The organism is Rheinheimera sp. 4Y26, from assembly GCF_025245835.1.
In the GTDB taxonomy this organism is placed as follows: Bacteria; Pseudomonadota; Gammaproteobacteria; order Enterobacterales; family Alteromonadaceae; genus Pararheinheimera.
Window position 1 is genome coordinate 1 of the sequence record NZ_JAOBWS010000010.1, and the last position, 57,671, is coordinate 57,671.

Here is a 57,671-nt window from a genome sequence, read left to right on the forward strand (position 1 = left end):
CAGGACACCCACTCAAACCCATCTTGACATTAACATTTATGCAACCATAGTAAAACTCTATCCCAGACACGGACCGTTAAGGAAATAGCCATGCCTATGCCCAGAAAAACGCTGGTATCTGTCGATACCACACCCAGTTATCATGTTGTTCGATTCCCAGGACTCCCACCCAAACCCATCTTGACATCGGAATCTTCCAGGACACCCACTCAAACCCATCTTGACATTAACATTTATGCAACCATAGTAAAACTCTATCCCAGACACGGACCGTCAAGGAAATAGCCATGCCTATGCCCAGAAAAACGCTGGTATCTGTCGATACCACACCCAGTTATCATGTTGTTAGTCGCTGTGTGCGCCGCACTTTTTTATTTGGTGTGGTGGATAACAAAGATTTCAGTCATCGCCGGGATGCCATAGTTGCGCGTCTGGCAGAACTTACACAATTGTTTTGTATTGATATTTCTGCTTACGCCATTATGTCCAATCATTACCATTTGGTGGTGCGCATTCAAAAACAACGCGCTCTGGATTTATCCGCAGAAGAAGTTATCACACGTTGGAGTGCTTTGTATTCCTTGCCTGTTTTATCAAAAAGATATGCTGATGGCGAAGGGATGTCTGATGCCGAAACCATTGAAGCGATGCGGCAAATTGAAGATCGCCGGGTAAGGCTTTATGACTTAAGTTGGTTTATGCGTTGCTTAAATGAACCCATAGCGCGCATGGCCAACGCTGAAGATCATTGCACCGGCAGGTTTTGGGAGGGCCGGTTTAAATCCCAGGCGCTGCTGGATGAATGTGCAGAGTTGCAGGCCATGGCATACGTTGATTTAAACCCTATCCGCGCCACAATGGCAACAACGCTTGAAGAAAGCGACTTTACATCCATTCAGGCAAGACTAGATAGCACCGAATCGCCGATGCGGCCACTCCTGCTGCCCTTTGCCGGTGACTCGCATCAAACCAACAACCCCACCCATATTCCGTACAATTTAGTTGAATATATTCAGTTGGTTGATTGGAGTGGTCGTCAAATAAAAGCCGGCAAACGTGGCTTTATCAGTGCAGACATTCCGCCCATTCTGACAAAATTAAACATTCGTTCAGCAGCCTGGCTTGCAAACTGCGAAGGGCTGGAACGCAACTATCATCGTGTGATTGGCAGTGCAGCCCGGATGATGGAGTTTTGCGAAAAGTTCAGGCAACAACGTATTGTCGGCATTACCGCAGCACGACAAGCATTTGGTTAGTTTGTATTGGTTATAAACATTTTTTATGAAGACAGCTTAAAGCTGCGCCTCGCTTTGCCTGACATTCTCTGACAAACCGTTATTTTGCTGTTGTTGAGTATTTAATTGTGTCTTAAAAACCAAAGCCCACCGGTTTCGATGGGCTTTTTGTTTTTTTAATCCTTGCAAATCTACTCTGAGGTTTAGGCACAGTGGTTTATTTGCTTAGATGGGTGTCCTTGTATTTAATTGGGGTAGAAAAAAGGACACCGGTTATGGGTGTCCTTTTGTTTCTGACTAAATGGCAGGTAAAGGATTCTCGGCGCGGCCTGCAATGGGTCATTCGTAAACTGAACCAAAAACGTCCCCCGTCAAAGCAGATAGGCCCACAGATCTAAATCTGATAATTTCCAGCACACTGAGCAATGAAAAACAGCAGAGTGATCAGTCAAAATCAGCAGAGGTGGTCAGTTTCGTCAGTGCCAGCACTTGTAGGCGCTGCAGCAAAATACCAGCCCTGCTGGCGAGCACTGATCAGTTCTACTGGAAATGACTGATCGGGCTGCTGGTGCTTTTGCGCAGTTTGAGCGAAAAAAGGACACCGGTTTATGGGTGTCCTTTAAATTATCAGGGTTTGCAAAGAGAAATTTTCTTTTAACTTATGTGTTAATTATACTCACTTCGACTTTGCTTTGATTCATATCAGATATAACTAAAGTTCTGTTTTCAAAAATATTCTTAATTTTAATAGTGCTCAGAGTAGTTATTTTTCTGAATAGATTTCCATTTTTATTGGAAACTGAAACAATCTTTATTCCAATAATGTTTTTCATTAACTTAACTTTTAGATGCTCACCATTGAAAATTATTTTTGCCTCAGATGATACATTGAACAGAAAGGCAAGAAAAATGCATACAGGTATAAAAATTAAATCGACCATTAAACCGCCACCTAATTCAAATCTCATTTTTGATATAAAGAAGACAGCAGCAATCAGCAGAATAATCTTCAAAAAATTAATTATGTTATTGCTCTTTAAAACAACCTTTTTACCGATTTCGCAATTTTGGTCCATTAATTTTTCTCTTCCGGTTTATCTATCGCTTTATTGATAATCTCAGCCCCAGCGTCTTTTAAAGGCGTTGCGATTGTATTCATTGTTGCCGGAATTGCAGCTTGTCCGACAGCGCCAATTTGGCCAGCTTTAGCCAAACTCGACCAAGGTCCAGTAGCGGCACCTACTAATGTTGAAGATACAACAGAACCAACATCTCCAACCTCACCAGTGGAAATAACCTGACCTAGAACGTCACCGGCTCCACTTGCAAATGCACCTGTTGCAGACGAAGCAACAGCAGCCCCTAGAGTTGTTGCTTCGAGCGCACCTGCTGACAAAGGAGCTGCATACACGGCAGCGGCACCAAATGTTGCACCAATAGCTCCGCCGACTACAGCTCCCGCAGTGAACGCTGCGCCAGAATTACTCCAATCACCAGTGCTTATTCGAGCAGAAATTGCACCACTAACGCCACCTATAAGAGCACCAACGCCTCCGGTTATGAGGTTTAACGCTCTACCATCCGGATCAGTATATTTGTAAGGATTGTTGTTGACATAAGCATATCGGTTGAACCCCATCGTTGGGTTGCCTTTTTGCATATGCCCGAGCATATCCACCGGATCATTCGAGTAAAACCGCCCTATGACCGGGTCATAATACCGCTGCTGCATATAGGTTAAGCCTATATCGGTATCTTCCAGATGACCGGTAAAGCCCAGACCTGTTTTTTGGCCACCAATCCGTTCGCCAAAGGGTTGGTACACACTGCTGCCGGTGATAGTTCCTGCGGTATTGGATTCTGCAATCACCGAACCCAAAATGTCCGTGTGTTGATAACGCATGGTATTGCTGCTGCCAATATCCCGCTCTGCAATCAGGTTATTCCCCAAATAGAGCGAAAAACTGCGCAGGGCTGCCGGGTTTTGCCGCATCATCAGCTGGCCTGCGCTGTTGTACAGGCTGTAACTAACACCAGCTGCTGTTTGCTGTTTAATACGGCGGTTGTAGCCGTCGTAGGCATAAGAAACAGAATCAGAACTTATCAGCTGATTGGCACGGTTAAAACTAAAAGCTCTTTTACCGTTATAAGTTACATTGACACGGTCGTCGTAACTAAAGCTATAACCGCCGCTCACCGTAGTTAACCTATTGGTTGTGCTGTTGTAGCTGTAACTGTTGCCCACGCCGCCTACGGTTTTATAGGTTAAGTTGCCAAGCGTATCGTAATCAAAGCTGCCAGAACCCCAGGCACCATTGGCCACATCCAGCCGGTCTAAGCCATGGTACTACGCTGGGTGTTGCACGCTGATTGCAAACGCCGGCTATTTCAATAGAAAAACCCGGCAAGCCGGGTTTTTACGATTTAGGTACGCTGAGTTACTTAGTGCAGGCGGCGCATTGGTGCCAGCATCAGCAACACTAACCAGGCCCAGCCCAAACTACCGCCACTTTTTTTATCTTCAGCGGCGATGTTCAATGACAAGGTCATCACACTGCGCGCGCCCAATTCGTCTGTGACCGTCAGCTGCAGATTGTATGAACCCTGTGTGGTTGGTGTGCCGCTAATCACGGCGCCATTTAAACTCAAACCTGCAGGTAATGCCGTTACAGCGACATTAATTTTGTGTTTTTCTGCATCAGTGACAAGCGTGTTTAAGTCAATCGCAAAGCTTTCACCAACTTTGGCGCTCAGCGCTGCACTGCCGGTCAGGGTAGGCGCTGCGTTTACCTGCAGCTGCAAAGCCGTTTTGAAGGTGGCGCCTGCTTTATCGGTCACATTCAGCTCAAAGGTTATATTTTGCAAAGTGCTGGCTGAGCCTGAAATTACACCTGATTTGCTCAGTTGAAGGCCATGTTGAGAATGCGCTGTAAAACTGATGGCGCTTCCTTCCGGATCTTCAATATAGTCATTTAAATCAAGCGAAAACTGCGTGTTTTGGTTGGCAATAATCACAGGGAAAGGTTTTAGCAGGGCGGGCGCTGCGTTAATCTGATAAGGCAATTTTATATCACTGAGCAGTTCGCCATCACTGACAGTTAAAGCCACAGTTCCGTTGCCCTTGCCCGAACCGTCAAACTTCAGTTTATTGGCGTCTGTGAATGAAAAGCCTGCAGCACTGAGCCCGGAGTAGGTCAGTGGCTGGTTTTCGTCGTCGCGGATAAAAGCTTTAATATCAACTTCACTCGCCACCCCCTGATTCAGTTGTATTGTACTGACCACGGCCGGTAAATAAGGCGCAGTGTTGATTTTAAAAAGTTTCAGGGTTTGTCTGTTAGCGCTGCCAAGGGCCAGCAGATGACCATCGAGCAATTGCAACCCTTCGCCAGACTTGCAGCAGTCAGTGCTAATCGTCAGTGGTTGCCAGACGCCGGTAATATCGTCGTTTAACATAAAGGTTGCTTGATGCGGTTGGAAATTTCTGGCTATTTTTAATCGTTTTTTGTAATAGCTGCCTTCCCAGTTATTTCTGGATAAAGCATTCACTTTCAGATTGCCCTCTGTATCAGGCAGCAATACCGTGGCCGGATAACCGCCGGTATAAACTCTGTTGTTTCCTTCCAGAAAAGGGCCGTCCACATTGGGCATTGCACCTGTTTTTTCTACAGTGAGCAGATTGTTTTTAAATGCCAACCTGGCAGTTTTGCCTGATGCCGGCATCAGCGCGAATAAAACACCGTCTAACTCAACCACAGCCCGGATATATTGATGGTCCTGCGTTGTTAAGGCAGCATCATTTAATGTTTGCACTACGCTGAGTGTTTCATTTTTAAGTTGTAATACTTTCAGGCCGTTATTAACCAGAAAGATATAACCATCTTTAACTTTGATCTGAGGGTCATAAAGATAACTGCCAACAGATGCAGGCCATTTTTTTGGTTCGGACATCACAACCAGGCCCTGAGTATTGATACTGACAATACGATAATCATATGAGCCGGCAATCAAATAGCTATCCTGGCCAACCTTGATAAAGGCATTGCTGCTAATGTGACCACCCGTTGCCGCCAGGGTATTGCGATACACTTCTTTCAGCGTTTTGTTTTGATCCAAAGCCAGTAGCACCCGATGGGCGTTGTCCTGCACCATCACATAATGATTGTCATCGCTTGTAATCATTGTTGAGCGGTCAAGCGACGGAAAGCCCCGTTGGTCTGAACTGCGCTCTTGCAGCAATAGCATTTTGTCTTGCTCAACATGATGTGCCTGCAGCGACCATGGTGAGTTTTGCCAGTACTCCTGACGATTGGTTTCGCTGTTGTAGTGTGCCGCCATGGTGACGGATGATGTCAGAGTATCTCTTTCGCGGAATACATTATTGTCACGATAAAGCAGAAATTGGTTTTCATATCGATTGGCAACAACATAATCACCGGAAACAATGCCGCTAAAGTCATAATGATTTTTAAACTGAACCAATTTTTCTGTAGTGGTTCCGGTTGAGTCAATAGCACCGGATGCGCCGTTAATTTGCAACACATTATAAGGGCCTGAATAGGCCTGAAACACTAAGCGGCCCGTGTCTATGTCGTAAACCGGGTAGTTAGAATAATTTGAGGCCGTAAGCTCCTGACGCCCGGTTTCGATAAAAAAACCATTCTTTAATTTAAATACATAAACATTAAGTTTGTCCCAGCTGCTCGCGATGCTGACCAGAATTTTGTCTTTATTGTTGTATAAAAAGTTACTGTTTTGTATTTCCGGGTTGACCGCTAACTGTCCGGATAGCTCCAAACCTGTGTCTGTAACCTGGTAAGCGCTATAGATGTTTGTCTGGTAGTTATAGAGCACAAAACTGTCTGACGATTTTGACGAAACGACATAGTTGTAATGGGATAAGCCGGACAGCATTTTATAGGTTGCGCTAAAATCAGCTTTCACTTTGAGTTCTGCAAAGCCTGAGCTTGTCTTCCAAACCAGTGTCTTTCCATCCGGTGAAGCGTATACCTGAGAGTTTGAGCTGTATTCTGAATCATTAAAAAACGTCTCATGTCGCTTCGGCAGTCCCGAAGCGGTGCGCTCCAGAATGGAAAAGCCATATGCTGAGAACATCACAACATGGCTATTTCTGACAATTAACTGATTTTTATTGGTTTCATTGCTTTGTTCTAAGCTTGCCACTTCAGTAAGCGCAACAGGCTCGCGGCTTTGAATTTGGCTTTCTTCGGCATTTAATACCGACCAGTATTTGGGGACCAGGTTGTCACTGGCAAAAACCGGAGAAGTTGCGGCAATGGCATGAATAAGCGCAAATGCCGCCATGTTCCTTATGTTCATGGATATTTCCTATAAAAAGCAGTTCTTTACAGAGTTAATGGCAAACGGATAAGCGTTAAGCGGTACAAAACGGATAAACGTTAAGCGGTACAAAAGTAACAAAAAGCGCCGCAATATCACAAATAAATCACATTTAGGCAAGGAAAATAGCAGAAACACAGCAATAAAAGCCGGAGGGGAGATTTTAGGAGATAACCCCCGGGTTTATCGGATATCTGATTTTGCTGGGGCGGCTCTTTGGCCGCCTCAGCTTCATTTCAGGAGGATGTTCCCTGTGATGTTTCAGCTTTTTTTATACTGAAGCTATCACTTATTTCGGGGCTTTATATTGCAATACCACAGAATCCAGCGGTGCCAGCTGAAGTTTTAACAAAGCCTGCTGCGATGCGCTTTCTCCCTCAAGCGTTAAGGTCTGAGTTTTACCTGTCAGCACCTCAGTAAACTTGTAATCGCCTGCTGGCCAGCCCCATTGTTGCAGTAAATCTGCCGGTAGTTTGAGTGTGAAATTCACGTCGGTATCGGCAAAGTTCGCCACCACTATCAGCTTTTCATTTGTGTTCCAGCGGGCAAAACTCAGTTGTTGTTCGCTGTAATGGCCTTTGTTCTGTGCATTTTCAGCAGCATTGGCATTGGCTTTGGCGGGTAAATTCAGCTGATGCAGGTTATAAAAGTCTCCCTGAAGGGCGCTGCTGGTACTGCTAAAACTCAAAAGCGCCTGATAAAAATCCCGCAGCTGTTTTTGCTCTGTTGTTAAGCCGCCACCATCATATTTGCCGCCATTTAGCCAGCCCTGATGGGCCGGCACGCCGACATAATCAAAAATACTGGTGCGGCTGGCTTTACCAAAACCTGCATCCAGTGCGCCTGCTTCACCTACTTCCTGACCAAAATAGAGAAGGGTAGGGGCTTTGCCTATCAGCGTTGACACCACCATCGCTGGTTTGCCTTTTTCGGCAGCGCCTGCAAATTCGGGGCTCGCGATACGCTGCTCGTCGTGGTTTTCTAAAAACTTCAGCATATGCTGGTCGATATCGGCCACTTCGGCTTGTTTAGCCAGCACTTCTGAGGCTGTGCCTTTGCCTTGCATTAACAGTTTCAGGCTGTCGTACACCCCAACTTTGTCGTACAGATAATCCATTTTGCCAAGGCCAACATAATCACGGTAAAGCTGTGGTTGGTACACTTCGGCCAGTAATAAAGCGTTTGGGTTTTTCAGTTTGATCTGGCTGTTTAAATAACTCCAGAATTCGACCGGCACCATTTCGGCCATATCATAACGAAAACCGTCTACACCAAAGTCCAGCCAGAATTGGGTGATATCACGAAACTTCAGCCAGGAATCGGGCAGCTCTTTGCCTTGCCAGAAGGCGGCGTGTTCGGCATAACTTTTTGTATGGTAATCAAAAGGTAAGCGTTCAAAATCGTAGCTGCCGTCTGGTTTGACACCATAGTTAATTTTCACCGTTTCATACCAGTCGTTTTGGTCGGGCTTGGCCGAACGTGCGCCATTGCCTGTCCATTTGGCCGGCATTTCGGCAAATTTGCCATCAGCAAGTGGGTGGGCTTCACCACCCAGCGGCTTCACATCTGTGTCAGGCACCACAAAAGCCTGGCCGGGCACATAATAAAAGTTGTTGTGTTTGTGGTATTCCACTGTTGTGTTGTCGTCGGCGCCAAAATCACGCACGCCTTCTGGTTTACCCAAAGACTGATAATGGCGCGCCACATGGTTGGGCACGATGTCAATCATCACTTTGATGCCGTGCTGGTGGGCGCGTTGTATCAGCGCTTTAAATTCATCCATCCGTTTGGCTGGGTCTACCGCCAAATCCGGGTTGACGCTGTAATAATCTTTCACCGCATAAGGCGAGCCGGCGCGGCCTTTTACTACGTCAGGGTCGTCCTGACTGATGCCATAAGCGCTGTAGTCGGCAACCAGTGCATGATGTGGCACGCCGGTTAACCATAAATGGCTGACACCCATCGCCTTTAACGACAAAAGCGCAGCGTCATTGATATCGTTAAATTTACCCACACCGTTCTGCGCCACTGTGCCCCAGGGCTGATTGGTGCTGTTGCTGTTGCCAAATAACCGGGTAAAGGCCTGATAAATCACCATTTTGCCTTGCAGATCTTCGGCTTGTGGCTTCGCCGCATTTTCTGTGCTGCTGTGCTGCTCTTGCTTGGGCTTACTCATTTGCGCTTCGGCTTGTTCTGAGGCCGGCTGACAGCCCAGCAACAATAAAGTGGAAATTATCGAAGTTAAGTATTTGAATTTGTTCATTTATGTGATTCATTCGGCTAACCTGAGCTCCATGCTAGCATAAAGGCTGTTGCCGGCGTTGTTCCTGCAAACGTATGCAGGCAATCTGAACGCTGAGGGTGCTTTATGCCGGATTAACCGGTAAAACGCCGGTCTATGCTGCTGATTTTGTCCAGCAGCGCGCTATTTTGGCAGTGCTCAGGCTCGGCAAAACTGAGCTGGGTGTCACTTTCCAGCACCAGTACAGCGCCCTGATAGCCAAAATAAACATGGTGGCCAAAAAAACTCACCGCCACCTGTAAATCATCCAGCTGATAACCCACCCCAAATGGGGTGTCGGCAATTTGGCCAAAAGTTTCCACTTTGGCAAATACACTCAGCAGCAATTGCGGCGCGGGCATCATCGGCATAAAGGCAGGTTTTTGGCTTTAGTGAGCAATGAGTATGGGTGACAGCAACAGCAGTTGCCAATACCAGCTATGGGGGAGCAAAGCTTTGATCCGGCGGTCCTTTTGGCATGCTGACCGCTTTTATTTGCAGCCTGAAAATGCACTTTGTATAGTCGGGGCAGCTAAACAGGAGACTTTATGCTTATTTCCCGCTTTTTAAACCACAAAATTTTATTGGGTTCGCTGCTGTTAAGCTGCAGCGGTGCTGTGCTTGCTGATACTGCAACTGCACAACAACAATTTTTTCAGCATCTGAGCGGGCTTTGTGGCAAAGCTTTTGCCGGCAAGGTGGTGAAGGGCAATGCCAGTGACGACAAAATGCGTAGCCAGCAGTTGGTGATGCATGTACGTGAATGCAGCAACACTGAAATTAAAGTGCCGTTTTATGTGGGGGAAGACAGATCCCGGACCTGGGTGATCAGCAAAATCGACAGCGGCCTTAGATTAAAACACGACCATCGCCACAAAGACGGCAGCTCCGATAAAGTCACCATGTACGGTGGTGACACTCAAAGCGCTGGCACAGCAACGCAGCAACTGTTTCCGGCCGATCAATATTCCAAAGATATGTTCACTGCCAACAATATGGCGGTGTCAATCGGCAATACCTGGCTGGTGGAAATTGAGCCGGGTAAAAGTTACCGCTACGGTTTAAGCCGCGAAGGGCGGGAATTTATGGTGGAATTTGATTTAACCAAAGCAGTCACACCACCGCCGGCGCCCTGGGGGCATCAATAACAGCGCGGGTTGCTGCGAAATACAGCATCAACCGCCCGTTATCACTGTGGCTGCGTTAGATGGCCTAGCCAGCCACCAGTGAGCTTTGTTAACATCGGGCAGCCTGTGTTGAGCCTTGTTGATTTTCCGCCGGTGAATTTTTGTTGCTGCAAAAATCCCACGCAAAATCGGCAGCTTTTGCCAGAGCTTATTCTAATAACAATCCACCGGAGCTTTTATGAAAGCGAATTTTTGGTTATCAGGAACATCGCTGGCGCTTTCTGCCTGCCTTGGCCTGGCTGCTTGTTCCAAGCCGCCAACGCCTGCAGAAGAAAACAAAGCCGCACCAGCAGCGGCCACAGCAGAAAAAGCTGTTGCGACAGACAGCAAGGATGCAGCGCTGCCAGACACTTTAATGAACCCAAAACTGGGTGAATATATTAAAACGCTGTCGTCAGATGAATTTCAGGGCCGCGCCCCTGCCACCAAAGGTGAAGAACTCACTTTGGCTTATATCTCTGAGCATTTTAAAAACATCGGTTTAAAACCGCTGGCGGGCGACAGTTTTGTCCAGCCAGTGCAGCTGGTGCAGATTGATCCGAAAGAAGTGTCAGAAATGACCTTTAGCGGTGACAAAGCGCCGGCAGCTTTTAAATACCGCGACCAGATGTTTACCTGGACCACCCGTGTCACTGAGCTTTCTGAAGTGAAAGAATCTGACATGGTGTTTGTCGGTTACGGCATAGTGGCACCTGAATACAACTGGAACGACTATGAAGGCCTGGACGTCAAAGGCAAAACAGTGGTGATGTTTGTCAACGATCCTGGTTTTGCCACTAAAGATCCGGCGCTTTTTACCGGTGAAGCCATGACTTATTACGGTCGCTGGACTTACAAGTTTGAAGAAGCAGCCCGTCAGGGCGCGGCGATGGCGCTGATTGTGCACGAAACCGATGCGGCTTCTTACGGCTGGCATGTGGTGGCCGGTGGTTCTGCCACCAAGTTTGACTTAATTAACCCGAATAAAAACGCCGACCGCGCTGCAGTTGAAGGTTGGGTGACCACTGAATCTGCCAATACGCTGTTTGCCACTATAGGCGAAGATATTGAATCTATGCGTAAAAAAGCGCTGAGCAAAGACTTTTCGCCAGTGCCGTTAAATATCAAAGCGTCAGTGTCGGTGAAAAACAACGTACGTGAGCTGACCTCCGGCAACGTGGCTGGTTTTATTGAAGGCACAGAAAAACCGGATGAAGTGGTGCTTTATATGGCGCACTGGGACCATCTGGGTGTGGATTTTTCCAATCCAAAAAACAAAGTCTTTAATGGTGCGGTGGATAACGCTTCAGGCACTGGTGGTTTAATGGCGCTGGCCGAATATTATGCCTCGCAGCCAAAACCAAAACGCAGTGTGGCTTTTGTGGCTGTCACAGCCGAAGAGCGTGGTTTATTAGGTTCTGCCTGGTATGCGAAAAACCCGTTGTTCCCGCTGAATAAAACCATCGCCGGTATCAATATGGACGTGATGAACGTCAATGGTCCGATGAAAGATATGGTGGTGGTTGGCCATGGCAACTCTGAGCTTGAAGTGATTTTAGAAAAATACACCAAAGAGCAGGGTCGTTATATTGCGCCTGAGCCAAATCCGGCGGCGGGTTCGTATTACCGCTCAGACCACTTTAATCTGGCCAAAGCCGGCGTACCTATGCTGTATGCCAAAGGCGGTGTGGACAGCGTAGCGCACGGCAAAGAGTGGGGGTTGGAGCAAGCGAAAAACTTCAATACCTGCTGTTACCACAAAGTGGAAGACGAATATAACGACAGCTGGGATTTAACCGGTGCGCAGCAGGATTTATTCCTGTATTACCGCGTTGGCCGCGAGCTGGCAGACTCCAATGCCTGGCCAAACTGGTATGAAGGCAAAGAGTTTAAAGCGGCACGGGATGCCTCTTTAGCCGGCAAATAATAAGCAGTGATGCTGAATTTTGAGTATTAAAATTCAGCATAAAAAAGCGCACTTTTATGTGCGCTTTTTTTTTGGTGTTTTATCTGTCGTTTTGCTTGGAACTTCAGCACCCACAGCTTTTTTAGCGCTGCGATAGCTGTTTTACCACCTCATTCTGATTGCTCAGATCGAAAATTTCCCGTATCACTTTGCCATCTTTAACCTGCACCAGCGTGGGAATGTTTTTGATTTTAAAATGATTAAACAACACACCGGCGTTGTCGATACTGAACTTTATGTTCATTTGATACAGCTTCACAAAGTCGGTGAGTGCTTTGTCGTCTGTCCATAAATGATTCACCACCCCTTGCCAGTTCTGTTTGGGTAAAAGTGCAACTAACTGATTCAGCTCTGTTTGTGCCTTTTTACATGCCTGCGACATGGCAGGGCGGCTGTCGGCCAGATACCAGTCGCACCAGGTGGCGGTAAAAAACAGCAGATGCTCGCCGGTTAAATAAGGCGCCACAATTTTTTGTTGTTCGGCCTGGCTTAAAACCGCCACTGCGGCAGGTGGCAACTGCTCACCTGAAGCCAGTTTTTTCACAAACACATCCAGATTTTTATCCGATTCATGGCTGGTATAAACAATCTCGCCTTTGCTGCTCAGCAGCACACTCATCGGCGTTCCAACCAGCCCAAGTGCCACCGCCAGCTGACTGTTATTGTCCAGCAACACCGGCATGCTGAGCGCAAACTTCTTGATCACCCCGTGAATCGCAGCTCGGTTCTCATTGATATTAATATTGACTGCCAGCACATTCATTTTGTCGCCATATTGTTGTTGCAGCTGCTGAAAATGCGGCATTTGTTCAATACAGGGTTTGCACCAGCTGGCCCAGAGTTTGACGTAAGTGGGTTTGGCCTGGTCAAAATCAGCCAGAGTGACAGGGCGCAGCTCTTTAAAATAGTTCAGCTGAATATTTTTATAATCCGCTTGTTGGGCAAAACTCAGCGAACTGAACATCAGCAGTAATGGGCAGATAAATCGCAACAGCATAGGATGCTCCTTATTAAGTATCAGCTGGCGCAGGGGGGGCGCTCAAGTGCACAAAGTGTAACTGATGGTGCGGCATCTTACTGTGGAACAGCAGATTTTGGGTGTTTTTCTGCGCTGTTTATTTACTTGAGAAAAAGCGCAGACCAGGCTGCGCTTGTTGTTAAAGTGGTGATGGCTCTGCTAATACGAGCCATCGGGCTGCTTTTTAGCGTTTAGGCTCAGTGCCTGGTTTATGTTTCACCCGGATAATCTCCAGGATCTGAAAATACAGCTGCTGGCCAAACAGCTGAATCTTGACCACATCACCACATTCTTTGCCTGGCAAGGCGGCGCCAAGCGGTGACAACAATGAAATTAAACCTGCTTCAGGTTGCTCCGCTTCGCCTGGCATCACCAGTTTTATCCAGCTTTGTTGTGCTGTGGTTAAGTCGTATAGCAGCACAGAGCAGCCGGGCTGAACGCCGGACTGGCTTAACCTGCTGGTTTTTTTCTGCTTTTCAAGCTGGCTAAACAGCTGCAGCAGCTGCCATGGGTTCAGTGGCTGCAAATTACGTTCAGCCAGTTTAACTAGCAGACGGTTGTGTTTGGCAAAAGCCATAAGCTCAGCACCCGGCAGGGCGGGTGGTTCGGTATCTTTGGAAGTCATCACTGTTCCTGTAAAGTTTGAAGCTCGAATAACAAACTGAAATTACAAACAATAACAAGGCCGGCCCTGAGCTTTCAGGACCGGCTTAGTGATGGAAGGCGGTAACGGTGTTCCGCTTGAACAAAGAGATAAGTGGCAAGGCAAATTTTAACAAAATACACCTCCCACACAGGAGTTGGCTGTAGTTGGCTTTAGTTGGCTCAAGTGGCCGCACCATAGCCCATTTAACTACGAAGTTCAAATATAAGCGGCTGTTGTGCAAATGCTGTGGTCAGCCCGGCGGCACCACCTGAAGCAGCGGCCAGAGCTCAAGCCAGCCTTTGTTTTTGATTCTCTGCCGGAAAAGCTCAGGCCTTGGATAAAGTGGATTGATGCGAAGCGACAAAGACCAGTTTTCGGCCAGGCCAAATGTACTGTAAAAATCAAAGTGGCCGTCGTGGTCAAGGCGCACGCCAACACAGGTGGGAACTTCCACCCAACGTGAAATGCCGTCAGCACAGTTTTGGTAAGGCGCATGCTGATGAAACAGATGCATTCTGGCCTGATTTTTTACTTCCCACTGCACCTGGGGCACCAGAGCGCTGAGCTGCTCTGCATAACGCTGCTCTGTGCTGCGATTGAGATTTGTGTTGTCAAAATACACCAGATCTACATCGTTCAGCGGGGTTGGCTTTGGGTATTGATGCAGTGCATCCCAAATCAGGTTTCGTAAAAAACCGGCGCCCAGATACCAGTCGTGAAGACCCAGCGACAAAGCCGCCTGCAGGCAGCGCATGCGAAGTGCATCCTGTTGCAGCAATAATGAGGTGGCGGCCTGATAATCCATTTGTACTCCATCCCAACTCTGGCGGGGCGGGCGCCTGACAAGAGGCGGATTGTAATAATGGCTGGCGTGTCAGCGCAAGGCCGCTGTGGCTCTTTGCGCCCGGATAAGCTACACCTATGCCAGCGCAGGTACAGTCAGAGGGGCAGGAGGCTTGATGTCAACAACAGACTTATTTGTCGAATTGATAGTGGTGGGCTGTGGCGCTTTTGCTGCGCTGTTACTGCTGTTGCTGGCGGTTTTTGGTGTTGACAGCAGCTTATTGCAACAGTTGCTGGGTATGCCGGTACTGGCCTTGCCGGCGCTGGTGCTGATTTATCTGCTTGGTATTCTGACCGACCGTTTTGCCGACCGGCTGTTTAATAAGTATTGGGTGGCCGCCAAACAACAACAGCAATACCCAGGCGGGCAGGCCAGCTTTCATAAGGATAAAACCCTGGTGCTGGCAAAGTCGGAGCGTTTTGCCGCCCTTTATGAATACAGCCGCAGCCGCCAGCGTATTTGCCGCGGCTGGGCACTGAATGCCTTGTTGCTGTTATCTTGTGCTGAACTGTTGTTATTCACCCGTTTTTGGCATCTACCACAATGGTGGCTGTTGTCGCTGACCCTGCTGCTGTTGCTGGCGGCACTTTGCTGGTGTTGCTGTTATGCCTGGTTGCAGATGCTGGATACTGAGCTGCGCCGGGTGCATGAACAAGCCAGCTTGTTGCGATCCTCCACAGAGCTTTGATGGATACATTTTGATTGAAAAACAACCAAACAGTTATTTTTCGTTAAAAATCAGACTTTATCAGCAAAAACAGAACTATCTTTACAACATCAGAGAACCACTGCAACTTGGTGTTGTGTTTTATGCTGGAAAAATTGGCTGAACCTGCAGAGACTGCAAATCCATTGCAGCAACTTGATGGTTTTCGTTTAAAACGCCTGCTGCAGATTATTGCCGTTTCTTTTGTTGGCCTGGTGCTGGCCATGTCCGTGGCTTCAGGTACCACCAAATTTTGGCTGCTGGGTGGCAGCATGGCGCTGGCGCTGGCCGGTGTGGTGGCCTGTTATCATAAAACGCTGATGGCGGCTTATATTCTGCTCTGGTCGCTGGCATTGATGTTGTCGGGTCTGGCTTATAACAATGGTGGCCTGCACGACATTGCCATCTTTGGTTTTCCCTGTGTGCTGGTGTACGCCGCTATTCTGGGCAGCAACGGGCTGTTTTTGTCTTTGTTACTGTATTGCCTGGCATTTTGTGGTGTGCTGGCATTTTTAAGCATGCAGGGGCTGCTGGTGCAGCAAATCCCGGCTGTTGGCTGGAACAGCGTGGTTTATGTCGCAGTGATTTTACTGGTGACAGGTTTTAGTGTGTTTTTACTGACTAAAGATCTGCGCCGGTTATTACATTCATTGCAGCGGGAAAACGAAAGAGTAAGGCAAAGTCAGCTGGAAATTGAGCGGCTGGCGCATCATGACAGGTTAACCACTTTACCCAACCGCATTCTGGCGGAGCTTAGTTATCAGCAACTGTTAAAACAGTGCCGTGAGCAGCAGCAGCGTCTGGCCGTGCTGTTTTTGGATTTGGACAACTTTAAGCCGGTCAACGATTCTTTGGGCCATTCGGCCGGTGATTTGGTGTTGCAGCAACTGGCGCAGCGGCTGTTGTCGGTGATGCCAAAAGATGCGGTGTTAAGCCGGTTTGGCGGTGATGAATTTCTGGTGCTGGTGCCATCCGACAGCGACGACGGCAAACTGTCGCTGTTGGCCAAAGCCATGATTAACCAAACCTGCAGCCCTTTTTATGTGATGCAAACCCATATTGAAATATCCGGCTCGGTTGGTATTGCCGTGGTGCCGCGCGATGGCGTTGAATTTAATATGCTGTGCAAAAAAGCCGACCTTGCCATGTACAAAGCCAAAGATGATGGCCGCAATACCTGGCGCTTTTATGATGAAGAAATCGACAAAGCCAATATCGACAAATTTAACCTGTTGCAGGGCATTCGCCAGGCGTTAAAGGAACAACAGTTCCAGTTGTATTATCAACCCAAAGTGGATTTAACCACGGGCCAGATTGTTGGAGCCGAGGCGCTGGTGCGCTGGCCGCAGGCCGATGGCTCAATGATAAGCCCAATGCAGTTTATTCCGCTTTGTGAAGAAAGTGGCTTGATTCTGGAACTGGGCGCATTTGTGATCCACGAAGCCTGCCAGGCCTGCCGGCGTTGGCAGCGTTTGGGTTATGCCGATATCAGCGTGGCGGTGAATTTGTCTTTTGTGCAATTTCGCGATAATTCACTGGAAGGTCTGGTACGCCAGGCACTGAAAGACGCTGAGCTCAGTCCTTCGGCGCTGGAGCTAGAGCTGACCGAGTCTTTGCTGATTGGTGAAGGCGACCATGTGCAGCAGCAGCTGGATGCACTCAGTAGTTTGGGTTTGACCTTTGCCATTGACGATTTTGGCACAGGTTATTCCAACCTCGGCTATTTGCGCCGTTTTAACGCCACCACCTTAAAAATTGATAAATCTTTTATCAGCTCTTTGTATCTATCCAGCCGCGATGAACCCCTGGTACGCGCCATTATTCAGCTGGCGAAAAGTCTGGGTTTGATTACAGTGGCCGAAGGGGTGGAGGATGCGCAGACGATGCAGCTGCTCAAAGACATTGGCTGTGAACAGGCGCAGGGTTATTTTTGGTCGGCTCCTGTTACAGAGCAGAAATTTGTGACGTTATTGCCGTTAAAACAACAGTCTCCCGGGGAAGATGTGTATTAACCCTCAGTCTGTTGTTTTTTAAGCTCGGCCGCCAAAGGTGCGATTAAAGCCTGATGTTTTTTATGTAAAAAATGAAATAACTGCTCAGTGGCCAGCACCTGGGGTAACCGACGCAATTTTGCAGCAGTTAAATCAGGCTCCACCTGCAATACCGACGCCACATCATCCAGCATCAGATCCACTTTACCTTGTTTAAGCATTTCCAGCGCTTGCCTGGTGGTGGTCACCGCCACTCTGCTGCCTTTAAAAGCATATTGTTCGGCCATTTTAAAACCCCGCACATAACCAATACGTAGTTTGGGGTTTTGTTGCCATTGTGCATCAGTGTGTTGATGTTGTGCTTCATCCAGGACAAAAGCATAAAGGGCCAGCGAGGTTAACGGTTGGGGCACCAGCAGCAGGTTAGGATAGTTGGCAGTCGCGTTTTTTATCCGGAACAGCTCACCGTCATAGTCGCCTTTATTGCTCATTAATAAAGAGCGGCCGGCCGGCAAATGTTCAACCTGAAGCTGATAACCCAAAGCCAGATAAGCTTTGGCCAGCCGGTTTTCAATCATCCGGGTCAGTGCCGACTGATTAACACTGCTGGCAATCAGAATGGGGGGTAACGGCGCTGCTGTTGACTGAGATGGCGCAAAAGGCGCTGTGCTGAAAGGAACTGTCGTTAAAGGTGCAGGGGCTGCCGGCCATTGCTGCGCGGCCAGGAAGTGACAAACCCAAAGCAGGCTAAACATCAATAACCGCAGGTATTTTTGTTGCAGTATCAACTCCAGGTTCGCCCACAACATCAGAACTCCCCTCCTTTTCAGCCTTAAGTGCAACTTAGCACAGCTTCCCTGCTGGTGCGCTGTAGCCAGAGCAGCTACAGCGCGGATGCTTGTTTATGATGGCTTGATTATGGTTTTCCCTGCTGAGGATAAGCCACTACAGGCCAGCCGGTTTGCTGAAGCTGTGGCATCAGAGTTTTGGCATCACCCACCACTAAAATCAGCATAGACGATGGATCCAGATGTTTGGCCGCCAGGGCGTTGATTTCCTGTTGGCTGATGTTTTGTACTATTTGATTGCGGATTTTCACAAAGTCAGGGCTTAACTGATATTCCAGAATTTGGCTCATAAATCCCAGTTTGGCCTGAGGTGTTTCGTATTGCAGCGCGTCCGACTGATGAATAGCCTGGCGCATAAACTCCAGTTCATCATTCTGAATACCTTGAGTGCGGTATTTGTTGATTTCGGCTAAAAACTGCTCAATGGCCGCGCCGGCCACATCAGTGCGCACCGCTGCAGAAGCCACAAAGCTACCGGCAAACTTGTCGCCGCTAAAGCCGGTAAAGGCGCCATAGGTGTAACCTTTGTCTTCCCGCAGATTCAGGTTAATCCGGCTGTTAAAATTGCCGCCTAATACAAAGTTCATCAGGTTGGCGCGGAAAAACTCACCGCTGATATCCATAGGTAAACTGCGTTTGGCAATGCGGATCTCCGCCTGCGGCGCATCTGCTTTATCCACCAGATAAATCACACCATGTTTGGCTTTGGCTGGCGGAATTTGTGTGTTAAGTACCCTGGCTTCACCTTGCCAGCCCTGAAATAACGACGACAGCTGCTGTTCGACTGTTTCTTTGGGTAAATCCGACGCCACTATTAACATACTGCCTTTGGGTTTCACCAGTTGCTGGTAATAGGCTTTTAGTTGCGCAGGGGTCAGCTTACTCAGGCTTTTGATGCTGCCTTCGGACGGATAAGCGCGGATATGGTCGGCAAACAATAAACGGCGCAAATGTTTACGTGCCAGATAGGCGGCACTTTTTTCGGCATGTTGCAGGCCTTGCAGGCTTTGTTGTTGCAGCCGGCTAAAATCATCAGCAGCAAAAGCCGGGCGCAGCAGTTTTTCTTCCAACAGCTTCAGAGTCGGTTGCAGGTTTTTACTTAAGCTCGACACAAACACCGTCATATATTGATCACCAGCGCTAAAACTGATGCTGCTGCCAAGTTTCTCCAGCGCCAGACTCATTGCTTCAGTGCTGTAGTTTTGTGTGCTTTCATTGAGCATGGCCGCCAATAACGACGAAATACCAAGCTGCTCCGGTGTCTCAAAATAAAGCCCCAGCGGAATTTTTAACAAAAGTGCCGTGGTTGGAGTTTCTGTGGTTTGTGCCCCCAGCACCTGGATGCCATTGCCCAGTTGTGTTTGCCAGGTTTGTGGCAAAGTAACTGCCGGGTTACTGCCTGCTTTGGGCATCTGGCTGCGATCAAAATTATCTGTGGCTTTACGCTCAGTCAGATCGGCCGCGCTGGTTGTGGATTTTTCAGTAAATTCAGGCCTTTTAAACACAAAATTGTCGGCTTTGGCGCGAAGCTGAGCAGCCCCTTTGGGCACCACACTCATTACCACTGCATGTTTGTTTTTTAAATATTGCTGATAAACCCGAAGCACATCAGCTCTGGTCACGCTTTGATAACGTTGAATATCGGCGGACACCAAATCGGGTTTGGCAAAAAAGGTTTCGTTATGCGCCAGCTGAGTGACTTTGCCCTGCACCGATTGCAAGCCAAACACACTCTGAGCTTCAATTTGGGCTTTGACTTTGGCCAAATCATCGTCGGTCACACCACGGCTTTCAAATTCCAGCAGGCTCTGGCGGATGATCTGTTCAATATCGGCAAGATTTTTGCCGGACGCCGGATGTGGCAGCGCCAGCAAGGTAAATTCACAGGCCAGCTCCATACAGCTGTGACCGGCCTGAGCCTGCACCGCCAGCTGATTTTTCAGCAGATTTTTATACAGCAGTGAGCTGTTGGAACCGCCTAAAATTTCCGCCAGAATATCCAGTGCGGCTTCGTCCTGATGGCGGGCGTATACAGTTGGAAAAGCCAGATATAACAAAGGCAAATGCACATTGTCTTCAAAAGACACATATCTGTCTTCCGTTAAGCTAAACAGCTGTTTTGGCGCAGGCGTTACAGCCGTACCTTCGGGAATGCTGCCAAAATACTTTTGCACCAAAGGTAAAATCTGCTCGGCTTTTACCGCGCCGCCTATGGTTAGTGTGGCGTTATTCGGGCCGTACCAGCGCAGGAAAAAGGCTTTGACATCATTGACATTGGCGCGGTTTAAATCGTCCATATAGCCAATGACCGGCCAGGAATACGGATGACCGGCCGGATATAAAGCTTCGGCCACTCTTTCCGACAAACGGCCATAAGGCTGATTGTCGATACGCTGGCCCCTTTCGTTTTTCACCGTTTCGCGTTGTACCTCAAATTTTTTCTCTGTGACTGCATCCAGCAAAAAGCCCATGCGGTCGGCTTCAAGCCACAACACTTTTTCCAGCTGATTGACCGGTACTGTCTGGTAATAATTGGTGCGATCGGTATCTGTGGTGCCGTTCAGCTCGCCGCCTGCTGCGGTAATAATCTGAAAGTGCTGCTCGTCCGCCACATGTTCAGAACCCTGAAACATCATATGTTCAAAAAAATGGGCAAAACCTGATTTACCGGCTTCTTCACGGGCAGAGCCCACATGATAGGTGACGTCCACATGCACCAGCGGATCTGAATTATCTTCATGCACTAATACAGTTAAACCGTTGGCTAGTTTGTATTTTTTATAAGGAATGGCTGGGGTGCCCAAAGCAGGATTGTGAGTTTCTACCAGTTGAATGCCAGCGGGCAAACCGCTTTGTTGCTGATGGTCCGTGCTGCTGCAGGCGCTAAGCAACAGGGCAATAGCAACAGATAACGCCGCAGGCAGAAAAGTTTTGTGGGCAGTGAAGCGGCTTTTGCCGTTGTTTTGGAAGAATGTCTGCATAAAGTTCTCATCTATCAGGGCAGCCAGAGGCCGCAGAATATAAGGCACCATTGTTTAATTGGCCTGCTGTGGCCGGCAGCATGAGTGCAAGCGAACCTTGATCACAACGCGCTCTGGTAATGCTTTAGCGGACTGGCGTTGCTGCACTTTCACCGGCTACCGTATGCCAGGGCAAAATGCGATAACTTGTGACAAGCCCTTGTATAACATAAGGATCGGCTTTGGCAAAAGCTTCCACTTTGGCAATATCGTCGACATTAAATAACAACAACGCACTTTCCACCGGCTGGCCGACAGCACCGCCTAAAATCAGCTCGCCCTGTTCAACAGCATGCCAGGCCAAAGCCAGATGACTGCTACGAAATTCAGCACGCCGTACCAGGTAATCATCGGCCAGTTGGTAACTTAATAAATAATGCATCAAAAACTCCGGGGCAGTGGTGAACCAATGGCCGAGCTTAGAGCCATTTTAACCGGCTTGCCAGTCTCTTAACCTCGTTAGCCGGCACTTTGGTCTTTTCAAAACGTTGTTGCCCTGAGGTCTTGCTTGCCTTATGACCCAACTGTCTGGACAACAAGGTTGTTACTAAGGGAATTATTGTGGCTGTCCGCGCCTTGCCGGCGGACAGTTTTTCTGTCCGCGGACACTCAGCTTAAGTTGCTTTTTATCAATAAAAATAAATAAAAACATGGACTTGTAATTTATTTTTACCTGGCACGGCTCCTGCTATACCTCCTGCGATAGAGAGGGCAGTTCAGTTACACAGCTTTGAAAGCACAAGGAATAACCATGATCCAGGGCACCGAAAATCAGGACATTCAGCTAAAACGCAATACAGGCAGTCGTTTGGGCAGCGCAGGCAAAGCTGTGCTGGCTTTTACCGCTATCAGCCTGATGCTGTGGGGCAGTTATCAGCTGATGTTTAACAAGGCGCAGGCCAGTTTAGTGATGCCAAGAGCCACAGTGCAGCTTGGCACTGTCAGCCGCGGCGATTTTGTCAGAGATTTAGCGGTGCAGGGCAAAGTAGTGGCCGCCAATGCGCCCACTTTATTCAGCCAGCAGGCGGGGCAAATCCGGTTATTAAAACAACCGGGTGAGCCTGTCACCATTGGCGATCTGCTGGCGGTGATTGAAAGCCCAAGCCTGGAAAACGACTTAAAACAGCAGCAGGCGCTGTTGTCCAGCATGCAGTCTGAAGTGGAGCGCTCCGCGCTGCAGGCACGTGAGCAGCAGCTGGATATGGAACAAATTCAGAACAGCGCCCAGGTGAATTTACTGGCCGCCAAACGTGAGCTGGCACGTGCCAAACAGTCGCTGGAGTTGGGCGTGTTGCGCCAGATTGATTTAGATATGGCCAACGACAAACTCAGTCAGGCCGAACTGGAGTTCAGCCACGCCAAACGCAAAGTGGCGCTGGCAGCAGACAAACTCACTTTTGAACAGAAATCCGGTGCCCAGGCGCTGGAGCGCCAGCAGCTGGTGGTGGCAGAACTTAGCCGCAAGCTTGAAGCGCTGCAAATTAAAGCGCCGGTGACAGGACAGGTGGGCAGCTGGCTGGTGGAGCAGCAAAACCATGTGCTGGAAGGTCAGGGTTTACTGACAGTGATTGATTTAAGCCGGTATGAAGCTGAGCTCAGTGTGGCGGAAAACTATGCCGGTGACCTGACACCCGGCCAGTTGGTGGATGTCAGCGTCAATGGCCAGCAGCTTCAGGGTGAGCTCAGTCACGTCGCCCCGGAAGTGGTGGATGGCAATGTTCGGGCCAGGGTGCGTTTTAACAGCCAGGACGCTGCCAGTTTAAGGCAGAACCAGCGTTTGTCCGCCCGTATTGTGTTTGAACAGCGCAGCAATGTACTGAAAGTGGCGCGTGGTGATTTTATTGCGTCCGGCGGCGGCCGTCAGGCTTATCTGCTGCAGGACAATGTGGCGGTGAAAACGCCGGTAGAACTCGGCGCTTTGTCGGTGCAGTGGGTAGAAATTTTATCCGGTGCCAAAGAAGGTGATCAGCTGGTGATTTCCAATACCAGCGAATTTAAAGATGCGGCGCGGGTGCGGCTGAATTAATGCCCTGACTGAGTCCGTCACGGCTTGTCACAACAAAACAAACAGCAGTGCTTTGCCAAAGCGCTTTGCAACAGCGCAGTGCAGGGTGCAGAACCAAGGGCCATGCCCTGATTTAAAAGGAATACATCAATGATTCAACTGAAAAATTTAAGCAAAGTGTTTCGCACCGAGCTGATTGAAACCCACGCCCTGCGCCAGATTGAATTGCAGGTCAGTGAAGGGGAGTTTGTTGCTTTAACCGGGCCGTCCGGCTCGGGTAAATCGACATTGCTCAATGTGCTTGGCACTTTAGAGCATTTTGACGAAGGTGATTATTTGCTGGACGGTCAGTCGGTGCGGGGTTTATCAGACCGGCAGTTGTCTGCACTGAGAAATGAAAAAATTGGTTTTATTTTTCAAGGCTTTAACCTGATTAAAGACTACAGCCTGCTCGATAACATCGAACTGCCGCTGCGCTATCGCGGCATCAGTGCTAGCGATCGTAAACGCCGCGCTTTAGAGGCGCTGGAGCTGGTGGGGCTGGCAGCGCGCAAAGATTATCACCCAAGCCAGTTGTCCGGTGGTCAGCAGCAGCGGGTGGCCATTGCCCGTGCTATTGCCGGTCAGCCGCGGATTCTGCTGGCGGATGAACCCACAGGGAACCTGGATTCTTTGATGGCACGGCAGGTGATGGAGCTTTTGGAGCAAATTAACCGCCAGGGCTGCACCATTCTGATGGTAACGCACGACCCGGATCAGGCGCGCCGTGCCAGCCGTCAGGTGCAGATTGTCGATGGACAGCTCAGCGATGCCGCTATGTACGACCCACTTGCGGCGAAGCTGGCTTAAGGAGCGCCCAGATGGAACAGTTTTTTTATTATTTAAAAGTGAGCTGGGTCAGCATTAAAAGAGCGCCGCTGCCTTATGCGCTGACGGTGTTTATTTTAAGCCTGGGGCTTGGGGTGTTTTTTGCCAATGCCACTTTCTATTACCAGCTGAATTCGGATCCTTTGCCGCATAAAAGCGACAAGTTGTTTTTCCCGATGATGATGCTGGTGCCCTATGAGTGCGCCGACTGCAAACCACCTTCAGTGCTGAGTTATGCCAATGTGCAAAAACTAAAAAGCTCTGATATTCCAACGGCAGAAGCGGCCATGTACAGCTCAGACGGTTATTTACGGCTGGATAGCACAGCGCTGCCCACACCGGTGAAGGTGCGTCTGACGGAACCGGATTTTTTCCACATGCTGGAGGTGCCGCTTTTGCATGGCGCTATTTGGCCAGATAGCAAAAACCGGCAGGAAATTGTGCTGAGTAAAGCCATGGCCGAAAAAATGTTTGGCAGCACTGATGTCGTAGGTAAACAACTGCTGTTGGATGATCGCAGTTTTGCTGTGGTGGCGGTGCTGGATGACTGGCAAATGTTGCCGCGGCTTTATGACGCCAATAACGGTAATCATGTGAATGAGGTCGAAGATGTGTATATTCCGCTCGAAACAGGTTATGACCTGAATTATTTATCCAACACCCAGTCGCAAACTTTTGACGACGCCGATTATCGGAAACTTGCCAGCGACGGACGCAGCAAAGCTTTGCATCAGCTGCAATATTGGGTGCAGCTGGATACCGAAGCGCAGCAGCAGGCTTACCAGCAGTTTATGGCCAATCTGGCGGAGGATGAGAAAAAAGCCGGCCGGCACCCAAGCCCGGTCAATAACCAGCTGCCGGCGATGCGCAACATAGTGGCTTATTTTGGTGGCGAGTCCGGTGATATTAAAGCTTTTGCGCTGGTGACTTTATTGTTTTTGGTGGTGTGCTTGTTTAATGCCAGCCATTTGTCATTAAACCGTTATTTAAGCAACCAATACGAATTTAGTTTGCGCCGCGCGCTGGGCGCCAGTCGCTGGCAGCTGCAACAACAAATGCTGGCCGATGTACTGTTGATGACGGTTTTTGCCATCAGTGGCGCCTTGCTGATTGGTTTTGGTGGCACTGCGCTTATGAATTATCTTTGGCCGATCAATGCCTTATTTGCCCGCTGGGATTTAACGCTAATGTTGTTTTTATTGGCGCTGACCTTTGCTGCCAGTTATCTGGTGACTTTATACCCCGCACTGCGCGCTTCATTTGGTGCGCTGAACCAGCAATTAAAGGAATAATCGTTATGTCGCTTCATTTATTACTGCAATCATTATTAAGACGCAAAGTGGTGACTGGGCTGCTGCTGGTACAACTGGCGATGACACTGGCGCTGCTTTTAAACAGCATCGTGCTGGCCGGCCAAACCTGGCAAAAACTGCACGAAGATACCGGCCTGGATTTAACCAATAGCCTGACGGTGGAGCTTAAACCTACCACACCGGCGCTGCGCCAATATCCCGCACTTGCTGATTTACTGGAGCGGCAGATGGCGGCAGTACGTGCACTACCAGGTGTGGTTGCCGTTGCCTACAGCAATCAGCCACCATTGCAGCGTGGGGGAACCAACGGCAATTTGTATGACCCTGACAATCAGGAGCGCAGCAATATCAACAATGTGCCTGTGTATCAGGTGTCAAAAGACTTTTTTGACGTGCTGCAAATTAAAGTACTGGAAGGTGAGTTGCCACAGGCGCCGCTACTTAAAGACGGTGAAGATATCAGCCCTCTGGTGCTCACCCAAAGCCTGGCGCAAAAGTTATTTCCAAATGGTTCAGCTGTGGGTCGGCAAACCAATGCCGGTACTGTAGCAGCTGTGGTTGACGACTTTTATGGCCAGCGTAATGGCGTGAACAGTAACTATAATCGCATCCAGGTGGCGCCGCTGTATTCGGTGGACTGGGGTTATAACCTGCTGGTACGCACTGAGCCAGGTCAAGCCGATGCTGTCCAGGCGCAGCTGGCGAAGGTACTGCAGCAGGTCGACAGCAATATTGAAATTTTATATCTGCGCAGTTTTAACGAAGAGCACAACAGGTTGTATCGTAACGAGTTTGGCCTGGCAGTGCTGCTGGGGCTACTCAGTGTACTGATGTTGCTGGTAACTATGGTGTCCAGCTACAGCAATGCCCACTTTCATGCACTGAAACGGCAGCAGGAAATTGGCATTAAAAGAGCTTTGGGTGCCAGTAAAAATATGATTTTTATGGAGTTGTTCTGCGAGAACTGGCTCAATACTGTAGCAGGTGCCATGCTTGGCGCTGTGGCGGCGCTGGCGCTGAATCAGGGCTTGTCGGCTGTGGTCAGTATTCCGGCCATCAGCTGGTGGTTACCGCTGCTGGCAACGCTGGTGCTGCTGATTTGTGTTAGCGCGGCCACATGGTATCCTGCCCGTATTGCTACTTCGGTATCGCCGGCTACAGCTACTAAGACTTTATAAAATATGGCAAATATTCTGATTATTGATGACAACGACGCTGTATGTACCGCCTTAAAAACCCTGTTTATGTTGCAGGGTTATCAGGCGCACAGTGTGGCGTCTGAGCAGCAGGCGCTGGCTTATCTTGCCAATGCGCAGGTGGATTTAATTTTACAGGATATGAATTTTGCCAAAGGCGAAATGACAGGTAGCCAGGGCAAGGCGCTGTTTTATCAGCTGCGTGCGCTGCTGCCTGACACCGCCATTATTCTGATGACGGCCTGGACATCGATTGACATGGTGGTGGAGCTGGTTAAAGCCGGTGCCTGCGACTATATCGCCAAACCCTGGGATGATGAGCGGTTACTCACCACTGTGGCCAAAGCATTGCAGCTGAGTCAGTTGCAGCAGTCTCAGCAGCGGCTGGCGCAAAAGCAGCAGGCGCGCTTAAGTGCCTTTGCCGGCAAAGATTTATGTGGTTTGGTATTTGCCAGCAGCGCCATGGAGCAGCTGCTGCAGATGGCACTGCAACTGGCACCGTCCAATGCCGCTGTGCTTATCACCGGCGAAAACGGCACCGGCAAAGAGGGCATAGCCCAGGTGCTGCATGCCAATTCACCACGCAAACACAAAGCGCTGGTGAAAGTGAATATGGGCGCTTTGCCGGCAGATTTAATGGAAGCTGAGCTATTTGGTGCCGAGGCCGGCGCTTACAGCGGCCTGACGAAAACCCGCCTTGGCCGCTTTGAAGCAGCTGATGGCGGTACTATTTTCCTCGATGAAATTGGCAATCTGTCGTTATCAGGCCAGATGAAACTGCTGAGAGTATTACAAACCGGTGAGTTTGAACGCTTAGGTTCCAGTGTCACACGCAAAGTGGATGTGCGCGTTTTAAGCGCAACCAATGCAGATTTAACCAAGGCGATTAGCAGTGGTGCTTTTCGCCAGGATTTGTATTACCGGCTGAATGTAGTTGAGCTGCATCTGCAGGAACTAAAAAACCGGCGTGATGATATTCTGCCTTTGGCGCGGCTGTTTTTGCGTGGTGAAAAAACACTAAGTAAAGAGGCTGAACAGGCGCTGCTTGCATACAACTGGCCTGGCAATGTACGTGAGCTGCAAAATATCTGTCAGCGGGCGTTATTGTTAGCACCCGAAGCACAAATTCAGCCGGCCGATTTAGCTTTGCCACAGGAAGAGACGTCCGGTAAAAGGGCGCTGGATGATTTTGAGCAGCAGCAAATAGAGCAGGCGCTGCAAGATGCCGGTGGTGTCATTGCCAGAGCAGCCAAGCAGCTGGGGATCAGCCGCCAGGCTTTATACCGGCGCATGGAGTTTTATGGCATTGCCACGCCTTAGTTTGTCGCAAAAAATCGGCGGCAGTTTTGTGTTTTTTGCCGCTGCTTTATTGTTGCTGATCAGTTGGCTGGCGCCATCACCGCTGTTATTGGCGATGGTGGCCGTATTATTGCTGCTGTTTTTGCTGCTGCTGGTGCGAAGCCTGCAGAGCCTGGCGCTGGAGCTGTCGGCGCTCAATCTGTATGCCGGTAATTTGCAGGATCAGGCTTATCAGTGCAGCGCCAATAAAGCGGTGTTGTCTGAGCTGATGCCGTTGGCGCTCACTTTAGACAGCATGGCGGCTGAGCTTCGTCAGCAGCGTGCTGGTTTATACCAGCGTGAACTGCTGCTCGATACCGTATTACAAAGTAGTCCAAGCGCTATTTTATTGACAGACGAGCAGGGCAGAGTGCTGTTGAGTAACCCGGCAGCGCGGCAATTGCTCAGTCAGGGCCGGCGCTTTGAGGGGTTGTTATTAAATGAAGTACTGCAGCATTTACCGCAGCTGGCCAGTGCGTTGCCGGCGTTTTTGGCCAGCCAGCAACCGGGTTTAATTCATCTTGGCGAACCAGCGGCCATCTGGCATTTGTCGGCCAGTCAGTTTTTGCTGAATCAGCGCCGCCATCAGCTGTATATTTTTAAACCTATGACTCAGGAAATTCAGCGCGAGGAGCTCAGCGCCTGGAAAAAATTACTGCGGGTGATTGGTCATGAGCTCAATAACAGCCTGGCGCCTTTGTCGTCTTTGGCTTATTCGGCGCAGCAACTGGCGGCACAGCCTGAACTCAAACAAATTTTGCAAACCATCAGCGAACGTTGCCATCACCTGAACCAATTTTTACAAGCTTATATTCAGTTTGCCAAATTGCCGCCGCCAAGTCTGGCTGAAGTGAACTGGCCCAGGCTGATTAATCAGTTACATGATCATTATGAGTTTGAGCTGGTGGGGGAGTTGCCGACCGGTTGCTGGTGGCTGGATCAGTCCCAGCTGATGCAGCTTTTGTTAAACCTGCTGAAAAATGCCCACGAAGCAGGTGCCGATGCGATAAAAATTGAACTGGAATTCAGTGAGCAGCCACAATTTCTGCAGATATCGTTGAAGGATAATGGCGGTGGCATCAGCCCTGCGTTACTGGAACATGCGTTATTGCCATTTTTTACCACCAAGCAGCAGGGCTCGGGTATTGGCCTGACTTTATGCCGCGACATTGTCGAAGCCCATGGTGGCCAGCTGCTGCTGAAAAATGTCGACGAGGGGTTATTGGTGCAAATCCGCTTGCCACAAAAAATGGCAGCGCCTGCGCCTGCGCCTGGGCCTGCAGCTCAGTGACAGCAGCTTAAACACAAACAAAAGCCAGCAACAAAAGCGAGTCACAAATGCGAGCCACAAAAGCCAGCGACAAATCCGACTGGCTGTTTTATTTCGCTTTTTGCTAAGATAAGGTCATTTCCAGCCATATAGCCATCCGGTGCACTGATGCAAGTTCAGCAAACACAACAGATTTTACCCACAGCCACAGGACCTATGTTGTGCCGGTTGTTCCAACCGTCGCAGCCTTTTTTATCTGAGCAAAAACCGCCGCATGACGAAGAAGCCGCTGTTCAAAGCTACCCGGCTATTTTGTTTTATTCGGAAATTTTCCAGATCACAGGCCCTATTACCCGTGCTGCTACGCTGCTCGCTGGCCTTGGTTTTCTGGTGCTGGTGCCGGAAATTTTTCATGAGCTCAATCCTCAGGGCACAGTGCTGCCTTATGACGAGGCTGGCAAAAACAAAGGCAATCAGGATAAATGGCAAAAACCTTTGCCGGCGCATGACAGCGACGTGGTGGCCATGCTGGATTATTTGCGCAGCTTGCGCACTTTTAACGGCAAGGTGATGAGTTATGGCGTGTGTATTGGCGGTCATCTGGCGTTTCGGGCGGCGCTCAATCCAGCCATCAGCGCGGCCTGCTGTTTATATGCCACCGACTTACATTCCGACACTTTGCCCGCTTTGGTGGGCGACCAGACTTTAGAGCGCGCCGGTGAAATTAAAGCTGAGCTGATGCTGATTTGGGGCAAACAAGACCCGCATATTCCCGCCGAAGGCCGGGCCAAAATTTATCAGACGCTGAGCGCAAAACAGGTTCATTTCAGCTGGTTTGAAGTGAACGCAGCGCATGCCTTTATGCGCGATGAAGGTGAAAGATACGACCCGGCACTGGCACTTTGGGTCTATCAACAAGCGAGAGATTTGTTTTTACGGCAATAATGCGAAGAAATGCAGCTTTTTAGCAGCATTAGGATAAATGCTGTTGTTTTTTATGCTTTTTTTGTTACTTTGATGCCTTCCACTATGGACTCAGAGACAAGGAAAGCGAATGAAATATACCCTCAGTTTTGTTTTATGTTGCCTGTTATTGCCTGCGGCACAATTAAAAGCCCAAACCGATCTGCCGGCTTTATTTGCCAAACAAGCTACTTTTGATGATTTTAAAATATCACCTGATGGTCAACATCTGGCGGCAGTTGTTTACAGTGAGGGTAAAAGGTCGCTGATATTTTTTGATGCCAAAACGATGAAAGCTGTCGGTAGTGCCAAAGCCGGCAATATGCAGGAAGTGGGTGATTACCGCTGGGTGTCGGATGAGCGTGTGGTGATTAAGTTGGTGGAATCCTCACCCTGGTTGAAAAATCCACAATATTTTGGTGAGTTGCTTGCAGTAAATTATGACGGTTCAAAAGCGATGTTGTTGTTTGGTTACCGGGCCGGTGAGCAGAGTTTAGGCTCCAATATCAAAAAGAAACAAAGCATGCAGGCCTGGGCTGAGTTTGTAAACACCAGGGCCAATGACAAAAACCGTATTGTGATCAGCGCTACGCCTATGAGTAGCGGTGGCGACAGGCTTGCCAGCATTATGCAGCTGGATGTGTATAACGGTAAAACCAAAGGGGTGGGCAAAGCGCCGGTGTCTTATGCCAGGATAGTGACTGATCCATCCGGGCGCCCCAGAGTTGCAGTGGGCACAAATGCGCAGAATCAACGTGAAGTTTATATCAAGGCACAAGACAGTAGTGACTGGCATCAGTTGCCGCAACGGGCTTTTGGCTCGCATTTTTATCCGATAGCGGTAACGGCCGACAATCAGGGGTTGTATGTTGCTGACAACTATCAGCAGGATTTGATTGGTATTTTTGAATACCGCTTTGCCGACGGCAGTTATACCGAAGTATTTACCGACAAAAAGGTTGATGTATCCGGTGTGACCACCACCACGGATGGTCATGCTGTGTATGGGATGCAACTGTATGATGGTCGTCCATCTTTTGCACTTTTAACCGAAGATCATCAGGAAGCACGGGTATTTAAAGATTTATTGCAGAGTTTCCCCGGCGAAAATCTGAAAATCACCAGTAAAACCGATGACGACAAAAAATGGGTGTTGGTGGCAAGTTCTGATGTGACAGCTCCCAGATTCTATTTATACGACCATGAAAAGGGTACTGTCGCCAAACTTGCCGATACAAAACCCGAGTTAAATCAACTGAAACTGGCCAGTACTGAACCTGTGAAGTTCTCTTCTTTTGATGGCCTGGAAGTGCATGGTTATCTGACAAAAAGCCCGGTGGCATCTGCCGAAAAACCAACAGTAGTGCTGGTACATGGTGGGCCTCATGACGTGCGGGACTATTGGGGGTTTGACCCAGAGGTGCAGTTGCTGGCCATGTCCGGTTATAACGTGTTGCAGGTTAATTTCCGTGGTTCTGGTGGATATGGCGCCACCTTTCAGCAAAAAGGTTACCGGCAGTGGGGGGATGCCATTCAGCGGGACATTATTGCCGGTACTGAATGGGCCATAGCTCAAGGTCATGCTAAAGCCGGCAATATTTGTATTATGGGTACCTCTTTTGGCGGTTATTCCACGGTACAGGCTGCTACTTTGGCACCTGATTTATATCGGTGTGGTGTTGCTGTAGCCGGCGTTTACGATTTGAGCCTGCTGGCGCAAAAGGGTGATTTGCCGGAGCTTAGTTTTGGTGATGCTTATTTACATGATGTGATTGGCACAGACGAAGCGCAGTTAAAGGCTTTTTCACCTCTGTATCAGGTGAATAAACTCAAAGCCAGTTTATTGATTGCTCATGGCAAAAAAGACAAAAGAGCCCCTGTGGAACATGCAGAGCGTTTGAAAAATGCGTTGGATAAAGCGGGTAAAAGTTACCAGTGGCTGGAGTTTAACGACGAAGCTCATGGTTTTTATGCACCGCAAAACCAGGAGATTTATTTTCGCGCTGTACAAAAATTTCTTGCTGAGCACTTAAAAAGCTAAAACTTCCATCCGCGCCCGTTTTGCTCTGGCAGGCGGGCGCCGCGACATCTTTTGCTAAGCAGCTGAAATAAAACAGCTAACCGCCTATACTGTTCAGCGTTGTCATATTTATTTCAACTAATGGGCGCAGAATGCAACAAGGCAAGCTGGCTCCAGCCTGGTGAGTAGATCCATGTCTTTGTTTGAACATTTGTTTATCATTTTATTGTTGATTAGTGTCAGTGCGTTTTTTTCCATGTCGGAAATAGCGCTGGCGGCGGCGCGCAAATTACGGTTGCGCCAGCTGCTGTCTGAAGGTGAACCCCGCGCCAAGCTGGTGCTGGATTTGCAGGAACATCCGGGCAACTTTTTTACCATTATTCAGATTGGCCTCAATGCCGTGGCTATTCTGGGCGGTATTTTAGGTGAAGCCGCATTTACTCCGACTTTTGTTGAGTTGTTGCAGCTGGTGTACCAGGGCCCGGCGCTGCAGTCTTTAGGTTTTGGTTTATCGGTGTTTTTTGTCACGGCGCTGTTTATTTTATTTGCCGATTTAATGCCCAAACGGCTGGCGATGTTAGCGCCTGAGCAGGTGGCTATTACAGTGGTGCGGCCGATTTTATGGCTGTTGGTGATTTTAAAACCGCTGGTGCTGCTGTTTAACGGTGTGGCCAATGGTGTGTTTAAACTTTTTAATGTGCCAATCGCACGCAAAGATCAAATCACGCCTGAAGATATTATTTCGATGATGGACGAAGGGGCTGAAGCCGGCGTGCTGCGCCAGCAGGAGCATACTTTGCTGGAAAACGTCTTTGATATGGACCAGCGCACTGTCACCTCGGCCATGACACCACGCGAGAGCCTGATTTATTTTTTATTAAAAGAATCGACCGACAGCATCAAAGCCAAAATTGCTGAACATCCGCATGCCAAGTTTATTGTTTGTGATGAAGCGCTCGACAGAGTGGTGGGTTATGTCGACACCCGCGATATTCTGATGCAGGTGCTGCATGAACAGTCTATTTCGTTAACCCGCGAAGGGGTGCTGCGTACCCCGCTGATCATTCCCGATACTTTGTCTTTGTATGAAGTGCTGGCGCATTTTAAATCCAGCGGGGTGGATTTTGCGGTGATTTTAAACGAATACGCACTGGTCGTTGGCATGATCACCCTGAACGATGTGATGAGCATTGTGATGGGCGAGCTGGTGAATTCTGAAGAAGAGCAGATTGTAAAACGCGATGACGAGTCCTGGCTGGTGGAAGGTTTAACACCGCTGGATGATGTGATGCGGGTGCTGGCTATTGATCACTTCCCGGATCAGGAAAATTACGAAACCATTGCCGGTTTTATGATGTACATGCTGCGCAAAATTCCAAAACGGACCGACTTTGTGCTGCATCAGGGTTATAAGTTTGAAGTGGTGGATATCGACAGTTATAAAATTGACCAGCTGCTGGTCACCCGGGTGAAAACGCCTGCTGATACGCCCTCTGTTTAACTGAAGCTTGCTGTTATTGCTTAGCAAAAATAAAGGCCGGTCTTGCACCGGCCTTTGTGTTTATTCACTTTGTGGTGAATTGATCTTCATTGTTATTGTGCTGTTACCACCAACGTGGTTTGGCCGCGGCTTGGATTGCCTTTGACCGCAATATAACTCCAACCGACCGGCAGCGGGTTGGTGACGATCTGCTCTGTGCTGTCGGCATTAATTGAGCTTTGTTGATAACTGTCGCTGGTTGGCCAGTTGCTGGTGCTGAAATATAAATCAGCATTACCTTCCACCGGACCATACAGGTTCAGCTTTAATCTGGCATTGGCTGTGGCATTGTAATAATAGAAGTAAGTGTAATTACTGCTGCCCGCCACCACACAATACATCTGGCCGGCCTGCAGCGCGATGTAATCCACCGGCGATTGGGTGGCACAGGCGTCCGGCTGTGGTGGCCGTGCCGTCAGGGTGGCTGTCACACTGACATTGTTAAAGCTGGTATAACCAAAACTCGACACATACCAGCGGCCGGCGGCCGGATTGTTGATGGTGCAGCTTTCAGCATTGCCGCCAATATATGGCCGGCACTGATAACTTTGTAAGGTAGGTTGTGCTGCATGTTGCAGATATAAATCGGCATCACCGCTGCCGCCAGCTTGCACCACTTCCAGTTTGGCCTGATTGGCCGGTACTTCAATATAATGATGCAACCAGCTGTCTTTGACTCCGGCTAAACCGGTTTTGGCCACGCCACTTTGTAAAGCCGCATTGTCACCGCCGGTCTGGCCTATGGTCACCTGCGGTATGGTGTCGTTACTCTGCACTGTGTTCAGCCAGTTGTACCACTGCGTGTCCAGGCTGGTGCCAATTGCATTGACTGCTGCTAAATAGGCGTCGTAGTCACCGCTGCGAAAATGCGTAAGAAGATTGGTGACTGTTGCACCCTGGGTTTCAAACATAAAACGTACTGCCAGATAACCCCAGCGATACACTCTGTCCTGACCGCTGCTGTAGGTGTTGGCCAGAATTTCACTGAGGGCAAACTGGCGGCTGCGCGCCAGATTGATGGCGGCGTCATTGCGGTTTTTCTTTGACACATATTCGGCCAGACCTTCAGTCCACCATACAGTTTTATGAGTGTCGACTTTAGAGGCCGCAAAATCACCTTTGAGGTTAAAACGGCCGTCGAGGTAGTGCACCATTTCGTGCGTCAGGTTCCAGATATGGAATTCTGGCCTGAGCCATTCGGCTTCATAAGCAATAAACCTGGCCTGATTACCCTGTTGTGCCGGATTGCCTTCGAGATACATACCGCCGTTATTGGTGTCGATGCCAAAAAATAAACCGGCGTACTGTCCATAGTCTGAGCTGGAATCAAACACCACCATTTCCAGATTGCTGTTCAGATCATCAGGTACAGGGCGGTTTTGGGTGCGCAGGAAAGTGTGGAAGTAACTTTCCTGGGCATTTAATGCGGTACAGGAATCGTTAAATTCTGTGCTGGTCATATCCTGAGCGCGGAATTTAAGCGAGCTGCTGCATGAGTGTTGTTTACTCAACACTTGTTGTTCCAGCTGAGCCTGGAAACCACAGATATTGTATTCGGCACACTTGCCGTAATAATCCACGGAAGAAGCAACCCGCAGCCAGACGGCAGAGCCTGTGCCATTCATGCTGTATTGGCTCAAAATGGCGCCGACATGGGTTTTTACGTCAGCGGCAATAGCGGCGTTTGGATATTGTAAAAAACGCGCCAGTTCGGCAGCGGCGTTTTCCTGCAAAAATGACGCATCAGTGCCAATCATCCAGCTTTGGCGGGCAAAATTACCCAAACGGTTAATCAGCACTGTGTCGTTAACCACTGCCTGAGCAAAATCAGCATTTTGGTGGCCGCGGAATAAAATGACAAAAATCTGGTTCACCGCACCGCGCATATACCATTCGCTGGCATAACTGCTGTTCCAACGCTGCAGCCATTCTTTTACCACCGGCAGATAACGCAGATTTTCTCCGGCGCTGTCCATCAGCGTCAGCGCGTCCTGAATATTCATGCCGTTCACTGCCGAGTTTTGATAAAACACCGGGTTATTTACCAGATTATCCAGCGACGCACGAATGGCGGTGGTGACACTTTGTGGATAAGCCGGAATTTTGTTGCTGTGGTAATACTGCACAAAATAACCGGCACGCAGGAAATAATACAGTTTACCGATACTGACTTCAGTGCCGCTGGCGTTGTAACTGCTGGCAAGGCTCGCAGTGGCATTGGCAACAAAAGCCATATTTGTGGCGCTAAAAGCACTGATGGAATTAGGCTCACCATTAAATAAACCATTAATACAATGGTTGGGATTATTCAGAATATGGTCAACCAAAGCTTGACCGGTTTTGCTGCCATAACCGGATAACGCAGTGGCGCAAACATCAGCGCTTTGTGCTTCGTCGGCCGCCAGTTGTTGCGCTTTACTGTGTGCGCGGAAATAACTGTCTTCGTCGGTGATTTTTTCTGACAAATGCTCAGGTAAGGCTTCGACAGGGGCGTTGATCACAGTGCGATCCTGAGCATGTTTAGGCACCCACTGGCTTTGTTGTGACATTTGTGTTGGTTGCGACTGTGGCTGCGCCGGTGCCGGTTGCAGCTCCGGGAGCTGGGCTGAATGAGCTAAAAGTGCCGGGCTACATAATGCCAGACTGATGGCGGCGGCGAGCAGCGCCGGTTTGGTGCTGTTTTGCCAGGCGCTTTGGGTTACTGTTGTGTTCATACGAAGTTCCTGCTGAGTCTATGGTTATTATTTATATATTTGCCATAAGGCTGTCACATATTAGTAATACAGGATACTGTATACAATATAATCAATAAGTATATTTAAGCATAAGCATTGAATTTTTTTTATGCTTTTGAAACTAACCAAATTGGGGACGTTGCCGGAGCAAGCCGAAAAACAAGGCAGCAACAACAGCGCAGTAACGAGGCAGCAGGGCAATAATGCAGCAATAATGCGGTGTTCAGGCTATTGGCAATACAGATAAAAAATTTGGATGGAAAAAGAGCGCGCCAACATATTTCAACACCAGCCTGGCAAAGGCTGCCAAATAAAACCAGCGCGACAAAACCAGTGGTAAAAATGAAGCAGCAAAACCGGCGACATCGCTCCAGCCCCCTGAGCTTGCCTGGCTGCTGTTTAAAGTTGTGCTGATAAAAAAGGCAGCTAGTGCTGCCTGAGTTATTTGTGGCTTGGGGTTTTTACGCTTTAAAGCTTTTGCGTTTAGCAGGTTTGGCGCTTAGTTAAAGTGTCGCACCAGGCTGGCGCCCAGCAAAATAACATAAGTGACAGCCACTGTGGGTTTGATGCTGTTTTTCAGATAACCGGTCAATAACTGCAGCAGGCCGCCTCTTTGTTGTTGCCAGCTGTGATGCCATAAACAACCAATGTCCTGCGCTTGTTGCGTCGCTTGTTCCAGCGCATATAGCCGGCTTTCAGTGCGGCTTTGCTGGGTTTTCCACAGAGCCTCATGCAGCCAGAACAACAGCACCACACCAAGTTGCAGCAACAAACCACTCTGGTTTTGCACCAGATAAAGCCACAGCACCATAGCCACCACTTTGAGCCACAGTGCCTGTTTTTCCATCTGATCATAACTTTGTTGCAGTAACAGCCATTCGGCCTGATTGCTATTGCTCATGGTACAAATCCTTCTGAACAGCAGGGGCTGTCATCTCCCAGCCCCTGATGGGTTTAGTTTGCAGCAGCGCTGGCTTTTTGCGCGGCCACCCAGCTTTTTACTTTTTGTTCCAGCACTGCCATAGGAACTGCGCCGGTTAATAACACTAAATCGTGGAAAGCCCGGATATCAAAGGTATCACCAAGTTCGGTTTTGGCAAACTGGCGCAATTCAACAATTTTCAGCATGCCCAGTTTGTAACCCAAAGCTTGTCCTGGCCAGGCCATATAACGTTCAATTTCAGAAATAACATCAGACGATGCCGTGCCTGTGGTTTGTGCCATATATTGCACAGCCTGTTCGCGGCTCCACTTTTTGGCGTGCAGACCGGTATCCACCACCAGACGCACAGCACGGAACAACTCAGCTTTTAACCGGCCCAGGTTGCCAAAAGCATCATCTTTGTACATGCCCATTTCATAAGCCACCAGCTCGGAATATAAACCCCAGCCTTCAGAATAGGCGTTATAAGAAGCCAGCCGGCGCAGCAGTGGCAGTTGATCCTGTGCCAGATTTAGTGCAATTTGCCAGTGATGGCCAGGGTTGGCCTCATGGTAGGTTAATGATTTTAAATCAAATTTGGCGTTGGCTTTCATGTCGGCCAGGTTGATCCAATAAATACCTGGTTTGCTGCCGTCAATGGAAGGGCTGGTATATTGACCGCCTGGAGCGCTGTCCTGAATTTCTACCGGAATACGGCGCACTTCGACGTTATAAGGCGGGCGGGTAGCAAACTGCTCGCCAATACGTTTGTCCATTTCGGCAATATAACCGTTTAAATCGGACAGCAGCTGTGCCCGGCCTTCGTCTGAGTCCTCATATAAAAAGCGGCTTTCTTCGTTCAGCGCCGTCATTCTGTCGCCCACTGTGCCTTCATGGTAGCCATTGGCTTTAAGAATGCTGTCCATTTCCTGGCTGATACGGGCTACTTCGTCCAGACCAATCTGGTGAATTTGATCCGGCGTTAAATCTGTATCGCCCAGCTGTTTCACAGAATAGGCATAAAAGTCGCTGCCGTTTGGCTGCGCCCAGATACCGGCTTCACTGCGGCCATGCGGTAAAGTCGCCACTACGTCATTGACCAATTGCTGGTAAGCAGGGGCCACCACAGTGCTGATAAGATTGGCGGCTTTTTGCAGCAGCTGCTGTTTTTGCTCCGGATTGAGCGCAGCAACTTTATCCAATTTGGCAGCAAAATCTTTATACAGTGCATGGTTGGTGCTGTTGTCGCTATAACTTTGCAAAATAGGGCGGGCTTTATCCAGCAGCACACGTGGCGGGATAAAACCGTTTTTAACATCGGTATTAAATTTGTCGCTGACTGCTTTAAGCGCAGGGCCAAATTTTTCCAGCCGGCTTAAATAAGCTTCAGCATCGGTTTGGTTATTGATGGGATGAGAATTCAGTAAAGCGCCGGCCATATCTATGGTTGGGCCATTGATTTGATTGATAATAAAAGGCGAGTGCCCCATCCAGACATCAATATAACCTTGCGGAAAACGACTGTCGCCGGCGTAAAAATTCAGAATATTGGCCATCACGGCCAGGTTATCGGCTTGCTGGGCCTCAGTGGGTTGTGGCATGGCTAGTAATTTGGCGGCAAGCGCTGCCATTTTGCTGCGAAGTTCAGCTTCGGCCGCGCTGTTATAGATGTCCATTTCCGCCTGATATTCTTTACCCACCTGATCCACACTCAGGTTATAAGCCGATGCACTAAGCGGTCTGGCCTGAAACAGCACTTGTGTCGCTTCCTGATAAACAGCTTGTGCTGCTTCGGCGGAAAAAACTGCGGCCTGCGCTTTTTCTGCAGTAGCAGCCTTGCTGGCAGACGTATCAGGGGCAACGGGCGCTTCAGTACATTGGGTCAGCAGCAAACTGCTGGCAATTGCCAGACTTAACAGAGATAAACGCATCAGAACATCCTCAAAATTCAGGGGGCAAAAAACCGCTCTATGATACACAATGACCATCCGAATGCAGCTGCTTTTTGTATACAATCTGGCGAAGTGATCTGGCTGCACTCGCGTAACATGATGCAAGCCGTTACAATAAAACCACTTTTTGCTTTGGCAGTTTTGTCATGCCTCAATCATTCACCGCAGCGCCTTATGAAAAATCCAGCAGTGGTTATCGTTGTATCACCTGGATCTTAAGTTTTGCCGCAGTGGTGGTGTTCGCTAATTTGCACGCCCTGCAACCTTTATTGCCTGAACTCAGCCGCAGTTTTGCCTTAAGCCCGCTACAAACCAGCTGGAGTTATGCCATTGGCACTCTGGCGCTTGGCGTGAGTTTATTATTTTATGGTGCTTTGTCGGATGCTGTCGGCCGGCGCAATGTGCTGCTCTGGACTTTAGTGGGCATGCTGCTGGCCACTGTTGCCATCACTCAGGTGCAGTCTTATCAGAGTTTATTATTCTGGCGTGCGCTGCAAGGGTTTTGCCTTGGCGGCCTGCCGGCTATTGCCATTGCTTATATGGGCGAGGAGCTCAGTAAGCCTGCGCTGTTGGCCGCTGTGGGGTATTACATTAGCGCGAGTTCCTTAGGCGGTATTTCCGGTCGGGTGCTGGCCGGTTTTTCGGCAGAGCTTGGACACTGGCAATGGGCGTTCTGGCCCATGGCGCTATTGAGTTTGGTGCTGGTGCTGCTGCTGTGGCGTTATTTGCCAAAATCCCGCCATTTTGTTGCCAAGCCTTTTTCCTGGCGCCAGGCCGTTGCCGACAATCTGTTTCACCTGAGGCAAAAAGTATTGCTGCTCACTTACCTGATTGGCGGTCTTAACTTTTTTATCTATTTAAATCAATATACTTATATTAGTTTTGCGCTATCAGCTGCACCTTATAATTTATCTTCCGGCTGGATAGGTTTATTGTTTTTAACTTATCTCACCGGCACTGTTGGCTCTGCCATGTCGGGTAAAGTCAGCAAAAAACTAACCCCGCCCCAGGGCATGGCGCTGGGTATTCTGACTATGATCGCCGGCACTTTAATCACTTTATTGCCGTTTTTAACCGGCATAGTGCTGGGCTTTTTTATCAATGCTTTTGGCTTTTTCTTAACCCACAGCCTGGCCACCGGCTGGGTGAATCAGCATGCAACCCGCGCCAAAGCCAGCGCCAGTGCGCTCTATCTGGTGTTTTATTATGTAGGCGCCAGCACCGGCAGTTTTTACCTGCATCCGTTCTGGAGTTATGTCAAATGGCCAGGCGTGGTGCTGGGCTCGGTATTGATGTTATTGCTGACCTTATGGCTCAGTCTGAAGCTCAGGCCTTTTGTGGTGGCCAAAGCTGCCTGAAGGCGCAGTTTTTATGATGCTGCCGGCTCTGCAGTTGACTGAGCGCAGCCTTGTAATAACTGCAGCTCGGCTTTGCTTAACTGCTGCATTTGTCCTTCCGCTAAATCTCCCAAAGCCAGTTGGTTGATATGGGTCCGTTGTAAATGCAGCACTTTAAGCCCAACTTCACGGCACATATAACGGATTTGCCGGTTCAGGCCCTGGGTTAGGGTAATTTGAAAGCTGTGTTCAGTCAGAGGCTGCAGCTGACAGGGCAAAGTCTGATAAAGATGGGGCCCCACCTGATAAGTTAAACCTTGTGCTAAACGATGTAACATCAAATCTTGTAGTGGTTTATCAACTGTCACCTGATAGGTTTTCTGATGGGCAAAAGATGGGTGCATCAGCTTTTGCGCCAAAGCGCCGTCGTTGCTCAGCAGCAATAAACCACAACTGTCTTTATCCAGCCGTCCCAGTGGAAATAACCGCAGTGGCAGGCTCTCAAGCAGCTGTTTTAAACTGTCTTTTTTGTTATTCAGATTGCAGTCGATGCCCACCGGCTTGTGATACCGCCAATATTGCAAAGGTGCCGGAGCGGGCAGTGGCTTGCCATCGAGCAAAATAACATCACCGCTTTTCACCTGATAATGATGCGGCTGTTGCTTGCCATTGACTGTCACTCTGAGCTCAGAAATGAGCCTGGCAGCAGCTTTTCGTGAACAAAGGCCACTTTGTGCCAGTGCCTGGTTTAACCTAAGGCCAATCAAAGCGGCTGCGTTATCAGTGCTGTTGCTGTTGCCTGAGCTGGCATGGCTTGATGGCATGATGCTTTTTATGTATCGGCGCAGAAAAATGTGATGCTGAGGATAATACCTAAGCCTGATATTTCAGGCTCAGGTATTTTACTGACGGCTTAAACTTGTGAACCAGCCGGTTTAGCAGCTCGTGCTGCTGTGCTGGTGCCTGACTGATCGCTGCGGCGCTGGCCAGTTGCTTGTTGGCCTTGTGAGCTATGTTCGCTACGACGTGGCGCCACTTTGCCATGATTGGCTCTGTTGCCGCCGGCATTGTTGGTGCTATTGCCATTGGCTTGCGGGTTACGGCCAGGGCGTTGACCGCCAGCTGGTTTTTCACCGTTGGCAGTTTGACCTTTGGCAGTCTGTGGCTTACGTGGCTGGCCTGAACGGGCAGTTGCCTGAGTATTGGCGCCGGCAGGTTTTTTATGTTGTGGCCGAGGCGAGCGCGGTGGACGCACTGTTAAATCATGGTCATTTGGTGCATTGCTGACAATACCGGTCAGTTCTGCCACCGGTATTTTCATGCCAATCAGCTTTTCCACTTGTTTTAACTGTGGCATTTCATCCGGGCACACCAAAGACACGGCCAAACCTGCTTTACCGGCACGACCGGTACGGCCAATACGGTGTACATAATCAGCAGCTGAACGTGGCAGCGCAAAGTTCACCACAAAAGGCAGTTCGGCAATATCAATACCACGGGCGGCAACGTCGGATGCCACCAAAACGCGTACTGAATTGTTTTTAAAACCGGCTAAAGCGGCGGTGCGGGCATTCTGGCTTTTATTACCATGAATAGCAGCAGCACTGATGCCGGCTGCTTCCAGTTTTTCGGTCAGGCGGTTGGCTTCGTGTTTGGTGGCCATAAACACCAGCACTTGCTGCCAGTTGTTTTGTTCAATTAAAGTGATCAAAGCACCGGTTTTTTGGCCTTTGCTCACGTGATACACCTTTTGTTCAATTTTTTCTGCTGTGCTGTTTTCCGGTGTGACATTGATCATCAATGGATCTTTTAACAGCTTATTGGTCAGTTGTTTGATTTCATTGTCAAAAGTGGCTGAAAACAACAGGTTCTGACGGATTTTTGGCAGCAGGTTCAGAATTTTCTGAATATCGCGGATAAAACCCATATCCAGCATCCGGTCGGCTTCATCCAGCACCAGAATTTCAACTTCGTTAATTTTAACGGCGTTCTGGCCAATTAAATCCAATAAACGGCCAGGGGTTGCGGTCAGAATATCCACACCACCGCGCAGCGCCATCATTTGTGGGTTGATGTTGACACCACCAAATACCACCAGATGTTTTAATTTTGGATCCAGCAATTTGCTGTACTTGGTAATTTGCTCACCGATCTGCGCCGCCAGCTCGCGTGTAGGCGTCAAAATCAGAGCGCGGGTAGGGCGCGGATGTCTGGATTTGGTTTGGCTGAGTTTTTGTAAAATCGGCAGCACAAAACCAGCGGTTTTGCCCGTACCTGTTTGCGCTGCAGCCAGTAAATCCCGACCGGCCAGCACTGCAGGAATCGCCTGCTGCTGGATAGGTGTCGGCTGGTTATAACCTGCTTGTTCAACGGCTTGTAAAATGGCAGGTTGTAAACCTAATAACGAAAATGACATCAATAACCCCACATATTGTCAGCACGCCGAAATTGGGGGGCTGTACAAAAAAGTCGCGCATTCTAACCGGTATCGGGCCCAAGTGCTATCAGAATGCTCAAGCCTTTCTTAAAACACTGATTTACGCAGCCTCTTTTTGGTTTAAGCAAAATGCCGGGCAGCTATAGTGCATAAACCTTTGCCAACGGAGCCAAAGCGGTCGCCATGCACCAGCGGTACATCGGGCAGCAGTTGTTGCAGCAGCTGAATCACACCTTTGGCCGCAGAAGCGCCGCCTGTTAAAAAAATCACATCAGGTTTGGCAGCTGCGCTGGCAAGGCTGTGTTCTATCAGCTTTTTAATGCCGTTCAGTTCAATATAAATGGCCTGATCAAGCATTTGCAGGTCAATCTGCTGATGAAGCTGTGCTTCCAGGCGACTGAGTTCCACCTGCACCTGAGCATTCTCTGCCAGCGCTATTTTGGCCTGTTCGGCTTTTTGCACCAGGTAATAACTTAAATGTTGCTGATAGAGTTTCAGTAAACGGCTGACTTTGTGGGGGTCTGTGGCAAGTTTGATCAAACTCTGAATTTCCGCCGCACTTTGTTCACGGTAAAAGTTTTCCTGTGCCTGAATATCAATAATATTGACCGCATCACTAAAGAGCGCGTTGGGCAAAGGCCGGCCTGTCGTCGCCAGACTGCCGCGACCCAGCAGCGGCATTAAGCCGTAAATGGCCAGTTTAATGTCCATATCCACCCCACCAATACGGCGCCCGGCGTGACCCAATAAGTCGTTGCTGCGATCGGTCTGCATGGCCAGTTTGGGCCCGAGGCGGATTAAACTGATATCGCTGGTTCCCCCGCCAATATCCACCACCAGCACCAGTTGTTCCTGAGTCAGGCTGCGCTCGTATTCCACAGCGGCAGCAACGGGCTCATAGGCAAACTGAATTTCTTTAAATCCAACATCCTGCGCCGCTAAGCGCAAAATAGCTTCGGCTCTATCATCGCCCAAAGCGCCGTCTATACCCTGAAAATGTACAGGCCGGCCGAGCACGGCATAAGGCAACTCAGCACCACGCGCCAATTCTGCTTTTTGTTTAATGTCTTTGAGCAATAAAGTGCAAATTTGCCGGTAAATCTGGCTTTGTGCCGGCGTTAATCTGGACCCGAGCATTGATTTGGGCGAGCGGATAAAAACCCCGGCCAGTGGATTACTGCTGTAACTCTGGTGAGCGCTTTGTCCTAAATGCACTTTGGTCTGCTGCTGCAATAGCCGGCTTAAACTTTCGTTGATATAAGGCTCGTCTTCGTCCTGATCGTCACTGCGGTTTTTTTCGATATAAAGCGCCGAGCTTAAATAAGGGCCGTCAGCGTCCAGCGGCGCCAGCACAGGTTCCTGGTTTTCCAGCCAGCCTGCTGTGCAGTTGGAGGTGCCAAAATCAATTCCGGTATAACAAGCTTGCATTATCGGTTCCTGAAAATTCTGCAGTGCAAGGCCAGTCGGGCCCGGCAAAAAAGCCGCACAGTATAACCAGAGCGCTGGCAGGCGTCAGTACAAGCTGGCACTGATTTTGCAAAATTCGCAGATATCTGGCTCCCAAAATCGCAGCAGGTGGCAACAATGCCAGCTGTCGGGATCTCAAATCTGAGGTACATAACTGATGAATACCGCCAAAGCCGCTTTGATGCTGAGCACAGCTTTGTTCACAACCGCCTGTGTGCAGCTGCCGGAGCAGCCTGAACAGCGGCAGCAAACTGCCGTGTTGCAGCCAGAAGTTGCCGTTACGCCGCTGCTGTATTACACCGAACGTATTGCCGATAGGTTATTTAAGGACTTAAAACCTATTACGCCTGGTGCTATTGCCGTGGTGAGTTTTACCGACGTCAAATCTCTGGCGCCTGATCCTTATAATTTGTCGATGAATTTATTGGGTTTGCAGTTACAGGAAAGCATGCTGACCGTTGCCAGTCAGCTCGGTTATCAGGTGAAAGAGCTGCGCCTTGCCTCTTCAGTAAAAATTTATGCCGACCATGAGCGCATGTTAAGCCGGGATATTAATGAGCTGGCCACGCAACAGTCGGTGCGTTATGTAATAGCAGGTACGCTCAATCAATCTGAAAATTACACTACAGTAAATGCCCGGCTGGTCGATATCCAGACCAATACAGTGATAGCTGCGGCGTCGGATTTAGTACCAAGTTCAGTGCTTGGCAGTGCAGAGCAGGTGCAGCTGCGCCAACAAATGTTATATCGCAATAGCCAATAATGGGCACAACAGCACCAGGTTTTTGCGTTGAAATGGGGATGATTATGACAGCTAAATTAATGATGTTGACGCTGTGCCTGGGATTAACGGCCTGCGCATCGATAGATAAATGGGACAAAGCAGTGGCTGCCAAACAGCAGGCCGAAGATCAGGCTCAGGCGCAAATACAGCTGAAAAATACCCCGAAAGCCACAGTGCCTGTGGTTCCTGCCGGTAATGGTAATGCACCTTTATATGTGACTCCGGCTTTATACGATGGTGCAGCTTATCAGGCCACCCGGATGGCGGCGCAAAAAACGCTGCCAAACTATCTGCCCCAGGCGCAGGTAACGGTGAATCATTATATTCAGGGCATGATGCATGACTTAGTAGCCAATTTAGATTTGGTCAAAGACGGCATGATTATCGGGGTCACCAGTTTTGTTTATCTGGATGGCGCTTATGATCAGGCTGATTTACTGGGTAATCAGCTTTCTGAAGGTTTTATGCATGAAATTCATCAGTTTGGCTTAAATGTGGTCGACTTTAAAACCACAGATTTTATCCGCGTCACGCCCAAAGGAGATTTTGTGTTCAGCCGCGACTTTATGGAGCTGCGTGAAGAACAGCCGATAGAATTTGTGTTGGGCGGCACCTTAGTGGCGCATCAGGGCGGCACTTTGGTTAATGCCCGTATTGTTTCTGTGGCCAGTAAAAAAGTGCTGGCGACAGCCCAGAGTTTTATTCCGCAAAATGTGGCCAATGCAGTGTTGCCTTCGGCGACACAAGGCAAACTTTATTTAAAGCAGGGTGAATAACATGCGCTCGATAGCAGTGTTGTTGCTACTGGCATTAAGCGGTTGCAGCCAGTTATGTGATTGTCAGAATGCTCAGGCTGACCGCACTGACAACAGGACTGACAGCCACAGCGAAGCAAGCTTGTCGGAGCAAATGCAGCAGGAACAAAGTCTGGCGGGCAGCAGCGTTGCCACAGACGGTACTGTGATTGAAGACAAAGTGATGCCGGAAGCGCCACCTGTGCAGTCGGCTCCGACTGTGTCGCAGCTGGATAAAATTATGGCAGAGCCAGGGGCCAAACCGATTTGGCCTGTGGTGCAAAAAGCGCCACTGCAGCGCAAAAATCTGCCGTCTGAGCAGCAGAGCGCTTATCAGCAGGGCGGGCCGCACAGCGTCACATTGTCACCTTACCCTGAGCTGCCGCAAAGCCGCAAACAGTTAACTGATTACGCAGCGCAGCTGGCTTTTAAACTGGCCGGGTTTGACGAGCTGAAGGGTGCCAAAGTTGGCATTACCAGTTTTGTGGAATTTGACGATAGTCTGGAGCAAACCACGGCGCTGGGCAATCAGTTTGCCGAAGCTATGGTGACTTTGCTGCCGCAATATGGTGTCGATGTGATTGAATATAAACTGACCCGGGACATTGATGTCAGTCCAAGAGGAGATGTTGCACTGTCACGCGATGTGCTGAAGTTGCAGCAAAAAGTCGGTATGGATTATGTGATGACTGGCACCCTGGTGGCCACCCGCCGTGGTATTCAAATCAACAGCAGAGTGGTATCTGTGCAGGGACATAAAGTGATAGCTGCAGCCAGCACTATGGTGCCACATCTGGTATTACAACAAATTCAGCCTTAATGGCCAGAGGGCTTCAAGCCCAACCCTGGTATCAGGTGGCCAAAAAGCGAAGCGGCAGTGACAGACTGCCGTTTTTTTTGCGTAAAGCACTTCGCCTCATAGCATTAAAAGCAGCCACAGCTTTGAACGGAAGCCGGCTTTTATCTTAGCTTATTGTTATCTGAGATTGTTATCTGAGATTGCGGTTAACCGAGCTTGTGGTTCATTGAGGTTTTTGTGATCTGTGACTGTTTTGCGAGAGGGAATAACGGGCAATACAAAAGCTGAAATGGCGGCCCCAACAGGAATCGAACCTGTAACTGCCCCTTAGGAGGGGGCCGTTATATCCATTTAACTATGGGGCCGTATTTTACCGCGTTGTCTATTGAGTTGCAGGCTGAGCTGCCAGGGTGTGCTTCTGACTCAACGGCGCCACATGCTGCTAAAAATGTGGCCTTTTGTCAATTGATGCTGCATTTATTTGCCGATAGTTGCTGAATAATCAAACAGCTGCAGCAATAGATGGCTTTATTGCTGCACATTATTGTTACAAATGCGCAGCCAGAGTTGCTGCTGCGCCAGAGCTTGCTTTTCTTTCACTGAGGTACCGCAACTCTGGGGCAGGCTGTAGTTTCAGCTATTGCCAGGCCACTTATTCTTGTCCGGTCGACTCTTGTTCAACCCATTCATCCTGTACCACTTTTTGTGCTGCTTTTGCCAGATCGCCCACCTGCACATTGGCCAGTAAGCGCGCATCGACACTCTGTGCCCAGGCTGCTTCATGGCTTAACTGGGTGACCCGGACTGTCATATCCGTTACTGCTAATAACGGCTGGGTCCGACCAAAGTTGTCGTTCAGTTCACGCCGGTGCACCAGGGTAAAGGTGTCGCCAATTTCTACACCATGAGCGCTGCCCAGGTTCAGCAGCACCTGATTGTCTCTGACCTGCAACAGCTCGGCCACGACGGGTTCACAACGGATGGCTTCTTCCACATCCAGCACTGCGGCATCCAGCACCCGTCGTGCTGCCTGGCCATAGCTGGTTTGCCAGAATCTGTGATATTGTGGATCTAACGCCGTGGTTTTACGCACACGCCAGATAGCAGACGTCTGATACTTTTGCTGCATGACTAGTTTTGCTTCGGCCAAATCAAACACTGATAACTGCAGATGGTAAAAACGCTCGCGGTCAGCGTCACTCCAGAATTGCCAGTTGGTGCCCTGAGTTTCACCCAGTGACACGTCGTTTAAAGTAGCGCTTAACAGATAACGGGCACCATATTGCCGGCTGATGGCTTGACGTTCGTGATAACTTAATTTTTCGGCATCGATAGGGGCCGGCAGAGTCTGAGTCCAGCTGCTTTGACTAAGCTCAGTCAGTTTGTCGTTAAAAAGCTCGCTGCTAACTTTGCCAAGTTCAAATAAACCACCAATCACAGCCTGTTCCGGCACCTTTAATTTAAAAGGCGCAATCAGCAATTTCTTTTTATAGGCCACATTAGGGCAGGCGGCTTCGCCCGGCACTATGTCGGCGCGAATTGTCACTTCAAAAGTGCCATTGCTGGCGCGCTCTGACACCAGATGCACCTGCTGCACTTCACCATGACTTTTGAGCTGCATGCTGTCTTGTGTCAAAAGACCGTCAGTGACCTGCTGCACACTGCGCACCGACACGCCGGCAAATAACAATGCCCGTTTCACCGCATCTTCAGTGGCCTGAGCCCTGGCTGCAGCCTGATCACCATTGCGGATCGCAGCCTGGCCTGTGGTTTCGTACCATTCGGCCTGAGCCTGGCCTGCCAGAAGCAGCATTGCGGCGCCTGCTAACTTACGCATATAAAAATCTCCACTGACTGATAACAGCACAAAGCAATTTACGTGCCTGCTCTTGGCTAAACATAATTCTGGCGTGAATTCTGCAGGGTTTTACCCAGACATGTGCCATCCAGCGTTGCTGTTGCAGTGTGAGTTCTGCTACAGCCGCTACCGAACGACAGAAGGTGAATAATGAACAAATTTTTGCTGCCCTTGTTAGCCAGCCTGGCACTTTCAGGTTGTAGTTTGTTTATGGATAAAGAAGTGCAGTGGGAGTCGGTACCACCGGATAATTTCCCGCTGATCAAAGCTGTGGGTTATGCGCCTTTAACCGAGCAAAAAGCCGCGACAGAAGAAGAGCGGATGCTGATGGCGATGAAAGCCTCCAAGCTCGAAGCTTATAAAGAGCTCGCCGAACAGGTGTATGGCCAGAAAGTAGATTACAAAGTGACGATGGGGCAGGCGCTGCTGGGCAATGAGCAGTTGCGTGCTTCACTGCAAGGGGTGATCCGCGGGGCGCGAGTGGTGAAAACCTATCCGGTCGGTCAGTTTTATGTCACTGAAATGGAACTTGATTTTAGGCAAGTGTATGACCTGTACCAAAATGCCCAGCCGGTACGGCGGGTGAAATCAGTGAAATATTATTAAATAGCGCTAAGGCTGAACGCTGCGTCAAAACTTTAAGTCTTTGCAGTGAAGCCGTTAGCTCTAAGCCGTATATTCAGCATGCTGCATCTTTTATATGACAGAAAGCTAAAACAACAACAGCGGGCATTGCCCGCTGTTGTTTATGTTGTATCAGGAAAGATTCCTGCAATTAACTCAGTCCATACTCAGGCTTTAATTCCGCCGCCTTTGTGATCAATGGCGGGTTTGCCTTTAGCCGTATAAGTCAGGCCGGATTTACCGCGGTTTTGCAATAATTCGTGTTTAAAACGTTCCACAATCAGCTGGCTTTGTTGCAGGGTCAGGGCGTTAATTTCGTTTTGTTCTTTGCACTGCTGCAGAATATGGTCAATGTCCTGTACTTTTTGTACAAACCAGGCTTCGTTTTTTACTGTGTTCAGCATGGGAAGAGCGGCGATGTCATGATCCAGCTGCTGAATTTGTTCAAGGCAAGCCAGTTTAGCAGTGCCCCCCTGTTCCAGCGCTTCCACATTGCGGCTGGAAATGGCTGCAAGTTCAGCTTTTAATAACGACAAAAGCATCGTCAGATGCTCTTGTTGTTTTTCAAACAAAGGAAGGATGAGGGTCTCGTCTGTCATTTTTTGTCGAACAGCTCGCCTTCAAACTGCATAATGCGTCGGGCCAGTGCCTCAACATTAATTTTGTATTTGCCTTCAGCAATAGCCTGTTTAATTTTGTCGACCTTTTCCTGATCAACACCAGAGCTGTTGCTGGCTTTTTCCTGTGCTTTGGTAAACTGCTGCGCCTGAGTGGTCAGAGACACAGAGTCCTGCTTTTGTGACGGCGCACTCATGTTCACTTGTTGCTGCGCAACTTGTTGTTTCTGAATGCTTTGATCAACTTTGTCAGTTTTCACTGTGGTGGCATTTTGCACACCTTGATTGACATTAATCGCCATAATTCACCCCTCATCAGACCCTTTGGCCTATTCCTTAAACTCTTTAACGGCCGCAGGCAGAAAAACTTTAGAACTTTTTACAACTTTATTTCGGCTTTTTTTACTGCAGTGACCACAGCACTGATCACCTTTTGCGATTGGTTGTTTTGTAACCGCACAGTATCGCCAAAACTGCCATCCTGCAAGGCTGTTGCCTGAGTACTGACCGAGAGTGTGCTGGAAATACCTTCAATTGTAACAACATCGCCTTTACATACAAGACAAAGATCAGTCTGACTCAACATTTGTCCGGCATTCAGCGCTTTTTTGCTGCGGGCGCCTATCACCAGCTGCAGATTGGTTACCGGCATGCCGCGGCTTTGTAGTACATCAATATCGGCCATGGTCAGCATTTCTGCAGTTATATAACTGCCAGCCGGAATCTTTTGTGTGCTGACCACTGTGCTGATTTGCTGACGTAGTCTCAGTGGTACAAATAATTGCCAGCTGTTGCCTTCGTCCGTGCAGCTGATCCTGACAGTATTTTGACGCTGTAATTTGGGAGTCACCAGACTAAATTGAGGCGGGCTGTCGCAGCTTTTGTCGGCCAGCCTGTTATCCAGTGGATACAAGTCGGCCTGTAGCTGACCATGTTCCATTTGTTGCAGCTGTTGCTGCAACCAGTCGGAGGCCTGAGCCGACAATTCGGCCATGCTGTAACTGGTTGCGCGGGCCGGAAAATTGCCGTACAAAAACAACAGACACAACAGTAATTTGCCATAAGAAGCGGACAGAAATTTATCGTACATTTTCATATTGTTTCAGCTATGCTTTATCGGCAAAGGGCTATAACATACCAAGTATGTCAATTTTTCAGTAACTTGCCGCTATTTTCCTTCTGCTGCAAGAATCGATCCTGAAAGTTCTGGGGAGTCTCACATGGCGGGTATTCTTGATTCTGTAAACCAGCGCACCCAGTTGGTTGGGCAAAACCGGCTCGAGCTGTTGTTGTTCCGGTTGGCTGGTCGGCAGCGTTTTGGCATTAACGTATTTAAAGTAAGAGAAGTGCTGCAGTGCCCGCCGCTGACTGCAATTCCAAAACGTAATAAGTTTGTGCGTGGTATTGCCCATATCCGCGGCCAAACCATTTCTGTCATCGATTTAAGCCTGGCAACAGGTGGACGTCCGATTGAAAATCTGAAAGACAGCTTTATTATCATTGCCGAATACAACCGTTCAGTGCAGGGCTTTTTAGTCAATTCCGTTGAACGTATTATTAATATCAACTGGGAATCTATTATGCCGCCGCCAAAAGGCACAGGCGGTCGCCAGAGTTATTTAACGGCAGTGACTGAAATTGACAAAGAGCTGGTGGAAATTATCGACGTGGAGAAAATCCTCGAGGAAATTTCACCGTCACCCACTACTATTACCGCCGCAGTTGAAACCGAATCTATTATGGCCGACCTTGGCGGCAGAACCATTCTGATAGCGGACGACTCAGCCGTTGCCCGTAATCAGGTGAAGAGGGCGCTGGAAGGTTTGGGTGTAACCATGCATCTGGTGAAAAATGGCCGTGAAGCTTTAACCTACCTGCAGGAAGTTGCCGCTAGTTGTGAAGAGTCGGTCACCGAAAAAATCGGTTTGCTGATTTCGGATATTGAAATGCCGGAAATGGATGGTTATACCCTGACGGCAGAAATTCGCCTCGACCAGAAACTGAAAAAATTGCATGTGATCCTGCACACTTCACTCAGCGGAGTGTTTAATCAGCAAATGGTGCAAAAAGTTGGCGCAGACGATTTTATTGCCAAGTTTAATCCTGATGAACTTGGTGAATCGGTGCGCAAGTGGTTACATACTGATTGATAGGTGGCATCGCAGTGGCGAACAAAGAGCTGCATGACAGTGAGTACAAGCTGTTCAGGGATTTCCTTGAGCAGCAGTGCGGCATAGTGCTGGGTGACAATAAACAGTATCTGGTAAAAAGCCGGCTGGGTCCTTTAATGCAAAGGTTTAATCTGGCCACTTTATCCGAGCTGGTCAGTAAAACGCTGAGTCCGTTTGAGCGGCAACTTCGTTCCGCTGTGATAGACGCTATGACCACCAACGAAACTTTATGGTTTCGCGATACCTACCCCTATGAGCTGTTAAAAAAACAAATTTTCCCGGAGCTGGAGAAAGATCATCGCAACGTCAAAATTTGGTCGGCGGCCAGCTCATCCGGCCAGGAGCCTTATTCTATTGCAATGACAGCGCTTGAGTATCAGGCTCAAAGGCCTTCGGCTTTTAGTCTGGGCGTGCAAATTCTCGGCACTGATATTTCAAATGCGATGCTCGAGCATTGTCAGCGTGGTGAATACGATGGTCTGGCTTTATCCAGAGGTTTGTCCCCTGAGCGGCGCAGCAAGTTTTTTGAAGAAAGCGGCAACGGTATGATGCGGGTGCGGGACCAGGTACGTAAAAATGTGTCCTTCCGCCATTTAAACCTGCTTGATAGTTACACTTTGCTTGGCAAGTTTGACATTATATTCTGCCGTAACGTATTGATTTATTTCTCTCCTGAGGTAAAAGCCAAGATCATTCGCCAGTTTGCGCAGTCGTTAAATCCACGTGGCTACCTGTTTTTAGGGGCGTCGGAATCTTTAAGCAGCGTGAATACCGATTTTGAAATGTTGCGCTGTAATCCGGGCATTATTTACCGTCGTAAAAACTAATCAGTCTAAAGAGCCGGCAGTCGCCGGCTCTTTGTCTTTTATTAAAATCCTACATTATTTTGCCTGAAGCGCACAGCGCCAAAAATTTTTGGCCTGAGTTTTGCTACAGAAATTCTGTCATTCACAGAATAGAGTGCTGCATCATGGCAATCAGCTTCGACCGGGCCTTTGGCCTGCATCCCCAGGGGATGCTACTCAGAGAAAAACGTTCCGAAATATTGGCCGACAATATCGCCAATGCGGACACACCGGGTTTTAAAGCCAAAGATCTGGATTTTCAGACAGCGCTTGCCAACGCCCGGACGCAGCAAAGTTCCTCACTGAGCCGCACTCATGACAAACATTTTGTGATTTCAACCGATCTGCGCCAGGAAGTGAAATTCCGCAACGTGGAACAAACTGACACCGGTGACGGTAACAGTGTTGATATTCATCGTGAGCGCAATGCGTTTAGCCAGAACAGTATGGAATATCAGGCGTCACTGAATTTTCTGAACGGAAAAATCAGTGGCTTGAAAAAAGCTTTAGGTGGAGGTCAGGCCTAATGAGTTTATATCGGGTGTTTGATATTGCCGGTTCCGGATTAACGGCGCAGGCGCTGAGGCTGAACACCACAGCCAGTAATATTGCCAATGCCAATACGGTGAGTAGCAGCATTGACCAAACCTATCGTGGCCGTCATCCGGTGTTTGCCGCTGAACTTGACCGGGCGCAGGAACAACAGGGCGCAGGGGTAAAAGTGATGGGCATTGTTGAAAGTGATGCACCGCTGACCACCGAATATAATCCAAGCCATCCGATGGCAGACGAAAATGGCTTTATCTACAAGCCAAACGTGAATGTCATCGAAGAGATGGCCAACATGATTTCAGCCAGTCGCTCATACGACGCCAATGTGCAGATTGCCGACGCAGCCAAACAGATGCTGAGCCGTACTCTGACACTGGGTCAACGCTAAGGAGTAAGCCATGACGACCGTCAGTAATAATACCAGTAACAGTTATCTGGACAGCCTGAAAGGGGCCAACGGTGCCAAGGAAAAAACCGACGCTGAAAAAGCAGGGGCTTTAACCCAGGCCGATTTCTTTGCGCTGTTAACCCAGCAGTTGGCGTTTCAGGACCCGACCAAGCCGGTTGAAAACGATCAGATGATTGCGCAAATGACCAACTTCACCATGGCTGATGGTATCAGCTCGCTGAACAGCAATTTTAAAGATTTTGCCAGCAGCATGGATTCAAATCAGGCACTGCAGGCATCGAGCCTGGTGGGCCGCACTGTGCGGGTCAGCTCGGATCAAATGCCGTTTGACGGCACAAATATGGCGGTAGGCTCTACCGAAGTTCCGGCCAACACCAGTTTATTGACGGTGAAAATTTATAACGCAGCCGGTGCGCTGGTGCGATCTGAGCCGGCTGAAAGCCCGCCAAGCGGCAAGTTCGACTTTGCCTGGGATGGCAATAATGATGCTGGCGAAGCGCTGCCTAAAGGCATGTATACCGTCAAGGTGGAAGCCACAGTCAATGGCAAAACCGAAGCATTACCCACTTCTTCTTATGTACCTGTGACCAGTGTGACGCTGGGCAAAGGTACAGGTGACATGACATTAAATCTGTTTGGTTTAGGTGCAAAAAAACTGACAGATATTTTAGAAATTGCAGCGGGTTAACTCCGTCAACGAGGTGAACTATGAGTTTTAATATTGCATTAAGTGGTCTGGCAGCCGCTCAGAAAGACTTGGATACCACGGCAAATAATATTGCCAACGTCAACACCACGGGTTTTAAAGAATCCCGTGCTGAATTTGCTGATGTGTATGCAGGTTCTATTTTTTCCTCGAACCGCACAAAAGTGGGCGACGGTGTGTCTACTTCGATGGTGGCACAACAATTTAGCCAGGGTGCGCTCAAATTTACCAACAACTCGCTGGATTTAGCTATTACCGGTGATGGCTTTTTTGCCATGACGCCAGGCCTGGCTGACCGTGATATGTCCTATACCCGTGCCGGTGCCTTTAAGCTGTCCAAAGAAAACTTTATTGTCGATAACAACGGCAATTATTTGCAGGGTTATCCGGTGGACCCGAGCACAGGTTCGGTTAGTTCTATCAGTTTAAGTACCACCAAACCTATTCAGATCCCAAGTACGGCAGGTGCACCACGTTCCACGTCCAACGTTTATCTGACGATGAACCTGAATTCTAAAGATGTGGCGCCTGCCGGTGGTTTCCCGGCTTTTAACCCGCTGGATAAAACCACTTACAACTCAACGGCAGGTACTTCGACCACTGTGTATGACAGCTTGGGCGAGCCACATATTCTGTCGTTCTATTTCAGAAGAACAGATCCGGCCACAGACAATGACTGGGAAGTGTATGCGGTGTTTGATGACAAAACGGCAGCGGGTCAGGAATTTGGTCCTGTAGTACTGGATTTTGACGCCAACGGTGTGCCAACTTTACCACTGACCGCATCTTTACCGGATCTGGTGATCCCGCAGGCGACATTAAATACACCTACTTACCTGCAAAACGGTGCTCAGTTCACCGGCCCGTTAACGGTAAACTTTACCGACCAGGCTGCAACCCGTTTCCCAACACAGTACGCCTCGAAGTTTGAAGTGGGTTCGTTAAGCCAGGATGGTACTACTGTGGGCCGGTTAACCAGTATCGACATCGATGCGGCCGGTAAAGTGATGGCTAGCTACAGCAACGGTGACCAGACCTATCTGTCTCAAATTGCCATGGTGAAATTTGCCAACCCACAGGGTTTAACCCAAACCGGTAATACCGCCTGGAAAACCAGTCTGCGCTCCGGTGAGCCGCTGGCAGGTGAAGCCAACAGTGGTACTTTAGGCGCCATTAACTCGTCAGCACTGGAAAACTCCAACGTCAACCTGACCAACGAACTGGTTGATTTAATTTCGGCGCAGCGTAACTTCCAGGCCAACTCCAGGGCACTTGAAGTCAACAGTACCTTGCAACAAACTGTCTTGCAGATCCGTTAATTAACACGCTGATGCTGCACTGAAAAAAACCACCTGCGGGTGGTTTTTTTATGCCCGGAATTTATCGGATTTCACTGTCGTTGCAGGCAAAAATCGCTGCCTGAAAGCCTGCTTTAGCCTGATCTTAGCTGCTTTAAACATCATGGCATCATCTTTGCTTTAGTCCTGTATCAGAGGCTGAAAATGCCGGTACTTTTGAATCATGGAGCAAGGTTATGGACCATTTGCTGTATATCGCGATGAGCGGTGCCAAAGAGAATATGAATGCTCTTGGCGTGCGGGCAAACAATCTGGCCAACGCCAATACCACGGGTTTTAAAGCAGATTTAGAGCAGGCGCGTTCAATGCAGGCCTTTGGTGACGGTTTGCCAAGCCGGGTTTTTGCCATGACCGAAATGCCAAGTCAGAATTTTGACGCCGGTGAACTGAAGATCACTGAAAACGAATTAGACGTGGCCATTCAGGGTGACGGTTGGTTTGCGGTGCAGGATGGCGATGGCAATGAAGCCTATACCAGAGCCGGCAGTTTAAAAATAAGCGCCGATGGCATGCTGCAAACCGCTTCAGGTTTGGCAGTGCTCAGTGATGGTGGCGATCCGATTCAGCTGCCGGTGCCACTGGCAAAAATTGATATTGCTGCAGACGGCAGTATTCAGGCGTTAGCGCAAGGTGCACCCGCGACAGCAATGGCTGAAGTAGGGCGGATCAAGCTGGTGAAACCAGACAATGCCGATGTGGTGAAAGGAAACGACAGTTTATTTCGCCGTAAAGACGGTGAAGTGGCTGAAGCTGATGCGACTGTCAGTTTATTGTCCGGCGCCCTTGAGGGCAGCAATGTTAACGCTGTAGGAGAGATGACTTATATGATCAGCCTGCAGCGCCAGTACGAGTTACAAGTCAAGATGATGAAAACCGCTGAAGATATGGATCGCCAGCATAATCAGATTTTACGCATAATCTAGAGCCTCAGGCTCAGGAGGACACCATGCATCCAGCACTTTGGATCAGCAAAACAGGTTTAGATGCCAAGCAGCGTGATATTTCGGTCATTTCAAACAACCTGGCCAACGCCAGTACTGTCGGCTACAAAAAAAGCCGGGCTGTGTTTGAAGACTTGTTATATCAAAACGTTAATCAGCCTGGCGGCCGCTCGTCACAAAACTCAGAATTGCCTAATGGTTTAATGCTGGGCGCCGGTACCAAAGTGGTGGCCACCCAGAAAAACTTCACCCAGGGCAATCACATGACCACCGACAATGCGCTCGATGTGATGATCCAGGGTTCAGGCTTTTTTGAAGTGCTGATGCCGGACGGTTCTATTTCTTATACCCGCAACGGTCAGTTCACCACGGACAGTGAAGGCAACCTGGTGACTTCAGGTGCCGGTTACCAGATCCAGCCCACTATCACTATTCCGCCGGAAGCGACTGATATCAATATTTCACAGGACGGTGAAGTGTCGGTGAAAATTCCGGGTCAGGCAGAAAATGCTGTGCTTGGGCAGCTGATCGTCACCAACTTTATTAACCCGGCCGGTTTAGAGCCGATAGGGCAAAACTTATTCCGCCAGACCGGTGCCAGTGGCGATCCGGTGCAAGGGGTGCCGGGCCTTGAAGGTATTGGTTATGTGGTGCAGGGCGCACTGGAGTCGTCCAACGTCAATGTCACCGAAGAGCTGGTGGGCCTGATTGAAAGTCAGCGGGTTTATGAAATGAACTCCAAGGTGATTTCAGCAGTGGATCAGATGCTGAG

General features: G+C 49.1%; 48 protein-coding genes and 1 tRNA gene (1 of these 49 running past the window's edge). 27 read left to right on the top strand and 22 right to left on the bottom strand.

Annotation, left to right across the window (positions count from 1 at the left end; all coding sequences use genetic code 11):
• The first annotated feature begins 287 nt into the window (after window positions 1-287).
• Window positions 288-1,256, top strand: coding sequence for a transposase (locus N3Z11_RS12970; protein WP_260657614.1), 969 nt, complete (start codon window positions 288-290; stop codon window positions 1,254-1,256).
• 638 nt (window positions 1,257-1,894) lie between these two features.
• On the opposite strand, the gene N3Z11_RS12975 is transcribed toward N3Z11_RS12970, so the two are convergent.
• The 5 genes from N3Z11_RS12975 to N3Z11_RS12995 all read right to left on the bottom strand — a co-directional run bounded on the left by N3Z11_RS12975 (window position 1,895) and on the right by N3Z11_RS12995 (window position 9,245).
• Entirely contained in the window at window positions 1,895-2,311 is a 417-nt protein-coding gene (locus tag N3Z11_RS12975; RefSeq protein ID WP_260657615.1) for a hypothetical protein, read from the bottom strand.
• Window positions 2,311-3,558 carry an RHS repeat-associated core domain-containing protein gene (locus N3Z11_RS12980; RefSeq protein WP_260657616.1) on the bottom strand — a complete coding sequence of 416 codons (1,248 nt, stop codon included), beginning with the start codon at window positions 3,556-3,558 and terminating at the stop codon, window positions 2,311-2,313. Before N3Z11_RS12980 ends, N3Z11_RS12975 begins: the two co-directional genes overlap by 1 nt.
• 119 nt (window positions 3,559-3,677) lie before the next feature.
• A complete protein-coding gene (locus tag N3Z11_RS12985; RefSeq protein ID WP_260657617.1) occupies window positions 3,678-6,572 on the bottom strand; it encodes a putative Ig domain-containing protein in 2,895 nt (964 codons plus the stop codon).
• Between the two features lie 310 nt (window positions 6,573-6,882).
• The gene (locus tag N3Z11_RS12990; RefSeq protein WP_260657618.1) at window positions 6,883-8,856 is read right to left on the bottom strand and encodes an alpha-amylase family glycosyl hydrolase; all 1,974 of its coding nucleotides are present in this window, start codon (window positions 8,854-8,856) and stop codon (window positions 6,883-6,885) included.
• A 113-nt stretch (window positions 8,857-8,969) separates the two neighbouring features.
• Window positions 8,970-9,245, bottom strand: a complete 276-nt coding sequence (locus N3Z11_RS12995) for a hypothetical protein (protein WP_260657619.1) — start codon at window positions 9,243-9,245, stop codon at window positions 8,970-8,972.
• Window positions 9,246-9,422: 177 nt separating this feature from the next.
• On the opposite strand from N3Z11_RS12995, the gene N3Z11_RS13000 reads away from it, so the two are divergent.
• Window positions 9,423-10,022, top strand: a complete 600-nt coding sequence (locus tag N3Z11_RS13000; RefSeq protein ID WP_260657620.1) for a hypothetical protein — start codon at window positions 9,423-9,425, stop codon at window positions 10,020-10,022.
• Window positions 10,023-10,239: 217 nt separating this feature from the next.
• The gene (locus N3Z11_RS13005; protein ID WP_260657621.1) at window positions 10,240-11,967 is read left to right on the top strand and encodes a M28 family metallopeptidase; all 1,728 of its coding nucleotides are present in this window, start codon (window positions 10,240-10,242) and stop codon (window positions 11,965-11,967) included.
• Between the two features lie 121 nt (window positions 11,968-12,088).
• On the opposite strand, the gene N3Z11_RS13010 is transcribed toward N3Z11_RS13005, so the two are convergent.
• The 3 genes from N3Z11_RS13010 to N3Z11_RS13020 all read right to left on the bottom strand — a co-directional run bounded on the left by N3Z11_RS13010 (window position 12,089) and on the right by N3Z11_RS13020 (window position 14,475).
• A complete protein-coding gene (locus N3Z11_RS13010; protein ID WP_260657622.1) occupies window positions 12,089-13,003 on the bottom strand; it encodes a TlpA family protein disulfide reductase in 915 nt (304 codons plus the stop codon).
• Window positions 13,004-13,208: 205 nt separating this feature from the next.
• The gene (locus N3Z11_RS13015) at window positions 13,209-13,649 is read right to left on the bottom strand and encodes a GreA/GreB family elongation factor (protein WP_260657623.1); all 441 of its coding nucleotides are present in this window, start codon (window positions 13,647-13,649) and stop codon (window positions 13,209-13,211) included.
• Window positions 13,650-13,920: 271 nt separating this feature from the next.
• Window positions 13,921-14,475: a nucleotidyltransferase family protein gene (locus N3Z11_RS13020; RefSeq protein ID WP_260657624.1), complete on the bottom strand. Its 555-nt coding sequence runs from the start codon at window positions 14,473-14,475 to the stop codon at window positions 13,921-13,923.
• Between the two features lie 154 nt (window positions 14,476-14,629).
• Here N3Z11_RS13020 and N3Z11_RS13025 point away from each other — a divergent pair, with 154 nt between their 5' ends.
• Window positions 14,630-15,202 carry a hypothetical protein gene (locus N3Z11_RS13025; protein ID WP_260657625.1) on the top strand — a complete coding sequence of 191 codons (573 nt, stop codon included), beginning with the start codon at window positions 14,630-14,632 and terminating at the stop codon, window positions 15,200-15,202.
• Between the two features lie 122 nt (window positions 15,203-15,324).
• Window positions 15,325-17,232, top strand: coding sequence for a bifunctional diguanylate cyclase/phosphodiesterase (locus N3Z11_RS13030; protein WP_260657626.1), 1,908 nt, complete (start codon window positions 15,325-15,327; stop codon window positions 17,230-17,232).
• On the opposite strand, the gene N3Z11_RS13035 is transcribed toward N3Z11_RS13030, so the two are convergent.
• From N3Z11_RS13035 to N3Z11_RS13045, 3 genes are all read right to left on the bottom strand, one after another.
• Complete coding sequence (locus N3Z11_RS13035) at window positions 17,229-18,020, bottom strand: transporter substrate-binding domain-containing protein (protein ID WP_260657627.1); 792 nt, start codon at window positions 18,018-18,020, stop codon at window positions 17,229-17,231. The two genes, N3Z11_RS13030 and N3Z11_RS13035, sit on opposite strands and share 4 nt — an antisense overlap.
• A gap of 107 nt (window positions 18,021-18,127) precedes the next feature.
• The gene (locus N3Z11_RS13040; protein WP_260657628.1) at window positions 18,128-21,040 is read right to left on the bottom strand and encodes a pitrilysin family protein; all 2,913 of its coding nucleotides are present in this window, start codon (window positions 21,038-21,040) and stop codon (window positions 18,128-18,130) included.
• 124 nt (window positions 21,041-21,164) lie between these two features.
• A complete protein-coding gene (locus N3Z11_RS13045) occupies window positions 21,165-21,461 on the bottom strand; it encodes a YciI-like protein (RefSeq protein ID WP_260657629.1) in 297 nt (98 codons plus the stop codon).
• 369 nt (window positions 21,462-21,830) lie between these two features.
• Between N3Z11_RS13045 and N3Z11_RS13050 the strand changes: the two genes are divergently transcribed.
• The 9 genes from N3Z11_RS13050 (at window position 21,831) to N3Z11_RS13090 (ending at window position 33,552) form a co-directional block, all read left to right on the top strand.
• Window positions 21,831-23,105 carry an efflux RND transporter periplasmic adaptor subunit gene (locus N3Z11_RS13050; protein WP_260657630.1) on the top strand — a complete coding sequence of 425 codons (1,275 nt, stop codon included), beginning with the start codon at window positions 21,831-21,833 and terminating at the stop codon, window positions 23,103-23,105.
• Between the two features lie 129 nt (window positions 23,106-23,234).
• Window positions 23,235-23,933: an ABC transporter ATP-binding protein gene (locus N3Z11_RS13055; RefSeq protein ID WP_260657631.1), complete on the top strand. Its 699-nt coding sequence runs from the start codon at window positions 23,235-23,237 to the stop codon at window positions 23,931-23,933.
• 11 nt (window positions 23,934-23,944) lie between these two features.
• A complete protein-coding gene (locus N3Z11_RS13060) occupies window positions 23,945-25,243 on the top strand; it encodes an ABC transporter permease (RefSeq protein WP_260657632.1) in 1,299 nt (432 codons plus the stop codon).
• Between the two features lie 5 nt (window positions 25,244-25,248).
• Window positions 25,249-26,442 (top strand): FtsX-like permease family protein, encoded by a 1,194-nt coding sequence (locus N3Z11_RS13065; RefSeq protein WP_260657633.1) that lies wholly within the window; start codon window positions 25,249-25,251, stop codon window positions 26,440-26,442.
• A gap of 3 nt (window positions 26,443-26,445) precedes the next feature.
• Window positions 26,446-27,780 (top strand): sigma-54-dependent transcriptional regulator, encoded by a 1,335-nt coding sequence (locus tag N3Z11_RS13070; RefSeq protein WP_260657634.1) that lies wholly within the window; start codon window positions 26,446-26,448, stop codon window positions 27,778-27,780.
• A complete protein-coding gene (locus tag N3Z11_RS13075) occupies window positions 27,761-29,089 on the top strand; it encodes a sensor histidine kinase (protein WP_260657635.1) in 1,329 nt (442 codons plus the stop codon). Before N3Z11_RS13070 ends, N3Z11_RS13075 begins: the two co-directional genes overlap by 20 nt.
• A gap of 147 nt (window positions 29,090-29,236) precedes the next feature.
• Window positions 29,237-30,013 carry a dienelactone hydrolase family protein gene (locus N3Z11_RS13080; protein ID WP_260657636.1) on the top strand — a complete coding sequence of 259 codons (777 nt, stop codon included), beginning with the start codon at window positions 29,237-29,239 and terminating at the stop codon, window positions 30,011-30,013.
• Between the two features lie 109 nt (window positions 30,014-30,122).
• Window positions 30,123-32,072 carry an alpha/beta hydrolase family protein gene (locus N3Z11_RS13085; protein WP_260657637.1) on the top strand — a complete coding sequence of 650 codons (1,950 nt, stop codon included), beginning with the start codon at window positions 30,123-30,125 and terminating at the stop codon, window positions 32,070-32,072.
• Between the two features lie 172 nt (window positions 32,073-32,244).
• The gene (locus N3Z11_RS13090; protein ID WP_260657638.1) at window positions 32,245-33,552 is read left to right on the top strand and encodes a hemolysin family protein; all 1,308 of its coding nucleotides are present in this window, start codon (window positions 32,245-32,247) and stop codon (window positions 33,550-33,552) included.
• A 92-nt stretch (window positions 33,553-33,644) separates the two neighbouring features.
• On the opposite strand, the gene N3Z11_RS13095 is transcribed toward N3Z11_RS13090, so the two are convergent.
• The 3 genes from N3Z11_RS13095 to N3Z11_RS13105 all read right to left on the bottom strand — a co-directional run bounded on the left by N3Z11_RS13095 (window position 33,645) and on the right by N3Z11_RS13105 (window position 39,179).
• Window positions 33,645-36,305, bottom strand: a complete 2,661-nt coding sequence (locus N3Z11_RS13095; protein ID WP_260657639.1) for a M9 family metallopeptidase — start codon at window positions 36,303-36,305, stop codon at window positions 33,645-33,647.
• A gap of 520 nt (window positions 36,306-36,825) precedes the next feature.
• Entirely contained in the window at window positions 36,826-37,227 is a 402-nt protein-coding gene (locus N3Z11_RS13100) for a hypothetical protein (protein ID WP_260657640.1), read from the bottom strand.
• A 53-nt stretch (window positions 37,228-37,280) separates the two neighbouring features.
• The gene (locus N3Z11_RS13105) at window positions 37,281-39,179 is read right to left on the bottom strand and encodes a DUF885 domain-containing protein (RefSeq protein ID WP_260657641.1); all 1,899 of its coding nucleotides are present in this window, start codon (window positions 39,177-39,179) and stop codon (window positions 37,281-37,283) included.
• Between the two features lie 167 nt (window positions 39,180-39,346).
• Between N3Z11_RS13105 and N3Z11_RS13110 the strand changes: the two genes are divergently transcribed.
• A complete protein-coding gene (locus N3Z11_RS13110; protein ID WP_260657642.1) occupies window positions 39,347-40,558 on the top strand; it encodes an MFS transporter in 1,212 nt (403 codons plus the stop codon).
• A gap of 11 nt (window positions 40,559-40,569) precedes the next feature.
• Here the strand turns inward: N3Z11_RS13110 and N3Z11_RS13115 are convergent, their stop codons facing one another.
• The 3 genes from N3Z11_RS13115 to yegD all read right to left on the bottom strand — a co-directional run bounded on the left by N3Z11_RS13115 (window position 40,570) and on the right by yegD (window position 44,402).
• Window positions 40,570-41,361: a pseudouridine synthase gene (locus N3Z11_RS13115; protein ID WP_260657643.1), complete on the bottom strand. Its 792-nt coding sequence runs from the start codon at window positions 41,359-41,361 to the stop codon at window positions 40,570-40,572.
• Window positions 41,362-41,450: 89 nt separating this feature from the next.
• Window positions 41,451-42,953 (bottom strand): DEAD/DEAH box helicase, encoded by a 1,503-nt coding sequence (locus tag N3Z11_RS13120; protein ID WP_260657644.1) that lies wholly within the window; start codon window positions 42,951-42,953, stop codon window positions 41,451-41,453.
• Window positions 42,954-43,094: 141 nt separating this feature from the next.
• Window positions 43,095-44,402, bottom strand: a complete 1,308-nt coding sequence (gene yegD / locus N3Z11_RS13125) for a molecular chaperone (protein WP_260657645.1) — start codon at window positions 44,400-44,402, stop codon at window positions 43,095-43,097.
• A 196-nt stretch (window positions 44,403-44,598) separates the two neighbouring features.
• Between yegD and N3Z11_RS13130 the strand changes: the two genes are divergently transcribed.
• The 3 genes from N3Z11_RS13130 to N3Z11_RS13140 are packed head-to-tail and all read left to right on the top strand — an operon-like array spanning window position 44,599 to window position 46,839.
• A complete protein-coding gene (locus tag N3Z11_RS13130) occupies window positions 44,599-45,204 on the top strand; it encodes a FlgO family outer membrane protein (protein ID WP_260657646.1) in 606 nt (201 codons plus the stop codon).
• Between the two features lie 44 nt (window positions 45,205-45,248).
• The gene (locus tag N3Z11_RS13135; RefSeq protein ID WP_260657647.1) at window positions 45,249-46,001 is read left to right on the top strand and encodes a FlgO family outer membrane protein; all 753 of its coding nucleotides are present in this window, start codon (window positions 45,249-45,251) and stop codon (window positions 45,999-46,001) included.
• Window position 46,002: 1 nt separating this feature from the next.
• On the top strand, window positions 46,003-46,839 hold the full coding sequence (locus N3Z11_RS13140) for a FlgO family outer membrane protein (RefSeq protein ID WP_260657648.1): 837 nt from the start codon (window positions 46,003-46,005) through the stop codon (window positions 46,837-46,839).
• Between the two features lie 269 nt (window positions 46,840-47,108).
• On the opposite strand, the gene N3Z11_RS13145 is transcribed toward N3Z11_RS13140, so the two are convergent.
• A tRNA-Arg gene (locus N3Z11_RS13145) sits at window positions 47,109-47,183 on the bottom strand.
• A gap of 287 nt (window positions 47,184-47,470) precedes the next feature.
• Window positions 47,471-48,655, bottom strand: a complete 1,185-nt coding sequence (locus N3Z11_RS13150; protein WP_260657649.1) for a flagellar assembly protein FlgT — start codon at window positions 48,653-48,655, stop codon at window positions 47,471-47,473.
• A gap of 171 nt (window positions 48,656-48,826) precedes the next feature.
• On the opposite strand from N3Z11_RS13150, the gene N3Z11_RS13155 reads away from it, so the two are divergent.
• Window positions 48,827-49,282 (top strand): LPP20 family lipoprotein, encoded by a 456-nt coding sequence (locus N3Z11_RS13155; RefSeq protein WP_260657650.1) that lies wholly within the window; start codon window positions 48,827-48,829, stop codon window positions 49,280-49,282.
• A 185-nt stretch (window positions 49,283-49,467) separates the two neighbouring features.
• Here N3Z11_RS13155 and flgN read toward each other — a convergent pair whose 3' ends face one another.
• The 3 genes from flgN to flgA form a co-directional block, all read right to left on the bottom strand.
• A complete protein-coding gene (gene flgN, locus N3Z11_RS13160) occupies window positions 49,468-49,899 on the bottom strand; it encodes a flagellar protein FlgN (RefSeq protein WP_260657651.1) in 432 nt (143 codons plus the stop codon).
• Window positions 49,896-50,219 carry a flagellar biosynthesis anti-sigma factor FlgM gene (gene flgM, locus N3Z11_RS13165; RefSeq protein ID WP_260657652.1) on the bottom strand — a complete coding sequence of 108 codons (324 nt, stop codon included), beginning with the start codon at window positions 50,217-50,219 and terminating at the stop codon, window positions 49,896-49,898. The genes flgN and flgM overlap by 4 nt, the downstream gene beginning before the upstream one ends.
• 77 nt (window positions 50,220-50,296) lie before the next feature.
• The gene (flgA, locus tag N3Z11_RS13170) at window positions 50,297-51,013 is read right to left on the bottom strand and encodes a flagellar basal body P-ring formation chaperone FlgA (protein WP_260657653.1); all 717 of its coding nucleotides are present in this window, start codon (window positions 51,011-51,013) and stop codon (window positions 50,297-50,299) included.
• A gap of 124 nt (window positions 51,014-51,137) precedes the next feature.
• On the opposite strand from flgA, the gene N3Z11_RS13175 reads away from it, so the two are divergent.
• The 8 genes from N3Z11_RS13175 to flgG all read left to right on the top strand — a co-directional run.
• Window positions 51,138-52,067: a chemotaxis protein CheV gene (locus tag N3Z11_RS13175; protein WP_260657654.1), complete on the top strand. Its 930-nt coding sequence runs from the start codon at window positions 51,138-51,140 to the stop codon at window positions 52,065-52,067.
• 14 nt (window positions 52,068-52,081) lie between these two features.
• Window positions 52,082-52,915 carry a CheR family methyltransferase gene (locus N3Z11_RS13180; protein WP_260657655.1) on the top strand — a complete coding sequence of 278 codons (834 nt, stop codon included), beginning with the start codon at window positions 52,082-52,084 and terminating at the stop codon, window positions 52,913-52,915.
• Window positions 52,916-53,058: 143 nt separating this feature from the next.
• Window positions 53,059-53,460: a flagellar basal body rod protein FlgB gene (gene flgB, locus N3Z11_RS13185; RefSeq protein WP_260657656.1), complete on the top strand. Its 402-nt coding sequence runs from the start codon at window positions 53,059-53,061 to the stop codon at window positions 53,458-53,460.
• Window positions 53,460-53,873 (top strand): flagellar basal body rod protein FlgC, encoded by a 414-nt coding sequence (gene flgC, locus N3Z11_RS13190; protein ID WP_260657657.1) that lies wholly within the window; start codon window positions 53,460-53,462, stop codon window positions 53,871-53,873. The genes flgB and flgC overlap by 1 nt, the downstream gene beginning before the upstream one ends.
• A 10-nt stretch (window positions 53,874-53,883) precedes the next feature.
• Window positions 53,884-54,582: a flagellar hook assembly protein FlgD gene (locus N3Z11_RS13195; RefSeq protein WP_260657658.1), complete on the top strand. Its 699-nt coding sequence runs from the start codon at window positions 53,884-53,886 to the stop codon at window positions 54,580-54,582.
• Between the two features lie 20 nt (window positions 54,583-54,602).
• Window positions 54,603-55,919 carry a flagellar hook protein FlgE gene (gene flgE, locus N3Z11_RS13200; protein WP_260657659.1) on the top strand — a complete coding sequence of 439 codons (1,317 nt, stop codon included), beginning with the start codon at window positions 54,603-54,605 and terminating at the stop codon, window positions 55,917-55,919.
• A gap of 215 nt (window positions 55,920-56,134) precedes the next feature.
• The gene (gene flgF, locus N3Z11_RS13205; RefSeq protein ID WP_260657660.1) at window positions 56,135-56,881 is read left to right on the top strand and encodes a flagellar basal-body rod protein FlgF; all 747 of its coding nucleotides are present in this window, start codon (window positions 56,135-56,137) and stop codon (window positions 56,879-56,881) included.
• Window positions 56,882-56,904: 23 nt separating this feature from the next.
• On the top strand, window positions 56,905-57,671 hold the 5' portion of the coding sequence (gene flgG / locus N3Z11_RS13210) for a flagellar basal-body rod protein FlgG (RefSeq protein ID WP_260657661.1). Its footprint extends 22 nt past the window's final position; 767 of the gene's 789 nt are visible here — the first part of the coding sequence; it begins with the start codon at window positions 56,905-56,907; its stop codon lies beyond the right edge, outside the window.

Coding starts and splice junctions, on each gene's coding strand:
- N3Z11_RS12970 (WP_260657614.1), top strand. CDS start 288: ATGCCTATGCCCAGAAAAACGCTGGTATCTGTCGATACCACACCCAGT.
- N3Z11_RS12975 (WP_260657615.1), bottom strand. CDS start 2,311: ATGGACCAAAATTGCGAAATCGGTAAAAAGGTTGTTTTAAAGAGCAAT.
- N3Z11_RS12985 (WP_260657617.1), bottom strand. CDS start 6,572: ATGAACATAAGGAACATGGCGGCATTTGCGCTTATTCATGCCATTGCC.
- N3Z11_RS12990 (WP_260657618.1), bottom strand. CDS start 8,856: ATGAACAAATTCAAATACTTAACTTCGATAATTTCCACTTTATTGTTG.
- N3Z11_RS12995 (WP_260657619.1), bottom strand. CDS start 9,245: ATGCCGATGATGCCCGCGCCGCAATTGCTGCTGAGTGTATTTGCCAAA.
- N3Z11_RS13000 (WP_260657620.1), top strand. CDS start 9,423: ATGCTTATTTCCCGCTTTTTAAACCACAAAATTTTATTGGGTTCGCTG.
- N3Z11_RS13005 (WP_260657621.1), top strand. CDS start 10,240: ATGAAAGCGAATTTTTGGTTATCAGGAACATCGCTGGCGCTTTCTGCC.
- N3Z11_RS13010 (WP_260657622.1), bottom strand. CDS start 13,003: ATGCTGTTGCGATTTATCTGCCCATTACTGCTGATGTTCAGTTCGCTG.
- N3Z11_RS13015 (WP_260657623.1), bottom strand. CDS start 13,649: ATGACTTCCAAAGATACCGAACCACCCGCCCTGCCGGGTGCTGAGCTT.
- N3Z11_RS13020 (WP_260657624.1), bottom strand. CDS start 14,475: ATGGATTATCAGGCCGCCACCTCATTATTGCTGCAACAGGATGCACTT.
- N3Z11_RS13025 (WP_260657625.1), top strand. CDS start 14,630: ATGTCAACAACAGACTTATTTGTCGAATTGATAGTGGTGGGCTGTGGC.
- N3Z11_RS13030 (WP_260657626.1), top strand. CDS start 15,325: ATGCTGGAAAAATTGGCTGAACCTGCAGAGACTGCAAATCCATTGCAG.
- N3Z11_RS13035 (WP_260657627.1), bottom strand. CDS start 18,020: ATGTTGTGGGCGAACCTGGAGTTGATACTGCAACAAAAATACCTGCGG.
- N3Z11_RS13040 (WP_260657628.1), bottom strand. CDS start 21,040: ATGCAGACATTCTTCCAAAACAACGGCAAAAGCCGCTTCACTGCCCAC.
- N3Z11_RS13045 (WP_260657629.1), bottom strand. CDS start 21,461: ATGCATTATTTATTAAGTTACCAACTGGCCGATGATTACCTGGTACGG.
- N3Z11_RS13050 (WP_260657630.1), top strand. CDS start 21,831: ATGATCCAGGGCACCGAAAATCAGGACATTCAGCTAAAACGCAATACA.
- N3Z11_RS13055 (WP_260657631.1), top strand. CDS start 23,235: ATGATTCAACTGAAAAATTTAAGCAAAGTGTTTCGCACCGAGCTGATT.
- N3Z11_RS13060 (WP_260657632.1), top strand. CDS start 23,945: ATGGAACAGTTTTTTTATTATTTAAAAGTGAGCTGGGTCAGCATTAAA.
- N3Z11_RS13065 (WP_260657633.1), top strand. CDS start 25,249: ATGTCGCTTCATTTATTACTGCAATCATTATTAAGACGCAAAGTGGTG.
- N3Z11_RS13070 (WP_260657634.1), top strand. CDS start 26,446: ATGGCAAATATTCTGATTATTGATGACAACGACGCTGTATGTACCGCC.
- N3Z11_RS13075 (WP_260657635.1), top strand. CDS start 27,761: ATGGCATTGCCACGCCTTAGTTTGTCGCAAAAAATCGGCGGCAGTTTT.
- N3Z11_RS13080 (WP_260657636.1), top strand. CDS start 29,237: ATGCAAGTTCAGCAAACACAACAGATTTTACCCACAGCCACAGGACCT.
- N3Z11_RS13085 (WP_260657637.1), top strand. CDS start 30,123: ATGAAATATACCCTCAGTTTTGTTTTATGTTGCCTGTTATTGCCTGCG.
- N3Z11_RS13090 (WP_260657638.1), top strand. CDS start 32,245: ATGTCTTTGTTTGAACATTTGTTTATCATTTTATTGTTGATTAGTGTC.
- N3Z11_RS13095 (WP_260657639.1), bottom strand. CDS start 36,305: ATGAACACAACAGTAACCCAAAGCGCCTGGCAAAACAGCACCAAACCG.
- N3Z11_RS13100 (WP_260657640.1), bottom strand. CDS start 37,227: ATGAGCAATAGCAATCAGGCCGAATGGCTGTTACTGCAACAAAGTTAT.
- N3Z11_RS13105 (WP_260657641.1), bottom strand. CDS start 39,179: ATGCGTTTATCTCTGTTAAGTCTGGCAATTGCCAGCAGTTTGCTGCTG.
- N3Z11_RS13110 (WP_260657642.1), top strand. CDS start 39,347: ATGCCTCAATCATTCACCGCAGCGCCTTATGAAAAATCCAGCAGTGGT.
- N3Z11_RS13115 (WP_260657643.1), bottom strand. CDS start 41,361: ATGCCATCAAGCCATGCCAGCTCAGGCAACAGCAACAGCACTGATAAC.
- N3Z11_RS13120 (WP_260657644.1), bottom strand. CDS start 42,953: ATGTCATTTTCGTTATTAGGTTTACAACCTGCCATTTTACAAGCCGTT.
- yegD (WP_260657645.1), bottom strand. CDS start 44,402: ATGCAAGCTTGTTATACCGGAATTGATTTTGGCACCTCCAACTGCACA.
- N3Z11_RS13130 (WP_260657646.1), top strand. CDS start 44,599: ATGAATACCGCCAAAGCCGCTTTGATGCTGAGCACAGCTTTGTTCACA.
- N3Z11_RS13135 (WP_260657647.1), top strand. CDS start 45,249: ATGACAGCTAAATTAATGATGTTGACGCTGTGCCTGGGATTAACGGCC.
- N3Z11_RS13140 (WP_260657648.1), top strand. CDS start 46,003: ATGCGCTCGATAGCAGTGTTGTTGCTACTGGCATTAAGCGGTTGCAGC.
- N3Z11_RS13150 (WP_260657649.1), bottom strand. CDS start 48,655: ATGCGTAAGTTAGCAGGCGCCGCAATGCTGCTTCTGGCAGGCCAGGCT.
- N3Z11_RS13155 (WP_260657650.1), top strand. CDS start 48,827: ATGAACAAATTTTTGCTGCCCTTGTTAGCCAGCCTGGCACTTTCAGGT.
- flgN (WP_260657651.1), bottom strand. CDS start 49,899: ATGACAGACGAGACCCTCATCCTTCCTTTGTTTGAAAAACAACAAGAG.
- flgM (WP_260657652.1), bottom strand. CDS start 50,219: ATGGCGATTAATGTCAATCAAGGTGTGCAAAATGCCACCACAGTGAAA.
- flgA (WP_260657653.1), bottom strand. CDS start 51,013: ATGAAAATGTACGATAAATTTCTGTCCGCTTCTTATGGCAAATTACTG.
- N3Z11_RS13175 (WP_260657654.1), top strand. CDS start 51,138: ATGGCGGGTATTCTTGATTCTGTAAACCAGCGCACCCAGTTGGTTGGG.
- flgB (WP_260657656.1), top strand. CDS start 53,059: ATGGCAATCAGCTTCGACCGGGCCTTTGGCCTGCATCCCCAGGGGATG.
- flgC (WP_260657657.1), top strand. CDS start 53,460: ATGAGTTTATATCGGGTGTTTGATATTGCCGGTTCCGGATTAACGGCG.
- N3Z11_RS13195 (WP_260657658.1), top strand. CDS start 53,884: ATGACGACCGTCAGTAATAATACCAGTAACAGTTATCTGGACAGCCTG.
- flgE (WP_260657659.1), top strand. CDS start 54,603: ATGAGTTTTAATATTGCATTAAGTGGTCTGGCAGCCGCTCAGAAAGAC.
- flgF (WP_260657660.1), top strand. CDS start 56,135: ATGGACCATTTGCTGTATATCGCGATGAGCGGTGCCAAAGAGAATATG.